Origin of the sequence: Epilithonimonas sp. (assembly GCF_036780765.1) — a bacterium.
Classification (GTDB): Bacteria; Bacteroidota; Bacteroidia; order Flavobacteriales; family Weeksellaceae; genus Epilithonimonas.
This window is the reverse complement of sequence record NZ_DAIQCG010000001.1, coordinates 689,658-735,455: the sequence shown is the minus strand read 5'-3', so window position 1 is coordinate 735,455 and position 45,798 is coordinate 689,658. Positions and strand designations below refer to the sequence as shown.

The window sequence follows — 45,798 nt, the reverse complement described above, 5'->3', positions numbered from 1 at the left end:
TAAACTTATTTATCCAATTTTATCTTATAACTCTGGTTTGTAAAGAGTTTAATTTCAATCGAAGATCTTATCCTTTATAGAAGTATGTTTTTTCTGATTTTGAATAAATCAATAATTTTCAATATTTGACAGAACTGATCTTGAAAAAGTGACTTTCTTAGCTTGATTATATTCATTAGCTCCTTAAATATTTATATACAAAAAATGCAACCCCTAAATGAGATTGCGTTCTTATATTATATTAAATTAATTCTAAAACCTACAGCCAAATGAAATGCCTGATCTTATGTCAAACCATTTTGAATCCAAATCAATCAAGGCTCCAGTAGCAGTAGTCGTTACTTTATAATCTAACAAACTAATGTCTAAGTCCTCAATGTCACGTTTCAACTGCGTCTACGCTGACGTAGTGACTACTCTTCCGGATTTTCCCGTAATCGTTCCAGTTGCACCACCATAATGCCATCCGATAAACCAAACATCCAAAATCCAATTGTCCTTTCTACCCAACAACCATTGTGCTCCAATCATCAAACCAACATTATTGGAAGTTGCTTTCCCATTGAAAGCAATCGGAATTTTTTCTCCCGAAACTGCTGGATCTTCTGATTTATAATTATAAGTAAGATTATCTACGTTGAAATGAAAATATCTGTAATATGGAGCAATGTAAAAACCGTGACCATAACCACGACCTAAATATATTCTTGGCTCTAAAGTAAAATTACTCCCGCCCATCTTATATTATTAACGTTCTCGTCTTTGATATATTCATCAACCAATGAAACTTGCCCAGTTGGAATGAATCCATAAGAAACCTGAACTCCAAGGCGTTTTGTAATCGTTCTTTCGAAAGCGAATTGATAATTTCTAAATGCAATAGAAGTCAAGTTGACTTTTATTAGATTTCTCTTTTTGTCTTGATTATCAGTATTTATTTCTTGAGATTTTACAACAAACAAACATCAACATAACCAATATCTTATTCATAACTTTTAGTTTTTGCCATATTTATAAGATAATTGAATTATGAATAATAATTACATTTAAACTATTTTAACTCTAATTTTGAAAAATAATTTTCGAGTTCACGTCTCTGTTTTGTTGTCAAATTAGCTTTGGGATGATAACTAATATAAGAAGGCAATGGCATTTGAAGTTCGTGAACTGAACTTATCGTTTTCTCAATAGCATTCTTCTTAAGATCTTTATTGTAAGTTCCCCACTCAGAAAGGTTGAGATGCTCACGACCTTCATTAATATGATCTTTTATTGTCCAGGAAATTGGAGCAACATAAGCATAATTCGGATATTCTACTTCATTGGAATGACAATCGTAGCAGGCATTCTTCAAAATCGATTTGATATTCTCCGGCGTTTTATAAATATCAACAAAATTATTGCGTTTATCAACAGCTTTGTTTTCTCTATCAACAGGAACCAATTGTATTGCCACAAAAACAACAGCTATCCAAAAAATTATCTTTTTCAATTCGTTGGTTGTTCATCTAAAGTTACATCCCAATTTTCATTAATCTCCCACATCGGGCGGACATTAATCTTGGTCATGGCATCTTTGCTTCCAGTTTTTTTGAACAGATAAGCATCTTCTGCCAAAGTCTCATCGGCAAAATTGGAATTATCCCAAGTTCCGTTTCCATTATTATCAACTAAAATCCGCAGTTTATAAGAAGCTGGTTTTAGATTAACAAATTTGACCTCCGACTGATCCGTATATCTTTGGTAAACCACATCGTTTTTATCATCAAGAAGTTGAATCCAAAATTTCTGATTCGGCAAATTGATGATACGAGCTGTAAAACTTCCGAAATCTTCTGGTTTTGCCACCTCAAAATCAAAACGAACACTTTCACTAGAACGATTGAAGTATGAAACCACTGTATTTTTCGGAACTGTTAATTGGTATTTTTTTCCTGTGATGAAATTAGATTTCACAATCACTTGCGTAGAATCTAATTCCGAGATTCTTGCTGTGAAATCCTGAGCAATACTATCGGATTCCAATTTCCAGTTTTCCGGTTGGATTCTATTGATAATATAATTGGATGAAAATCTAAAGTCCGTTTCTGGCGCCAACTTATTGGAGAATGGATTAGCGATTGTCATTTCATCTTTCGCTGGTTTTTTATAAAATAGAGAAACCGTGTCTTGCTTAGAATCTGTATCGTAAGAAAATTTAAGATTTTCACTGACTGTAGCTCCAATGTTTTCTTTCGCAGCATCAAACCAAATCCTTACAGAATCTGATCTTAGTTTATGTGTGACTTTATAATCAGCAGGTTTTTCGCCAACTCTTTTTACAATTACTTTTTCAGGATTACCTTCGAAACTCATTACAACACCACCAACAGAAGCCACCATTTCTTTATACTTGATAGCTTTTTTAGAAGGGAAAATTTTAAGTTTCATTCCAGAAATACTTGACTCAAGATTAATTTCTTGCTTTTGAAAAGCTACACTTTCTTTTCCTAAATCGTAAATGGAGTTATTATTCTCATCATCAAAACCAACAATTCTATATTTTCCTGGCGTAAGATAATTCAGTTCAAAATAACCATCTGGATCCGCTTTCGTTATATAGTAAGGTTTTTGGCGGTAATTCATCGTATCTTTAACCTGATAAAGTCCGATTACCAGATTTCTATCTTTCCCTTCCGAGTTTTTTTCATTACCCAACGCATCAGAAATAGTTCCGCTGATATATGTATCATCCAATTTTTCTCCTGTAGAAAAAGCAAAATTGAAATAAGGCAAAGGATTACTCTCATTAAGATCCACCACCGAATTTCCAAAATTGAAATTATAAGTTGTATTGGCTTGCAAAGTATCTTTCCACTCTATTTCCAGATATTTGTTTCCCATAGAAGAAGGAATAATCTTGGTATATTGAATTGGAGGTGAAATAATAAGATTTTTACTTACGTCTTTCAACATAATATACTCATTAAAATCAATTCTAAGTTTTTTGAGATTTCTTGAAACATTGATTCTTGTTGTATCGATATTTGATCCTATCATTTTTGGAGGAATAGAATCTTTGTTGCCACCAACCGGCGAACCAACTCTGGCACAACTTACCAAAACCAACGATGCAAAAAGCCAAAGAAGAAACTGCTTCATTATTAAATTATGATGTTAGATTTTAGAAATTAGCCTAAAATCAATTTTACTTAAACGCAAAAATAAGCAAACTTTGAGACAAAATGCTTTCGTGAATTGTAAAGTAAGTTAAATTGAAAATAAAAAATGAGTTTTAAAATTAAAACTCATTATAGATGTACTTCAAAATATCTTTATCCGTTTCGGTTATTGCAATTTTTCTGCGTTCCATTGCTTTTTCTGCAACTTCGTAAGATTTTTCGAGTTTGAATTTCTCATCACCTTTCATTCCGCCCCAAGAAAAACTATCTACTAAGTTTGGTGGAAAACCAGATTTGAAAATATTAGCTGCGACGCCGACAACAGTTCCTGTATTTAATTGTGTATTGATTGCAGTTTTGGAATGATCACCCATTATCAGCCCACAAAATTGCAAACCTGTATCAAGAAACCTTTTCTTTCTATAATTCCAAAGTTTTACCGAAGCGTAATTATTTTTAAGATTTGATGAATTGGTATCTGCGCCCAGATTACACCATTCTCCAATCACAGAATTACCTACAAAACCATCGTGACCTTTGTTTGTATAACCGAAAATCACAATATTATTAACTTCACCACCTACTTTTGAATATGGACCAATCGTAGTTCCGCCATATAATTTGGTTCCAAGGTTAATTTTTGATTCTTCGCAAAGTGCTAATGAACCTCGGATATTAGAACCTTCCATAATCTCGGCATTTTTTCCAATGTAGATTTTTCCGGTTTTGCAATTGAGGGTTGAAAATTCTATCGTTGCGCCTTCTTCTATAAAGAGATTTTCTTTTTCTCCGACAAATCCATTACTTGAAGACAATTCTTGAGAAGTTCTGCCCTCTGTCAACAATTTGAAATCAAAATCGATGGCTTTATCATTATAAGAAAAAATGTCTGTGGCTTTCTCGATGAAAAATAATTTCTCGTGAATATCCGTCATTTTATTGATTTGATTCAATGAAAAATTCTCCATATTAATGTTTGCTACCAAAACTTCATTCTCATAAACCAAAGCTTCACCGGGCTGAAGTTCTTTAATTTGCTTCAAAACCTCGTCTGAAGGGAAGAAATTCGGAACAATGAAAAGACTTTGCTTTGGTTCCGGCTTTTTGAATTTGTCCTGAAGATAGTTTTCTGTAATGTAAAAAACCTCATTAATATCCAGCAATTTTTTCCATCTTTCTGAGAAAGTCAGGATTCCCATTCGCATTTCTGCAACTGGTCTTGTAAAAGTTAGTGGAAGAAAATCTTCCCAATATTGTGCGTCTGAGAATACTAATTGCATTATTAAGATTTTAGATTTTAGATTTTAGATTTTAGATTATTTTGAGGTTTGGAGAATTCTAACACCTCATATCTAACTTCTAATCTCTAGTTCAGCAAAAATAATAAAAAAAAGCCTCTCGGAAATCCGAAAGGCTTTGATATTTGCAAAAATTGACTAAGATTACTTAGCGAATTTTTTGTATTTGTTCATAAACTTATCAACTCTACCAGCAGTATCAACTAATTTAGTTTTACCTGTGTAGAAAGGGTGAGAAGTTGAAGAGATTTCCATTTTGATTAATGGATATTCAGTTCCTTCGTACTCGATAGTATCTTTAGTTTCAGCTGTAGATTTGCAAAGGAACATTTCTTCGTTGCTCATATCTTTGAAAACTACTAATCTATAATTTTCCGGGTGTATGCCTTGTTTCATTTGGATATACTTTTTTTTAATTATCAAATGTCACCTTTCGGTTTCATTTTCAGAAGTTTAAAATTTGTTATAATATGAGCATCGGATGTAATGGATCCTAACTCTGGTTTTGAGGATGCAAAAATATGAAAACTTTTTTATTTTGCAAACATTTATAAATAAATTTAATCATTTAAAAATAATACAAAGCTAGCAAACAGAAGTTTTGTAGAAAATATAGTTAACAGAAAGGATGCTACGCTTGTGGCAGAGATAGAAATTTCAAACTTAATTAAAAGAAGTGTGTCATATCCGTTGATCTTTACACAGGCAGCTAATTAAAGATAATTAATTTAATCTCCGAATGAAAAACAAAACCGCCTTCCAAATTGTGAAGGCGGTTTTGTTTTTCATTTTTATTTATTTTTAAATTGATTGATGGCATTCACAGTAAAATCCGATAGAACAAGATTCCCACTGATTCCGGCTCGCTCGGATAATAAATCATCCCAATTCTCTGTTCCTTTCCAGAAAATTTCTTTAAGTTGAGACATCGCTTCTGGATTTGAAGATGCTAATTTTTCCGCCAGAATTTGAATTTCCGCATCCATTTCTTCGGGTGTCTCATAAACATCCTGATACATACTCTTTTCTTGCGCCCATTCTGCGGAGTAAAACTCAGTCGCATTAATCGCTAATTGTGCAAAAGACGACGCTCCGATTTTCTTTTCTACAACAGGTCCTATCACGAAAGGTCCGATCCCAACAGCCAATTCGCTAAGTTTTACAGAAGCATTTTCTGTAGCAAAAGTATAATCCGCAGCGCAAGCAATTCCAACGCCTCCACCAACAGCTTTTCCGTGGATTCTGGCAATAATTAATTTTGAAGATTTTCTCATTGCATTGATGACATTAGCGAAACCAGAAAAGAATGTTTTCCCAGTTTCGAAATCTTTGATTGAGATCAATTCGTCAAAAGATGCGCCTGCACAAAAGGTTTTTTCGCCTCCACTTTTTAGAATAATGACTTTGACCTCATCATTTTTACTGAGGTTATTAATTTCTTCTACTAGATTTCTAAGTTGTGAACTCGGCATCGAATTACTCTGAGGATGAAAAAACTCGATAGTTCCTATTCCGTTTTCTATGTTTGATTTTACGTAAGCTTCCATTTTATTAAATTAAATGATTTAGAAATTCAGAGATTAAGCAATTTTTGAATCTCTAATTTAAGTTCTATTTAAACTGAAGTCGTCTGCAAAAAAGATTGACTTCGTCGAATCACTCCGTTAGGTTTGGGAGCAGAAGGCAGATTAAGCTGCCCAAATAATTATTCTTGATTAATTTTCTTCACCATCGTCAAAATTGTTGCAATTGCGACAGTTTCTCCAGTTTCGTCGTAAACATCAACTAACCAGCGAACAATTCCTTTGGCAATATCTTCTTCGTCTCGTTTTTCCTGATTGATTTTTTCTTTGCAAGTAAATTTCACACCAATCGTCATTCCAGGATAAACAGGTTTCACAAAACGACATTCGTCCAAACCATAATTCAGTAAAACAGGACCTTTTCTCGCATCAACAAACAAACCTGCAGCTTTACTTAGAATGAAATATCCGTGAGCCACTCTACCTTCGAAGATTGTTCCTTCCAACGATGTCGCATCCATATGTGCATAGAAATTATCACCGGAAACATTAGCAAAATTGGTAATATCAGATTCTGTAACCGTATGTTTTGCCGTGATATAAGTTTCGCCGATTTTCAGTTCTTCAAAATGTTTTCTGAATGGATGAATGTTATCTTCCCATTGTTTTCCGCCATATTGATATTGCTGTGTAATATGTGTCAAAGTCGTTGGCGAACCTTGGATGGCTGTGCGTTGCATATAATGAAGAACACCACGTTTTCCTCCCATTTCTTCTCCACCGCCGGCTCTTCCTGGGCCTCCGTGAATCAGCATTGGCAAAGGCGAACCGTGACCAGTACTTTCTTTTGCACAATCAGAATTGAGAACCAAAATTCGTCCGTGCATAGACGCGGCTCCAATAACAAAATCTCTTGCAAAATCGTCATCAGCCGTCACAACCGAACAACAAAGCGAACCTTTTCCCATTCTCGCCAATTCAATCGCTTCATCCAAATTATTGTAAGGGATAATTGTACTCACAGGTCCGAAAGCTTCGATATTATGACAATCTGTATATTTAAACGGGTCTGAATTAAGGAATAAAATCGGAGAAATAAATGCACCTTTATTTTTGTCCGCACCTTTCACTTCGAAATTATCCAGATTTCCAAAAACTATTTCTTGAGTTTTGGATAATTCCTGAACTTTCTCGGAAACTTCTTTCACTTGGTCTTTGTTTGCTAATGCACCCATTCTCACGCCTTCAACATTCGGATCGCCGATGATAACACGTGAAAGTCTTTGTCCAAGAGCAATCTGAACATCTTCAACCAAATCTGCAGGAACTAATAATCTTCTGACTGCCGTACATTTTTGTCCAGCTTTAGTTGTCATTTCTCGGGTTGCTTCTTTGATGAATAAATCAAATTCTGCAGTTCCAGGTTTTGAATCTTCGCCTAAAACCATTGCGTTCAAAGAATCTGCTTCAAGATTGAACGGAACAGATTCTTCAACAATTTTCGGATGTGCTTTCAGCATTTTTCCTGTTGAAGCCGAACCCGTAAACGTCACAACATCTTCCATTGTCACATTTTCCAGAATTCCGTTGGCTGAACCGCAAATTAATTGCAGACTTCCTTCAGGTAAAATTTGGGAAGCGATGATTTCTTTAACGACAACTTCTGTCAAAAAGCTTGTTGCTGTTGCTGGTTTCACAATTGCTGGAACTCCGGCCAAAAGATTGACCGCAATTTTCTCCAACATCCCCCAAACCGGAAAATTAAAAGCATTAATATGAATAGCAACACCTCGCTTTGGTGTGCAAATATGATGTCCGATGAAAGTTCCTTCCTTCGAAAGTTTAACTGAATCGCCATCTATATAATAAGGTAAGTCCGGAAATTGTCTTCTCAACGAAGCATTCGAAAATAAATTTCCAATCCCACCTTCTATGTCCACCCAAGAGTCCGCTTTGGTTGCGCCCGTTGCCCAGCTTACTTTATAGAAAATATCTTTCTTTTCCATCAGATGAAAAGCCAGTTTCTTCAACATTAATCCTCTTTCCTGGAATGTCAATTTTCTCAAAGCCGGACCTCCAGTTTTTCTGGCATAATCCATCATTTCGCCAAAATCTAAACCTTTGGAAGTTGCCGTTGCTACCAATTCTCCATTGATAGAATTATATAAAGCCTGCCCTTCTCCTTCTCCTTTTATCCATCTGCCGAGCGCGTAATTTTCTAGTTGCATATTTTTTAGAATTTAGAGGTTAGAATTTAGAATTTAGAGGTTAGATGAGACATGTCTAACATCAAATTTCTAGCTTCTAATATCTTTGTTTTTAAACTTTCTCAATAATCACCGCAAAACCTTGCCCCAAACCTACACACATTGTTGCGAGCGCATATCTTTTATCTTGGTTATGAAGTTCATACATCGCAGAATTCAGGATTCTTGCGCCACTCATTCCAAGCGGATGACCAAGTGCAATGGCGCCACCGTTCGGATTGATTCTGGAATCGTTGTCATCTAATCCCCACGCTCTGATGCAGGCTAAACTTTGTGCAGCGAAAGCTTCATTTAATTCAATAATATCGATATCATTAAATGTCAATCCAGCTTTTTGTAATGCTAATTCAGCTGCTTTTACCGGACCAATTCCCATAAACTTTGGTTCAACACCAACCACAGCACTCGAAACAATTCTAGCTTTCGGCATTAATCCAAATTCTTTTATCGCATTTTCCGAAGCTAATAAATTAACCGCTGCACCGTCATTCAATCCTGAAGCATTTCCTGCAGTAACGGTTCCATCTTTTTTGAAAGCAGTTCTCAATTTTGATAAACCTTCTAAAGTTGTATCGTTTTTTGGAAACTCGTCTTTATCAAAAATCAAATCTTCGCCTTTTCTTTGTGGAATATTAAAAGCGACAATTTCTTGAGACAATCTTCCGTTTTCCTGTGCAACTTTAGCTTTCTGTTGAGAATTAAAGGCAAATAAATCTTGGTCTTCTCTGGAAATATTATCTCGTTCAGCCAAGTTTTCTGCCGTTTCGCCCATTGCGTCAACGCCGTACATTTCTTTCATTTTAGGATTAATGAATCTCCAGCCGAATGTCGTATCATAGATTTTAGCATCGCCACCAAAAGGACTTTCGGATTTTGAAATGACTAATGGCCCGCGCGTCATATTCTCCACACCACCGGAAATCATCAAATCAGCATCGCCAACTTTAATTGCTCTCGAAGCATTAATAGCCGCTGACAAACCAGAAGCGCAAAGTCTATTAACTGTTTCGCCAGGAACGTGATAATCCAAACCTGACAACAAAGCCGACATTCTTGCAATGTTTCGGTTGTCTTCGCCTGCTTGATTAGCACAACCTAAAACAACATCGTAGATTCTGCTTTGGTCGATGGTCGGGTTTCTTTCCAATAGTTTTTTGATGACAAAAGCCGCCATATCATCGGGACGAACAGAAGATAAACTTCCTTTCAGTTTTCCGATTGGCGTTCGGACGCCGTCTATTATATATACTTGGTTCATTTTTATAATTGATTAATGATAATCGATAAATGATTTAGTTACTGTAATTTTAATTAACCACATAGGCACATAGAGGTAAAAATAAAATTATTTAAAATTGAGAAGAAATAGTTTGCTTGGACTATTTAAACTCAATCAAGAAAAACTATGTGTCTTTGTGGTTTAAATATTATTTATAAAAATTTTTATTTTGTTTTACTAAATTTCTAATGATTGGACTGCATCTATAGCGGTCTTCGTGATAGTAGTTATAAAGTTGGTCTAATTCTTTTTCGAGATTTTCCAAACCAAATTCATCAGCCCATAGTAATAATCCTTTTGGATAATTCACGCCTTTTGTCATTGCCAAATCGATGTCTTCTGCTGATGCGATGTTCAAGAAATAAGCGTCTGCAGCTTCGTTCATCAACATTACCAGAATTCTTTTGAATATTAATTCTAACAATTCCGGATTTTCATTGGGTTTTGGTTGTTCAGCATTTGGGGAATAATCATAAAATCCTCTTCCCGATTTCCTTCCGAAAAATCCAGCTTCGAATAATCTTTTTTGTGTGAATGATGGTTTGAATTTCGGATCGTAGAAGAACTCTTTAAAAACACTTTCTGTCACTCTATAATTGACATCGTGACCAATGAAATCCATCAATTGAAATGGTCCCATTCTGAATCCACCTAAACTTGTCATTGCAAAATCAATCGTCGCACAGTCAGCAATTCCTTCTTCCAAAATTCGGATAGCTTCTCCGTAAAAAGGTCTCGCCACACGATTGACGATAAATCCAGGTGTATCTTTTGCAATTACAGGAAGTTTCTTCCAGCTTTCCACTAAAGTTTTCGTTTTCGAAATTAAATCTTTATCTGTTTGGACAGCAGGAATAATTTCAACTAAAGCCATCAAAGGCGCAGGATTGAAAAAATGAATTCCAATCACACGATTTGGTTTTTGACAAGCCGATGCAATCGATGCAATCGATAAAGATGAAGTATTGGTCGCCAAAATGCAATCTTCCGAAACTAAGCTTTCTAATTTTTGAAACAATTCTTTTTTGATTTCCAAATCTTCAACAATCGCTTCGATGATTAATTCGGAAGCTTTTAATTCCGATAATTTATCGCTCAATCGAATATTATCGAAATAAGTTTCCGCTTCTTCATAAGTCAGCTTTCCTTTTTCTGCTAATTTCTGAAACTGAGCTTCCAGATTTTGTCCGGCTTTTTCTACGACAATCGGATTGCTGTCATACAACAAAACTTGATTTCCAGCTGTTGCCAAAACCTGTGCAATTCCGCTTCCCATCGCACCGCTACCGACTATTCCTATTTTCATTCTTCTTTGTAAAAGGTATTTATGTAAAAAGTACAATGACTTTTTTATTTTAAACGCACAAGACACAAAGTCTTATTGTCAATTATTTGTTTATAAGATGTATCCTCAATATTATTAACGAACCCTGAACTTGGTTTCCAATATCTTTCAAATTTTACTAATTCCGCATCAGATATAATTCTACTTATCTCCTTAATTAAATAAAGTATCCTATTTTCATTATCTAAAAATAAATTTTTGTTTAATACAATCGTTATCCCATTATTTATATCTTCAGAATAAATACTCGCGAAAAATTTTGGAAGCTCATCTTTTTTGTAAAATAAATTCCAATCTGGACTCCATATTTCCGTATTTTGAAATTGTAATTTTTTATCAGAATAATCGCTGGCTTTATATTTTTTTGTCCACTTCCTATTGTTTTCAAGATTCCATTTCACCCTCCCAAAACCTAACCATTTATTTTCAAATTCAAAGGATTGAAAAGTTCTAATACAAGCTTGATTATTTAAATTTAATTCATTTAACAACTTATCAAAAACAGTAAATAAGTTTTGCCAATTCTCCCAATCATCTATTTTATAATTAGAAATTGTATTTATATTAAAAACAATATGTTTTGGTACTATAACTTTCTCTAATTCCTTTTTAATTTGATTTTTAATGTTTACCAAAATCCCTTTTGTTTTCTTCATTTTCAAATTAAGTTAATGACATTTAAAATAATCAAAAGGTTCTCTGCAATCATCACATTGATATAATGCTTTACACGATGTGGAACCAAACTGACTTACCAAATGTGTATATTTTGAGCCACAAAGCGGACACTCGACCTCATCTGTTTTTGAGAATAATTCGTCATTATTTTTTGAGTAGACAGGTGGTGCGATGCCGTAAGCTTTTAGTTTTTGTTTTCCTTCTTCCGTCATCCAATCGGTGGTCCAAGCTGGACTCAATTGATTAGTTAATCTAATATTATTGAAACCTTTTTCAATCAGTTTCATTCTGATAGCCATATTAATCATCGATGTTGCGGGACAGCCGGAATAAGTTGGCGTTACCACAATTTCGATTTCGTCTTCATTGAGATTCACATCGCGGATAATTCCCAAATCCAAAAGATTGAGAACGGGAACTTCCGGGTCTGGAACTTCTTCTAATATTTGCCAGATATGTTCTTCTGTGACTGTCATTTTTGTTTTTATCGCAAAGGCACAAATAATTTTTATTAATTCAATGTTTTAAGTCGCAAAGTTGTAAGCGACGTTTTGCGACTTATAACAGTGCTGTGTTCACAACACTTGCGCATTTGCGTTATAATCTACCATTCCATATTAGGATAAGTGCGTTGCATCATTTGCATTTCTGCTAAGATGTAACCCATTTTTTCGGTGTGTTTTCCGTCTTTTCCACCGGTTAATTGTCTAGATTTTGAGAAATCAACAGACAACGTTGCTTCATTTAAGATTTCCAGAACTTTGGTTTCCCATTTAGTTCGGAAAGTTCTGATATCAGGAATCATATTTTGTTCAATTAATTCTAATTCCCAGTTGGTTGGAATGAACATCTCGTCTGTGAAATCAATAATACTTTCAACTGATTTTTGAATTTTGTTATGACTTTCTTCTGTTCCATCGCCTAAACGAATCATCCATTCACTACTCCATTTTAAATGATAGGTCGCTTCTTTCAAAGATTTTTCAGCAATGGAAGCGAGTTTCAAATCAGAATGATTTTTCAGCTCGGTCAATAATATATGATGATAAGCATCGAAGAAAAACTGTCTCGCAATCGTATCTCCGAAATGTCCGTTCTCCCTTTCAACTAAAAGTAAATTTCTGAATTCGCGTTCGTTTCTAAGAAAAGCTAAATCATCTTCTGATTTTCCTTCATTCTGAATTTCGGCGGCATACTGATAATAGTTGGAAGATTCTCCCAACAAATCCAAAGCGATGTTGGACATTGCAATATCCTGCTCCAAGACTGGTCCTTTGCCGCACCATTCGCAAAGACGTTGTCCGAGAATCAGGCTTGTGTCTGCGAGATGCAGAATATAATTGAGCCAATTGTTTTGATTATTTTCCATTTTAATGTACCAATATATCAGTGCTTCGCACCTTTTTTAATATATCCATTTTTTTTCTACCAATATTTCGCAACTTCGTCGCTTCCTATTACATATTCTTTACTTCTTCCGGAACGTGGTAAAATGTTGGATGGCGGTAAACTTTATCTTCCGAAGGTTCATAAAATGCCTCAGAATCATCGGGGTTGGTGGCGTGAATATGCTTGGATTCCACAACCCAAATGCTAACACCTTCCATCCTTCTTGTATAAACATCGCGTGCATTTTGTATTGCCATTTCTGCATCAGCAGCGTGAAGACTGCCCACGTGTTTGTGGTCCAAACCTTGTCTGCTCCTTATAAAAACCTCCCAAAGTGGCCATTCTGTATTTTGCATAGTATTAATTATTGAACTTTAATTTTATCGCAAAGGCGCAATATTTTTCTTTTTTATTCTGTTATAAGTCGCAAAGAATGATTTTTCGAATTAAGTTTTGCGGCTTAAAGCATCGATTTGTCAAATTAATTGCGCCTTTGCGTTACAAAAGATTAGACTGTTTTTCTATTTTGTTCTTCTCTTAATTTTCTTTTCTCGTGATAAGCGGTTGCGGCTTCTCTTACCCAAGCGCCGTCATCGAAGGCTTTTTTGCGGGTTTCGATTCTTTCTTTGTTACAAAGTCCGTTGCCTTTGACCACTTTCCAAAATTCATCCCAATCGATTTCTCCGAATTCGTAATGTCCGGTTTCTTCATTGAATTTCAAATCTGGGTCTGGAATTGTCAAGCCCAGATATTCAGCCTGTGGCACGGAAACATCTACGAAACGCTGTCTCAGCTCGTCATTAGTGAAACGTTTGATTCGCCATTTCATTGACAATTCTGTATTTCCGGAGTCTGCGTCTTTTGGTCCGAACATCATTAGAGTCGGCCACCACCAGCGGTTGAATGCATCCTGAGCCATCGCTTTTTGTTCCGGCGAACCTTGGCAAAGCTTCATCATCAGCTCGTAACCTTGTCTCTGGTGGAAACTTTCTTCTTTACAAATCCTAACCATTGCTCTGGCATAAGGTCCGTAAGATGCTCTGCAAAGTGGCACTTGATTCAGAATTGCAGCACCATCAACCAGCCAGCCGATTGCACCCATATCTGCCCAAGTCAAAGTTGGATAGTTGAAAATGCTGGAATATTTGGCTTTTCCAGAATGTAAATCGTTGATGGTTTCATCTCTCGTAACGCCCAAAGTTTCAGCAGCACAATAGAGATAAAGCCCGTGTCCGGCTTCGTCCTGAACTTTTGCCAGCAGGATTTTCTTACGATTCAAAGTTGGTGCACGCGTAATCCAGTTGGCTTCCGGCAACATCCCGACAATCTCGGAATGGGCGTGCTGGGAAATCTGACGAATCAAGGTTTTTCTGTACGCATCCGGCATCCAGTCTTTGGGTTCGATGCGGATTTCGCTGTCTATTTTATTCTGAAAATGTTCTTCTAAATTGATTTCTGTTGTTTCCATAATGTTTTTGTTTAATGGAATTTATTTAAACGCAAAGAGCGCAAAGTTTTATATTTATTCTAATGTTTTTAAGTTCGCAAAGGCGTAAACTCAGCAAAGAATTTTTAAATATTATTTTTCATTTTGCCATTTGAAATCTTCTTCATTACTTGAAATTTTCCTTCTAAAAGACTTTCCATCTTTAATTTTCCAACTTGTCGTATAAGTTCCTGCACCGTCAGAAAAGTATCCATATAAAATATAAAAGTCTTTTTCTTTTTTAATTTTAAAATGATTTTTGTCTAATTCTTCACCATTACTGGGATTGAACATTTGCGATACATCAAGTTTAATATATTTTTCATCAATATAAATTGTTAGACTTTTTAATTCATTTTTTGGTAAATCCATTTTGAAATCAGAGCCATACCAATCATTATCATCAATTTTACAGATATACTTTGCATCTTGATTTTCACAATATTCTATCTTATGGTTTTCAGAACTAAAATCTTTTATTCTCCAAATCAAGTAAATGTTATTTGTCAAATCAATCTTTCCTGATTTAGAATTTTTAAACTCATTTACTCTTTCATTCCAAGTTTCAACTTGCCTTTCTCTAATTTTCTCTTCATTAAAATAATATCTTTGAAAAGCAAATAAACCAAGTAGAATCAATAACAAAGTTCCTATAGAAATTATGACAATTTTCTTCATTGATTAATTCTTCAAACTACTTAATATCAAAATTCACAACCACTTCCTCCGACCTCGGATGCGCTTGGCAAGACAAGATAAATCCTGCCGCAATCTCATCCGGTTCGAGAGAATAATTGATATCCATTTCTACTTCGCCTTTTTCTAATTTACATTTGCAAGTCGCACAAACACCGCCTTTGCAAGCGTAAGGTAAATCGGCTCCGTTTTGTAAAGCCGCATCCAAAATCGTTGGTCCGTGATAAGCTAAATCCAATTTCAAAGCAGTTGCATCCAATTTCACAGTGACTTTACTGAAATCATCATTGGATTTATTGACTGCTTGCTCGTGTTCTTTTTTCTTTTCTGCAGACGCTGCACTGAAAAATAATTCAAAATGAATTTTCTTAGCTTCGACACCGGATTGGATTAAAGTATCTCTCACACTCAGAATCATTTCTTCTGGTCCGCAAAGGAAAACCTCATCGATTTTTTCTGCTGGAATAATATTCTTGATAAAAGATTCTGCTTTTTCAGAATTGATTCTTCCGCTCAACAAATCGGCATCTGCAACCTCTCGGCTGAGAATGTGATAAATGCTCAATCGTTCCATAAAACGGTTTTTCAAAGCTTCAATTTCTTCTTTGAAAATAATCGTTCCCTTATTTTTGTTCCCGTAAATCAGAATAAACTGACTTTGCGGTTCATTTTTTAAAACAGATTTTATAATAGAAATAATTGGAGTAATTCCGCTTCCTGCAGCAAAAGCCACATACATTTTTTTGTTTTCGGGATTGAGTTCTGTGTAGAATTTTCCCATTGGAGGCATTACTTCCAGAACGTCGCCTTCCTTCAGGTTTTCGTTCATAAAAGAAGAGAACAAACCTTCGGGAACTTTTTTAACAGCGACTCTCAATTCGCCTTCGCACGGACTTGCACAAATCGAATAAGAACGACGGAGTTCCTGCTCGCCATTCATTTGTCGGAATGTCAAATATTGTCCTTGCGTGAATTTGAATTGTTCCATTAATTCTGCTGGAACATCAAAACTCACAGAAACACAATCTGATGTTTCTTTCTTGACTTTTTTTACTTTTAAAGGGTGAAAAATTACTGACATTTTATTTTAAACGCAAAGTGCGCTAATTTTTTTTGATTTACTTTATGTTTAAGTTCGCAAAGCCGCTTACGCTTAGCTAAGATTTGAATTTAATTATTCAAACCATTCATTAATAATGTTTTCAAATCTTCTTCCAATTCCTGTGGGGTGATTTCTCGACTTGGTTTGTACCAGAGTTCTATCCACCTTAAGGAAGATAACATTGTGAAAAGCGCGACGGAAACATTCATTTTTTTGAATTCTCCGTTTTCCATTCCTTGTTCTATAATATTCGCAAAGCTTTTTTCGTAGGACTTTCTGATTTGCTTGTATTGATTTTTCTTCTCTTCAGAAAGATATTTCCAATCGTTATTCGCTACAGAAACCGATGCTGAATCCTCAATAATCAGCTGAACGTGAAGCCCGATAATGGCTCTCAGTTTATTCTGAAAACTTTGATTCGTATTTTCGATTTCCTGTAATTGAGAAATATATTGATTGGCAATTTTGAAACAAATCAATTCCAGAATTTCGTCTTTGGATTTGATGTGATTGTACATACTTGCCGCTTCCATTCCCACTTTTTCAGCCAAGTCACGCATACTGGTTCCACCGAATCCTTTCTCTTTGAAAAGTTTTGCAGCTTCTGCTAAAATCAATTCTTTTTTATTGATTTTGATTTTGTTTGGAATTATTTCTGTTTCCATATTTTTAATGCCAAGTGCGCAAAGTTTTTTTTACTTTATTGAAAATATTTTTTAAGGTTCGCAAAGTCGCTAACGCTCAGCTAAGTTTTGAATTCAAATTTTACAAAATCTATCAACTGACAACCAAAAACCATCAACTAATATCTCAACAATTGTTCTATTTCTTTAATTAATTTTTCGGTGTTCGGCAGCATTTCTTTCTCCAATTCGGAATTGATAGGAATTGCAGGAAGATTTTTTGCTCCAATCACTTTTACCGGTGCGTCCAAGTGTCTGAAACAATTTTCATTGATTCTCGCCGCCAAACTTTGAGCAAAACTATTATTTACAGGTTCTTCTGTCAAGACGATGCATCGGTTATGTTTTTTCACACTTTCGAAAACTCGGTTTTCATCCAAAGGTGCAAGTGTTCTTAAATCTATAATCTCGATTTGATTATCAAATTGCTTAGCTGCATTCGAAGCCCAATAAACGCCCATTCCGTAAGTAATAATTGTTAAAGTTGGTCTGTTTTGCTGATTATCGCAAAGCAAAACTTCTCTCGCTTTCCCGAATGGAATAACGTAATCTTCGTCTGGTTCTATCGTTTTTGCAGCTTCTGTTCCTTCGATTTTTGACCAATACAATCCTTTATGTTCCAGCATTACAACCGGATTCGGGTCGTAGAAAGCCGCTTTCATCAAGCCTTTCAAATCCGCGCCGGTTGAAGGATAAGCGATTTTTATTCCTTTGATATTGCACAAAACACTTTCCACCGAACTCGAATGATATGGTCCACCACTTCCGTAAGCACCAATCGGAACTCGGAGAATCATCGAAACCGGCCATTTTCCATTAGACAAATAATAACTTCTGGAAACTTCGGTAAATAACTGATTCAAACCTGGCCAAATGTAATCTGCGAATTGAACTTCGACAATCGGCTTCAAACCAACGGCGCTCATTCCAACAGTTGAGCCTACAATAAAGGCTTCCTGAATTGGTGTATTAAAAACTCGATTTTCTCCAAACTGAGCTGCTAAAGTAATCGCTTCACGGAAAACGCCACCTAATCTCAACCCAACATCTTGTCCATATAATAAAGCTTCCGGATGTTTCTGCATCAATTCTCTAATGGCAAATAATGCACAATCTACCATAACAGTTGGTATTTTCCCACTAGGAGAACGTTCTCCTTTTTCTATTGTAATTGGCGTTGGTGCAAAATCGTTCGTCAAAGCATCTTCCGGTTTCGGATCTTCAGCTAAAATTGCATTTTCAAAATCTGTTCTTACCAGATTCTGAACTTCATTTTCTATGTTTTCAACTTCTGAATCTTCTATACTGAATTCTGAAAGTTTATTTCTAAGTTTTATTAAAGGATCATTCTTCGCACATTCTTCCAAATCATCGCGATACCATTCTTTTCTGACGCCTGAAGTATGATGATTCAGCAACGGAACTTTCGCGTGAATCAACATTGGTCGTCTTTCTTCACGGATGATTCTGATGCATTCTTTTACGGTTTCGTATGATTTTATAAAATCAGTTCCGTCAATTGTTCTGGTTTCTATTCCGTTGAAACCTTGCATATATTTTGTGATGTCTTGCGCTCGGATTTCTTTTGCGCTGGCAGAGATATCCCATTCATTATCCTGAACCAAATAGAGAATCGGCAATTGTTTCAGAGCTGCCATTTGGAAAGCTTCAGAAACTTCACCTTCTGTACAACTTGCGTCGCCAAGGGAACAAACGGCGATTGGTTTTTCAGAAAAATTTTCAGCAATTCCTGTTTCTTCTTTGTACTTCATTCCCATTGCAATTCCGGTGGTTGGAATGGCCTGCATTCCTGTTCCGGAACTTTGATGAATCATCTTCGGAAAATCATCTCTTCGCAAACTTGGATGTGCATAATAAGTTCTACCGCCAGAGAATGGATCATCTTTTTTTGCTAAAAGCTGAAGCATCAACTCGTAAGGCGTGATTCCGATTCCGAGTAAAATTGAATCATCTCTATAATAAGGACTCACAAAATCTTGTGGCAACAATTGCATTCCCAAAGCCAACTGAATAGCCTCGTGTCCGCGGGAAGTGGCGTGAACGTATTTTGAAGTGATTTTTTTTTCTTGTTCAAACAAATCGCTCATCGTTTTTGCCGTAAACATCAAACGATAAGCAGATTTCAGTAAATCAGTCAGGCTAATTTCTTTGTTTAAAAAATGTCTTTTGGTCATTTCCATATTTAAACATTTGACATTCAATTTATTATTCTCAGTTTTAATCATTGAATGTGATTTATCCAAAAATACACTTTTTTATTAAACTAACAAATGTTAGTTAGTTAAAATTGATAATTGAATCTCATTGAAAATCATTACTTTTATAAAAAACTTTAACCTATGAAAAAATCTTTCCTTTTTATTTTTACAGTAATTACTATTAATTTAGGGTTTGGACAAACGAATCCTGTTCAAAATGTAGAATGGAATTATAACTATGATTTTATGAATTATACTCTTACATATTCCCTTTATTGGAATGAGCCTGCATTACCCCGTAATGAACTGATTGGCTACAATATATATCGAGGAAATGAGTTGTATAGATTCCAAACAAGTAACTCTTTAGCCTGCAATCCTTATTGGGGAGGGACAGATTGTGATTTTCTCGAATATAATAATGGTGCTCCTTTTACTATCTATGTTGCAGCTGTTTACAATGGCAATGTAGAATCAGAGTATATTTCAGCTGAGTTTAAAGGTCATACATTAGATATTACTGATTCTCCATTTAAACTATTAAGTATATTCCCAAATCCCACGAAAGAAACTCTTAATTTCTCAGAAGAACTTTCAAGTATCAAAATAACAGACCTTTCCGGAAAAATCATTAAACAGATTTCTAATTCTGAAAAATCCGTCAATGTTTTAAAACTTGCAAAAGGAACTTATATAATCAATGCAACAACAAAAACTGGCGAAACAATAACTAAGAAATTTATAAAAGAGTAAATATTCGTTTTTTAAATATTTAATCCTTTCAGCGATTGAAAGGATTTTTTGTTTAATCTTATTAAAATATCTTGGTCTTCATAAAATAAAAATTTAAATTTTGTAGTTTTGAACATTAAACAAGATAAATGAAACGCCAACCTTCAAAACTTCTTTAATATTATTAATAAAAACAATTATTAGCGTTCCATCTTACCATTAAAAAATATAAAAAAGAATAGATGAAAATTAAAATACTTTTTGGAATTGCATTTTGGTCACTTTTGCTTTTGGCAGGTTGTAATCGCGATGATATTTCTTTTGATTCTCCTACCCAACTTTTGAGATTCTCTACCGATACAGTCTTCTGCGATACAGTTTATAACCAGATGCGTTCGGAAACTTATGCTGTGAAAGTTTATAATAAAGAAGATAAGGATGTTCTAATTCCAAAAATTGCTTTGGAAGGTGGAAGTTCTTCTCTTTACAGAATCAATGTAGATGGGAAAGTTGGAACAAGTTTCGAAAATGTAGCTTTGAGAAGAAAAGACAGTCTTTATGTTTTTGTAGAAATTGCCCCTGTTGCTAATGCTCCGGAAGCTATTGCTGAAGACAAAGTGGTTTTCAACACACCAACTGGAGAGCAGAAAGTAACGCTTTTCTCTGTAGTTCAAGATGCTGAATATTTCATCAAAACAGATACAAATCCTAATATTATATCTGAAAACACCACTTGGACAAAAGATAAAGTGAAAGTGATTTTTGGAGATTTGACTATTGCTGAAGGTAAATCTCTGACAATGGAAAAAGGTACGAAAGTCTATTTCCGAAAAAACAGTGGGATGAATTTCGCGAAAAATTCTGGATTAACCGTGAATGGCGTTTTAGGAGATGAAGTAACCTTCCGAGGCGATAGAAGTGATACGAAATATGACACTCTTCCGGCCAACTGGAACGGCATCAAAATGGAAGAAGGTTCTCTTCTCAAAATGAATTATGCTAGAGTTTTTGGTGGAAACGTAGGGCTTCAATTGAAAGAAAGTAATGCAGAAATTAAAAATTCTATTTTCCATACTTTTCAAAATGCAGGAATCTACGGAATCCATTCCAATGTTACAGCTAATAATTTGGTAATGAACAATTGCGGAGAAGCAGACCTTGCTATTGCAGGAAGTGGAACTTATAATATCAATTATTCTACATTAGCCAATTATTGGAACCTTAACTCTTCTATGTCTGCTGTAGGAATTTTTGCGAGCAACACCTGGGAAAATGAAGAAGGTATTTTAGAATCTGGACTTGTAAGTTTAAATGTAAAGAATTCCATTATTTATGGAGACACTTTAGATTTGGTTTCTTTGAGTAATAATTCTGCTGGAACGCCAATTAATGCGCACTTTGATAATACATTATTGAAACTAAGTTCTAATTCGGCATTCAATCCAATTGGCTCTGATATTATCAAAAACGAAGACCCAAAATTCCAAAATTATTTCACTCAGAAAATGAACTTAAGAGTGAAAGAAGGTTCTCCAGCAATTGGAAAAGGAAAAGCTAGTGATATCGTAATCACAACAGATATTGTGGGTAAATCCAGAGGCAATTCTCCAACCATTGGCGCTTATCAATTTTAATAATGGAAATCACAAATCTCCAAAACCAAGTTGATGAATGGATAAAAACCATTGGTGTCCGCTATTTCAATGAGTTGACGAATATGGCAATGCTTACGGAAGAAGTTGGCGAAGTTGCCAGAATCATTGCCAGAAGATATGGCGAACAATCTGAAAAAGAGTCTGATAAATCCAAAGATTTGGGAGAAGAATTAGCTGACGTTCTTTTTGTAACGCTTTGTTTAGCTAATCAAACCGGAACAGATTTGCAATCCGCATTCGATAAAAAAATGAAAATCAAAACTGATAGAGACAAAGACCGACATCAGAATAATGAAAAATTAAAATAGTTGGAAGCTAGAGGTCCGAAGTCGGAAGTTTTTTCCATCAACTGGCAACTAGCAACCATCAACTGACAAAATATGATTATAAAAAAATCTGAACTTATAGACGGGAAAAACATTCAAATTACCGGTTCGAAAAGTATTTCGAACCGTCTTTTGATTTTAGGGAAATTATTTGGAAACATTGATATGCTCAATCTTTCCAATTCTCAGGACACAACTTTGTTGAAAAAAGCTTTGGAATCTGATTCAGAAACCATTGATATCCACCACGCTGGAACTGCGATGCGATTTTTGACTTCTTATTATTCCATTTTTGAAGGCAGAAAAACCATTTTGACAGGTTCTGACCGAATGAAAAATCGACCTATTAAACCTTTGGTAGATGCGCTTCAGTCGCTTGGTGCTGATATCACTTATCTTGAAAAAGAAGGATATCCACCATTACAAATCATTGGTAAAAAAATTGAAAAAGATTCGGTTAAAATTTCGGCCAATGTTTCCAGTCAGTTTTTGACTTCTTTGATTTTAATTGGAGGAAAATTAGAAAATGGATTGACACTAGAGTTAGACGGAGAAATCACATCTCGTCCTTACCTCGAAATGACTTTGAAAATCCTAAATGAAATCGGAATCAAATCTCATTTTGCAGAAAACACAATTGAAATTCTACCTCATCCAGAAAATGCTAGAATCGAACATTACGAAGTAGAAAGCGATTGGTCTTCAGCTTCTTATTTTTATTCTCTGGCAGTGATTGGAAGAAAATCAATCACATTAAAAAGCTATCACACATTGTCTCTGCAAGGAGATAGCGTGATTAAGGAAATCTACTGGAAATATTTTGGAATAAATACCGTTTCAGATTATGCAGAAAACTCGATTTCACTTTTACCAGAACCAGCTTTCGAATATCCTGAATTGATTTCTTTGGATATGAATGATTGTCCAGACATTGCCCAAACATTATGTGTTACGGCAACTGCATTGAAAATTCCGTTTGTCATTACAGGACTTCATACATTGAAAGTAAAAGAAACCGACAGATTGGTGGCACTTCAAAATGAATTATTGAAAATCGGTGGAAAAACTCATATTACAGTTGAAAAAATCGAATCTTGCGAATTTATTGAACCGGAAGAAAACATTTCTATTGCGACTTACAACGACCACAGAATGGCGATGGCTTTTGCGCCGTTTGCTCTAATTAAAGAACTGAATATCGAGAATGAAGATGTTGTGGAGAAGTCGTATCCTGAATTTTGGGAGGATTTTGCTGAAGTTTCAAAACCAATCTAAATGAAACACCTTTTTTCTTTCTTGACCTTAATATGTTTCTCAGTTCTCCAATCTCAGGAATTGAAAGATTTTGTCATTCCAAAAGGTTATGAAAAAATCATTGAAGTAAAAGGTGATTTGGACAAAGATGGAAAAGATGAAACCGTAATTGTCTTTAATACCAATAAAAAAATTACATCTGATTTTCAAAATGGTTTTAAACGAGAATTTTTTATTCTAAAAAGCATAAATGGAAAATTAAAAATCTGGCATAAAAACACGTCAGTCTTACTGGCAAGTGAAACTGGATTTTACCCAGAATATAATTCAAATCCAGAATTTATTATCAAAAATGGAACTTTAAAAATAATTCAAAGCTTCAACACCAATTCTAGACACACTCAAATTTATGAGAATATTTTTAGGTTTCAGAATAATGACTTTTATTTGATTGGCTCTAAAAATGAATTTAATGACACTTGTGAATTTAACACATCAGACGATATCAATTTTTCAACTAAAAAAGTCATTGTTACAAGAGAGTATTTGTATGATTGCTTTGAAGAAAATCCTAAAAAACAAAATGAATACTTCGACAAGGAATTTATTTTCCCTTTCAAATCAATTCCCAAAATGAATACCTTTACTCCAGGAGAAAAATCATATAAAATTACCGACTTTAAAGATGAAAATTTTGGATATTTCGGTTATTAACAAAAAAATAAAATTTTGAGTAAAACCATCATCATCACAGGCGCTTCATCCGGAATTGGATTTGCCTTGGCAGAATATTTCGGAAAGAAAGGAAACAAAGTTTATGGGCTTAGTAGAAAAGTTGTAAACTCTGATTATTTCGTTTCTATTCCAACAGATATTACTGAAAAAGAACAAATCGATAATGCGATTTCTGAAATCCTGAAAACGGAAACCAGAATCGATATCTTGATTAATAATGCAGGAATGGGAATGGTTGGCGCGGTTGAAGATTCTACGAAGGAAGATATTTCAAAATTATTCAATCTTAATTTGATTGGCTCAGTTCAGATGATGACAGCAGTTCTTCCAAAAATGCGTGAACAAAAAGCAGGAAAAATCATCAATGTTTCCAGCATTGGTTCCGAAATGGGATTGCCATTCAGAGGATTTTATTCCGCTTCCAAATCTGCTTTGGACAAAGTAACAGAAGCAATGCGCTACGAGGTTTACCCTTGGAACATCCACGTTTGCTCGCTTCATTTGGGCGATATCAAAACGAATATTGCAGAAAACCGTGTCAAAACAAAAGTTTCGGACGCTTATAAAAATGTGTTTGATAGAGTTTATGCTTTGATGAATTCTCACGTTGGAGACGGAACAGAACCTTTGGATGTTGCTGTTTATGTTGACCATCTTTTGGGGAAATCAAAATGGAAAGCGCATTATTATTTCGGAAAATTCGGGCAGAAAATTGGTGTTCCTTTGAAATGGATTCTTCCTCAGAATACTTATGAAAATCTGATGAAGAAGTATAATAAAATGGATTGATTTTCTGTTTTAAATGCAAATAAAGTATAAAGTCTTCGACTCCGCTCAGACTGACATCTCTTAAAATGAACATTTAGTATTAGATTTGTCACGCTGAGCGGAGTCGAAGCGCTTTCGCAATGAATCGATATTATATTTACATATTAAAATGTTCGGATAGCTCTTATTACACAGGAGTTACAAGCGATTTGGAATCTCGTTTTATTAAACATCAATCAGGACATTATCCCGAAAGTTATACTCATAATAGAAGACCAGTTCAATTGGTTTTTTATTATGAATTTAATGAAATTGAACAAGCAATTTCTTTTGAGAAACAAGTAAAAGGTTGGAGTAGAAAGAAAAAAGAAGCCATCATTAATGATAATTGGGAGAAATTGAAAGAACTTTCTATTTGTAAGAACGAAACCAATTCCGAAAACATTAGTAAAGGCTCCGACTCCGCTCAGCCTGACATCGCTAAAACATAAACTTTTTATTTTGTCAGACTGAGCGGAGTCGAAGCCTTTCAAACATTATAAACATATTACTTGACTCGTTTTTTTTACATAATCACTATTTTTATTTCTGCTTTTTCAATGGCGCAGAAAAAAGAATATTGGCTTATCGACAAAGAAACCAACGTCAAAAAAATCGTTTCTGACTCCGCAAAAGCAGTTAAATTTCTGGATTCTTTGGCAGAAAGCTCTTACTTCTTTACAGAACTGAAAGACGTGAAGCAAATCGAAAACCGGACAGAAATCTATTATGATAAAGGTCCAAATTTCAACAAAGCTAATGTCAAGTTTTCAGATTCTTTGGTTAATGATTTGAAGTTTCAAAAGAATGAAATTTACACCAAAAATTTAGACTCACTCAAGAAAAATATTAATCAAAAATATCGTGACAAAGGTTTCGCTTTTAACCGTGTGAAAACCAAATTTCAGAAAATGGAAAACGGAATTCCATCGGTTAAAATCTCAGTCGTTTCAGCTTCTCAAAGAAAAATCGACGGCATTGTTTTCAAAGGTTACACGCGCTTACCGAAACAATTCGTTAAAAACCTCAACAAGCAATATCTAGGCAAAAACTATGATGATAAGAATCTGGTTTCTATGAATCAGTCTTTGCAAAATCATCAGTTTGTATCGTTGGAAAAACCACCTCAGACATTATTTACAAAAGATTCTACACAGGTTTTTCTCTTCACTCAGAAACGAAAAACTAATACTTTTGACGGAATGATTGGATTCGGAAATGATAAAACCGAAAAATTCACAGTCAACGGAACGCTGAATGTCCAAATGAAAAATATGTTCAACAGCTTCGAAAGCATCGGTGTTTATTGGCAGAGAAATCCCGATAAAGGGCAGACTTTTGATATGCAAACCGACATTCCATACACGTTTGGGAGCAATGTTGGTTTGAATGTCAATGTTAATATTTTCCGCCAGGATTCCACGTTTGCGAATGTCAAATTTTTGCCTGCCGTTTATTATCATCTTTCGCCGAAACAGAAACTCGGTCTAAAAGGAACTTTCGAATCTTCTGCAATTCTGGATTCGCTTTACACGAGCGGTCGAGATTACAGCAAAAAGGGAATTGGTGTTTACTATCAATACCAGGAAGGGAGTGACATTCCGTTGTTTATTAACAAAAGTAATATTCGTCTGGAAGCCGATTTCCTTAAAACAACCTATGACGATACGCAGGAGAAATTTGACCAAATTCGGTATTTTCTTTTTGCGGAACACAACTTCAACTTGTCCGGAAATCACTTTCTTAATATAAAAGGAGAATCGGCTTTGCTCAGTTCCAAAAACGAATTATCGACAAACGAACTCTTTAGGTTTGGAGGCTGGAACTCGCTTCGAGGTTTCAATGAACAAAGTCTCGTCAGCGATTTTTATGCTTTTGCCGGCGCCGAATATCGTTATCTCGTCAATGACCAAGCCTTTTTTGACCTCTTTGCTCAATACGGACAAATGTCCAACAAAGCGCTCGGAATTACGCCAAAACTCTACAGTTTAGGTTTGGGTTTCAACTTTTTTCTTCCCGTCGGTTTGATGAGTTTTCAAATCTCCAACGGAAACGAATTTGGGAATCCTTTCAAATTCAACGAAATAAAAATCCATTGGGGAATCCTCAGTAGGTTTTGATAATTGATAAGCTATAAAATGATAGTTGATACTAAGAAGAATTTAAAATCATTTATCAACCATCAATTATTTAATTCGTCATCATTTCTCTGAATATTAATTATTTATCAAATAAATTACGATATTTTCAAATTCCATAAAAATAGCTTAATTTTGCAAAGAAAGTAAAGATGTCTATTCATAACAAAATTGTAGAGACAGCCATCACTTTCGATGACGTGCTTCTAGTCCCTTCTTATTCAGAAGTTTTACCTAATCAGGTTTCCCTAAAGTCAAGACTTACAGACAAAATTTCGCTCAATGTTCCTATAGTTTCCGCTGCGATGGATACAGTTACGGAAGCAGATTTAGCAATTGCATTGGCGAGAGTCGGCGGTCTTGGATTCATTCATAAAAATATGACCATCGAGGAGCAGGCTTCGCAGGTCAACAGCGTAAAACGTTCCGAAAACGGAATGATTGCAGACCCAGTTACTTTGTCCAAAGACCATACATTGGCGGAAGCTAAAGAACTAATGGCGAATTACAAAATTTCAGGATTGCCTGTAGTTGACGAAAACAATTATCTCATCGGAATCATTACCAATCGTGATGTGAAATATCAGGAAAATCTTGATATCAAAGTTGAGGAAATAATGACCAAAGAAAACCTCATCACTTCTGATAAAAACACGAATCTTGAAAAGGCAAAAGAAATTTTGCTGAAAAACAGAATCGAAAAACTCCCAATCGTTGATAAGAAAAACAAATTGGTTGGATTAATCACAATCAAAGACATTGATAATCAATTAGAATACCCGAATGCAAACAAAGACCAAAACGGAAGATTGATTGTTGGCGCTGGCGTTGGTGTTGGCGAAGATACAATCGAAAGAATTACAGCATTGGTAAAAGCTGGTGTTGATATTGTTGCTATCGATTCAGCGCACGGCCATTCGAAAGGTGTTTTGGATAAAATTTCTGAAATCAGAAAAACGTTCCCAGATTTGGATATCGTTGGTGGAAATATTGTCACAGCTGACGCAGCAAAAGATTTAATTAAAGCTGGTGCTAATGTTTTGAAAGTTGGTGTTGGACCAGGTTCTATCTGTACAACAAGAGTTGTTGCCGGTGTTGGCGTTCCTCAATTGTCAGCCATCTACAACGTTTACGAATTTGCTAAAAAGAAAAATGTTGCAGTTATTGCCGATGGCGGAATTAAATTGTCTGGTGATATTGTAAAAGCAATTGCGAGTGGTGCTGGAGCCGTAATGCTTGGTTCACTTTTAGCTGGAACTGATGAAGCGCCGGGAGAAGAAATTATTTTCCAAGGAAGAAAATTCAAATCTTACCAAGGAATGGGTTCTCTTTCTGCAATGAAACGTGGCGGAAAAGAGCGTTATTTCCAAAGTGAAGCTAAGAAATTTGTTCCAGAAGGAATCGAAGGAAGAGTTCCTCACAAAGGAAAACTGGAAGATGTTATTTTCCAACTGACTGGAGGTTTAAGAGCTGGAATGGGCTATTGTGGCGCAAAAGATATAGAAGCTTTACAAAAAGATTCAAAATTAGTAATGATTACAGGAAGCGGGTTGAAAGAATCGCATCCACACGATGTGATTATTACACAAGAAGCTCCGAATTATTCTTTGTAAAAATCAGAAATTGAAATAAAAAAAACTCCAAGTCGAAATAGTCAATTTGGAGTTTTTTATTTGTAGTATGATTTTTAATAAGGGTACCTCTCGGAAAAAGAAAAAAATTATTAGAAATATATTAAAAATCAAAACTTTGGTTTCACATTTGATGATAATTTTATAATTTTGCAGTGTTATTAAACCAATGAAGAAGACCACACTTTTCCCACTATTATTCTTAACCGTTTTTGTTTTCGGAATGCTTTCTTTCACATCGAATAAGAAAGTAATTGCCGTTGTTTTCAACAAAGAAATGACGCGACAAGACTTAATGAGTCTGCAGAAAAACCTTAGAGACAAAAACATCATTTTAGTATTTAACAAAATGAAATTCACTAAGAATAGATTGAGCTATATCGATTTTAGTATCGATTTTGGGGATGGTTTTTCAGGAACTTCAAAATCTGCAATTACAAAAAATACAGAAATAGGTTTTATGCGAGACTATAACGACAATGCCGAACAGCCATTTGTTGTAGGTAATTTAAAATAAAAAAAAGCTTCCAAATTTGGAAGCTTTTCTTTTATGTGTTATTTTGATTCTGTTTTCTTTCTTTTTTGATTTTAAGGTCATCTTCAAAATCATCAATTCTATAATCTGTTAACGAATTTCCTTTTCTGATTTTTTCTTTGGAATAAAGCCTATACTCGTTCTCTGTTTTTTCCAAAAGATAATCGTAAGGTCCAACCGAAGAAATTAGTTTAATTAAGACTGGAGAAATTTCCAAACAAATAAATAATCCCATAATGAAACTTGCTGCCAAGGCAATGATTGCAGAATTTTTCCCCAATTCATCCAAAGCTTGTAATCTCGCAGCAAAGCCATTGAATTTATCTTCAGTTACTTCAGTCGATTTTCTTTCGGTTTCCAGATTAGTATAAACTTTTGAAATTTCGTTGTCCAAATATTGCAATCTCGGTTGCATTTGTTTTTGGTAATTTTCCAAGTCTGCTCGTTTCTGTTCTTTCAGTTCGGCTTTTCTCTTAGCATTGGTTCCGTAACCGACTTTTCCGCTGGTTAAACCAGATTGTTTACCCAGAATTTCTTTCTCCAATTCAACTGAAGCAGAATCATAAGCCAACTGATAAGTTTTAATTTGATTCTGGATTTGCTTTTTCTCTAAATCAAAAGGACCGGATTGTTGCAGAATTCTACCGCTCATTTCTGCCTGTAGCTGTTTTTTATTCCTTTGAATAATGGTATTCAGTTGCTTGTTGACCTCTTTCTCAAAAATTTTCAATTCCAAAGGTTTGGAGATAATGATTCCGAGAAAAGTTGCTAAAATCAAACGCGGAATTGTCATCAAAACTTGATTCCACCAAGTTCCAGTTTTTTTGATTGAAGAAACAATATATCTGTCGAGATTGAAAATCATCAATCCCCAAAGAATTCCGAATCCTACAGAAGCCCAAATATCATCAAAGACTGTGAACATTGCATATCCTGCAGACAAAGTCGCAAAAATTGCAGTGAACAAAACAATCCCACCAATTCCGGCAAACTTGTTCCATTCAGATGGCGATTTTTTCAGCAGATGAATATTTGCGCCGGAACAAATCATTAGAAAATGCTGAAACCAATTCATTTTATGTGTGTTAGTATTTTTCATTTAATTATAAATCATCATAATTTGTCATTTAAAAAGTTAATTTGTTACAAATAGTATTAGGCTTTACCTAATAACTAAATCTGTACCAATTTATTTTTAATCAAATTAAATTCTAGGTATTATATTTGATGACAGATTTAAAAATATTTTATGAAAAATCTATTGTTCTTAGCAGCTATTGCAACAATATCATTCGCTTGCAAATCCACAATTAATCCAGATAATCTTCCAAAACCTCTTCCAGAAAGACCAAAAGAAAATCCGGATAAAGGAAATCTAACAGAACAAGAAGCGCAGGAAATGGAGAATTTGAAATCCGAAATTCTGACAATGGCAAAAAGTGAAAAATGCACCAACTCTTCTGATTGGAAATCTGTCGGATTAGGTGTGAAAGCTTGCGGTGGGCCAGCTTCTTATATTGCTTATTCAGTTAAAATAGATGAAACCCAATTTTTAGAAAAAGTTGATTTGTATAATCAGAAATCTACAGAGTATAATAAAAAATACAATCTGACGTCAGATTGTTTGCTGCTAATGCCACCCGAAAAAATCGAATGTGTAAACGGAAGTCCTGTTTTCAAATATTCTAAGTCGGATTCTGTGGAGTAATCTTTTGCGCTTCAGAATCTCTGTATAATTTTTCTTTGCTCCATTTGGCGTGTTTGGAAGGAATGATTGTGTGTCCTCTTCTATAAGCATAAATTTTAGTAAACTCCGCGCCAAAAAATATGAGTTGACAAGAATAATTAATCCACATCATCAATAGAATCACAGTTCCTGCCGCACCAAAAATGGATGTTGGTTTAAAAAAATCGAAGTAGAAACTCATTAGCATTTTTCCAAGATTGAAAAGTAAAGCCGTAACAATTGCACCAATCCAAACGGATTTCCATTTGATTTCCACATCGGGTAAAACCTTGAACATAAAAGCAAAGAGAATGGTAACGATGGCTAATCCTAAAATAAAATTACTCGCCTGGATAATCACATAAGTTTCCAAACCAAAATATTTTGTAATCAAAGCATTAGCAAGTCCGATAGCAGAAGACAGAAGCATACTTACGAGAAGAAGAAATGCAATAATGAGAATCATCCCCAGAGAATTTGCTCTGTCAAGAATGAACTTTTGCCAAGCTTTTTTTGGAGCTGCTTCTACATCCCAAAGATTGTTTAGCGAGTTCTGCATCTGGAAAAATAAACTGGTTGCACCAAAGACCAAAGTTCCGACGCCGAGTGCTTTCATCCAGAAGTTCTGTTTATCAACCATTGCGCTTTTGATAATATCCTGAATGCTTTTCGCACCGTCATAACCCATTATTCCTTGCAGTTGTCTGCGGATTTCGCCATTAACAGCTTCTTCGCCAAAGAAATGTCCTGCAATCCAAATCACGATAATCATCAAACCAGGCAAAGAAAATATGGCATTATAAGCCATACTTGCACTGTCTTTGGCAGCGGAGGAAGACATCCATTCACTGAATATTTGTTTTAGAACTTCCCAAAAAGAATTAAGTTTTTTCATTACTTATTTTTCTTGGGAAATTCAATCTTTATACCAACTTAATCTTCTTTGTACCAGCTGGAGTATTTAACATAATTATTTGCGATTCTATCAATCTCGCCTGTGATTAAATTTTGAGAAACATCTTTCACTTTTTTTGCCGGAACGCCAGCCCAGATTTCGCCTTCTTTGATATGTGTATTGGCAGTCACGACAGCGCCCGCTGCAACAATCGAGTTACTTTCTACGATGCAGTCATCCATCACAATCGCGCCCATCCCAATCAGAACATTATCTTTTATCGTACAACCGTGCACAATCGCATTATGTCCAATCGATACACTATTTCCAATCGTAGTCGGGCTTTTTTGATAAGTGCAATGTATCATCGCATTGTCCTGAACATTCACTTTATCTCCCATTTTGATGAAATGAACATCGCCTCTCAAAACCGCATTGTACCAAATACTGCAGTCCTTCCCCATCGTCACATCGCCTATGATGACAGCTGTTTCTGCCACAAAAGTATTTTCTCCAAGTTGAGGCGTCTTGCCTAAAAGTTCTCTAATAATTGCCATTTTTTTTAAATGATTTATTGTTAATTATTAAGTGTAAATATTTGGGCGCCTTTATCCGTCCTCCACTCCCGCTTTTTTATTTTTCCAAAGAAAAAATAAAAAGAGCTCCGTTCAGGCCGGGGCGCAGATTGGTCTTTCAATCAAATTTTGACATTCATTGAGCCAAAATCAAACCAATAGAAAAAATCGAAAATCCGCAAAGCTTCTCATAATCAAAACTTAACACAACATTGGGATTTATCAGCTTTTTTCTTCCACCAAATTACGATAATTTTGTAGTTCAATTTACTTAAAATGAGAGAAATCATTATAGAACCTACGGAAAATAAAAAAGTAATGAAGTTCGTTACGGACTACACTTTGATTCCCGGTTCATTGGAATTAGATAGAGATTCTGACGTTTCTGAAATTCCCTTAGCTCAAGAGTTGTTCAACTACCCTTTTGTGAACAGAATTTTCATCACTGCCAATTTTATTGCCGTGGCAAAAGAAGATACTGTAGAATGGGAACACGTTGCTGAAAGTCTAAAGAACATCATCGAAGACGAATTGCTGGCAAATCCAAGAATCTATCTTCAGAAAAGAAAAGAGATGTACCAAATCTATTCTGAGATGACGCCGAATCCTGCGGTTATGAAATTCATATCCAGCAAGATGCTGATGGATGGTTTTATCGAAGTGAAGTCTAGGGAAGAATCTGGAGAAGTCCCTTTAGCAGAAGAGTTATACAATGCTTTCGATTTTGTGAAGGAAGTTTACGTGAGCGATAATTTCGTTGCCGTAACCAAGGATGACCAGTTTCAATGGCACGAAATTATGAATCAGGTTCGTTCTTTCATTGCAGAATTTTTGCAGGCAGGAAAAACGATTTCCAATCTGGAACCTCACGCTCACGAAAATCCTGTTTTGAAAATCATCAACAGAGAATATACTAATGACGAGCAGAAAATCAGTGATATCCTGAATGAATATGTTGCTCCTGCAGTAGAAAACGACGGTGGAAAAATCTCTTTGATTGAGTACGACGGAGAAAATAAAACAGCAAGAATGCTTCTACAAGGTGCTTGCAGTGGTTGCCCTTCTTCCACAGCAACTTTGAAAAATGGAATCCAGAATATTCTAAAACAATTCGTACCGGAATTGGTGGAGAATGTGGAAGCTGTGAATGGATAATATTTAGTTGATAGTTTTTGATTGATAGATTTTTCCTTCGATTAAAAATTATTAAATTTACGCTTCGACTCCGCTCTGCGTGACAATTTTTAAAATAAATGTTTTTGAAGAATGTCAGTCTGAGCGGAGTCGAAGACTTTTTAAATCATAATTATTTTCAATATTGGAAACCAACCAACAAAAACCAACAAAAACCAATAACCGCAAGGGAATTCTACTTGTAAACCTCGGTTCTCCAAATTCGACAAGCGTTGAAGATGTGAAAAACTATCTTGACGAATTCTTGATGGATGAAAAAGTCATCGATTATCGCTGGATTTTCCGAGCATTATTGGTTCAAGGAATTATCCTGAAAACCAGACCAAAAAAATCTGCGGAAGCTTATAAAACCGTTTGGACAGACCAAGGCTCTCCTTTGATTGTAATTTCCAAGAATCTCCAGAAAGAACTTCAAAAGTTAGTAGATGTTCCGGTGGGTTTGGGAATGCGTTATGCAGAACCGTCGATCAAAACAGGGATCCAGGAATTGGTAGATCAAGGCATTACCAATATCACCTTGTTTCCACTTTATCCTCAATATGCAATGAGCACCACGGAAACAGTGATTGACAAAGCCGAGGAAGTCAGAAAAAAATTCTTTCCCGATGTCAAAATCAATTATGTAGAACCTTTTTACGATCGGGAGATTTACATCAATTCTCTGGCAGAAAGTATCCAAGAAAAACTGCCTGCAGATTTTGATTTGTTGCAGTTTTCTTATCACGGTGTTCCGGAGCGACATATTTACAAAACCGACCCTACAAAGACTTGTAACATGAATAATTGTTGTCAAAAAGAGGATAATCCTTCGCACAAATTCTGTTACAGGCACCAATGTTATAAAGTGACTGAATTGGTTTGTGAGAAATTGGGAATTCCGAAAGAGAAAGCTCTCGTTACGTTTCAATCCAGATTAGGGAAAGACAAATGGATGGAACCTTACACGGATGCTACGTTGGAGGGTCTTGGCAAAAAAGGAATCAAGAAACTGGCAATTGTTTGTCCGGCTTTTGTGTCAGACTGTCTTGAAACGTTGGAAGAGATTTCGGAGGAAGGGAAAGAAATTTTCCTTCACGGTGGCGGCGAGAGATTCGATTATATCCCTTGTCTGAACGAAAAAGAAAGCTGGGTACAAGTCGTAAAAACGCTTTGTGAAGAAAAACTGAATGATTTTTATTTTCATTAATATCAGATAAGTGACAAATAGATTATGTTAAGCGAAACCTTGATCTCTCTTTTTGAAAGAGACCTCTGCAGAGTGATTGAAGAACTTAATTTATATCAAAACCTAAAATTATCTTATGACAAACCACTTCGGGTAGCTGAGGTGGTTTTTTGTTTGGGTTTTGAGATTTTGACAAATTGGATTTAAAAAAGATATATTAAATCTGAGATAGCTTAGTTAAATATTCCTCGATTTACTATGTTAAGATTCCTTCGGAATGACAAAAGTATAATAGGATATTTCTATTGAAAGTGATACCTTCTTTTGTAGTGAAAACTCCTAGCCCTGATTGCAGTGGAAATCCTTTTTTGCATTTAGTTTCGGATGTTTTTGATTGGCTAAATGTAATGCAAAAAAGATTGCAACGGAAAGCAGGTTCCCGGCTCCTAAAATTTGAAAATAAAAAACCGCCTCATATTATTGAGACGGTTTGATTTTTATAGAAATAGCAATTATTTCTTGTTAAAATCTCCTGCAAACACAGAAGTCATCTTGTCTTCGCTGATGTATTTTCTAAGAACATCATTCACTTGGCTTACTTTAAGCGCAGAAACTTTTGCTTCCAAAGCATCGTACTCATCCAAAGATTGACCATACTGAAGCTGAGAATTGACCAAGCCCATCAAAGTATTGTCGTTTCCTAAACCTGTTTTTCTGGAGTTGAGCCAAGAAGTTAAATTGGATTTGAATTCCTCTTCTGTGAAACCGTCTTTTACTGCTTTGTTCACTTCTTCTTTCAGCGCTTTATTCACTGCATCTTTTTTGGTCGGGTTGAAGAATGCGTACCAAGACCAAGACGCCACATTGTTATCAATTGGGATGTTGACAAAAGAACCTGCACCATAGCTGATTCCTTCTTTCTCACGAAGTCTGGTCGGGATTCTCGCCGTCAAGAAACCACCGCTTCCTAACATTTCGTTTGCGATAACAAAAGCTGGATAATCCGGAGATTTTCTGTCCATAGAGAAACTGATTTTTCCTACAGCTGCGCCGTTTTCTTTATCCGGAGTCAGATATTCTTTGTCTTGTTTTTTGGTTGCGAATAGTTCTGGTTTGATGTATTCGTATTTAGATTTAGAATCCCATTTTCCGAAAGTTGACTCTAATAATGCAGCAACAGCTTTGGTATCTACATCTCCAATCACAGAACCTACACCGTTGTTTCCACCTAAAATTTTGTTGTAGAAATCTACCAACTGCTCTCTCTTAACTTTTTTATTGTTTTCGATTTGCTCTTTGGTAGAAGCTGTGTAATAGATACTTTCTTTAGGATAATTCTCAGTAATTTTCTCGATTTCTGTAAAAGCAACGGACTGAGGATCATTCAAAGAACTTTCCAGATAGGTGTTGTACTCGTTTACTGTTTTTGCTAATTCTGCTTCTGGGAAAGTAGATTCGGTCAGGATTTCTTTGATTAATGACGTTACTTTTGGCAAGCTGTCTTTGTAAGTACTGAAATTCACGAACAATGTCTGACCACTGAATCCGAAATTGATGTTAGATTTCCACTCATCCAGCATATCTTGGATTTGTTCTTTGGTGTGGTTTTTAGTTCCTGTTTTAAGGACTTGAGCCATTAGAGAACCAACATCAGATTTTCCGTTCAAATCTTTAGCATTACTTACAGGAAATTTGAAACTTCCAAGAACCTTACCGCCTTTGATATCTTTCTTGATCAAGCCGTATTTCATTCCATTGCTTAGTTTGCCTTCTGTCAAACTAGCTTTCAGATTTTTGATACTCGCTTCGAAAGGTGCAGCATCTTTTTCCAATGCTTTTCCTTTGTAATCCTTGGTCAAAGTCGCAATTTGATCATCTGTATATTCTACATTTTTAACCCTTACCTCATCTTTTGAAGGGATGAAAACACCAACTGTTCTGTTATTAGTCTTGAAATATTTAGCAGCTACTCTTTGGATATCTGCAGCCGTTAATTTCTCTACGGTGTCACGATAAATCATTCCCAATTTATAGTTTCCAGCACCAACAATTTCTGTCAAATTAATAGCATAACCAATTGTGTTATTTTTGACATTTTCTACTTGTTTAAGGATTTTTGCTTTCGCTCTCGTAACGTCTTGGTCTGTATATTTGATGGTGGCAATCTTGTCCAATTCGGCACGGAAATCATTCTCCGTAGTTTTCAAATCTTTGTCAGCCGGAATATCCAAACCGAAATACATAAAACTCGCATCTCTCACCAAAGGTTGATAAGCATAAACAGAAGCTGCTTTGTGAGAATCAATCATCGCTTTGTAAAGGTAACCGGAAGGGTCAGCCGTTAAAATCTCCTGCAAAGCATCCAACGCCGCATAATCCTTATCCGCATAAGGAGCCGTGTGGTAAAGCGCTCCAATCACTTTGCTGTCTCCAGCGCGCTTCAGTTCTACAAAACGTTCGCCATCCTGAGCAGGCTCTACGGTATAAGGCGTTTCTAGAACTCTTGCAGGTTTTGCAATCGTTGAGAAATATTGCGCAATATAGTCCAATGCTTTTTTCTCATCAAATTTTCCTGCGACAATCAAAGTTGCATTGTCTGGCTGATAGTATTTTTCATAGAATTTTCTAAGCGTTACCGCTTTTACTCTTTCCACATCTTCTTTACTTCCAATAGTACTATTTCCGTAGTTGTGCCACAGATAAGCTGCAGAAACGATACGTTCCATCAATACTCCACTTGGGCTATTCTCTCCGATCTCGAACTCATTTCTTACAACAGAAAATTCTTTATCCAAATCAGATTGAAGAATCGTTGCATTAATCATTCTGTCGGCTTCCATTTCCAAAAACCATTTTAAGTTCTCATCATTGGATGGGAAAACTTCATAATAATTGGTTCTGTCATACCAAGTTGTTCCATTGGCATTTCCACCTTTGTCAGACAACATTTTTTTGATATCACCTAATTTTTTCGTGCTTTTGAACAACATATGCTCCAGCAAGTGAGCCATACCTTTCTCGCCATAACCTTCGTGCTTGGAGCCAACATTATAAACGATATTCACAACAGCATTACTTTGAGATGGATCCGATAGCAAAAGAACTTTCATCCCGTTGCTCAGGGAATATTCTTTGATTCCTTCTGTATTGCTGATAAATTTTGGAGTTTCGGCTTTTTGTGCAAATGCAGGCGTGTTAAGCCCAGCATAGAAAACGACAGCCACAGTCAGTAGAAGATTCTTCATATTTTGATTGTTAATTTTTAAGTATCTAAAATTAAATACTTTTCGTCTAAAATACATTTTGTATTCGATATTTATGAAAATCTTAACGTAATTTTGCCGATATGTTAGTTGAAAAAGTCATTTTAGGGATTGATCCTGGAACAAGCATTATGGGTTTTGGAATTATTTCTGTCAAAGGAAATAAAATGGAGTTGGTAGCTATCCACGAATTGATCCTGAAAAAATATGAAAATCACGAGACCAAACTAAAAGTCATTTTCGATAAAACTTTAGCTTTGATTGACGAATATCACCCAGATGAAACCGCTTTGGAAGCACCATTTTTTGGAAAGAACGTTCAAAGTATGTTGAAGCTAGGACGAGCTCAAGGTGTTGCAATGGCAGCTAGTCTCCACAGAAATATTCCCATCATAGAATATTCTCCAAAGAAAATTAAAATGGCCATCACCGGAAACGGAAACGCAAGCAAAGAGCAAGTTGCAGGAATGCTCCAGAATCTTCTTAAATTAAAAGAATTTCCTACAAAATACCTTGATGCTTCCGATGGTTTGGCGGTTGCTGTTTGTCATCATTTCAACTCAGGAAACATCTCTACAGATAAATCTTATTCTGGCTGGGACAGTTTTCTAAAGCAGAATCCAGATAGGATAAAATAGTGATTAGTTGTTGATGAATATTTGTCAGGCAGGGGCTCTCGAAGCTATTTCATTAAATCTTTTTCCTTTTTTCTTGTTTGTTTCCACTTGATTCTTGTTTCTTGATTCTCTATCTTTGAATCGATGAATAACTCTCTTTTTGAAATCGTAGAACACACCAACCGGAACATTTTTCTGACGGGAAAAGCAGGCACGGGGAAAACTACATTTCTCAACGATTTTGTAAAAAAAACCAAGAAAAAACACATTGTAGTTGCACCCACAGGAATTGCAGCAATCAATGCAGGTGGCGTTACGATCCACTCTATGTTTGGTTTACCTCTCAGAACTTTTCTTCCAACTACAGAAAGAATTGACCAGAATTTAGGAAACAATATTCCCGATTTGATGGTTCATTTCAAATATAGAAAAGACAAACTCAAACTTCTCCGCGAAATCGAAATTATCATTATTGATGAAGCATCAATGTTGCGGGCGGATGTTTTGGATATGATGGATTTTGCATTGAGACACGTTCGTAGAAATCAGCAGAAATTCGGTGGTGTTCAGATGTTGTTTATTGGCGATCTTTATCAGTTGCCTCCGGTTGTGAGAGACGAATATATCTTGGCGATGTACTATTCTTCGCCCTTCTTCTTTGACGCCAAAGCTTTAGAAGGAAGTAATTTCATCACGCTTGAATTGACTAAAGTTTACCGCCAAACTGATGAACATTTTCTAGAAATCCTAAATGCGATTAGAGACGGAATTACAGAAGATATCGACTTTGAAGCTTTGAACGAACGATATCAACCCGACTTTGACCCAAAAGATGAAGCCTATGTTTATCTATGTTCGCACAACAAAATGGCGGATGATATCAATCAAAAAAAAATTAAAGAGCTCGGTGGAAAATCTCACACTTACACGGCAGATGTTGTTGGAGATTTCAAGGAAACGCAATATCCGAATGATGAAGTTCTGGAACTGAAAGTTGGTGCGCAGATTATGTTCATCCGAAATGACACGTCGCCCGATAAAAAATATTACAACGGAAAACTCGCTCAAATCTCTTATCTCGATGAAGATGAAATCTCTGTAATTCTAGATGGAAGTGAAGAAGAAATCACTCTAAAAGCAGAAACTTGGGAGCAGAAAAAATACTCTTTGGATGATGAAAAGAACATCAAGGAAGAAGTTTTGGGAAGTTTCAAACAGTTTCCGATTCGTCTGGCTTGGGCGGTTACGATTCATAAAAGTCAAGGTTTGACATTCGACAGATTGATTATTGACGCGGGAAAAAGTTTCGCTTCCGGACAGGTTTATGTAGCACTTTCACGTTGCCGAACATTGGAAGGAATTGTCCTTAAATCTAAAATTACGCCTGAAGTTATTTTTTCTGATAAAAGAGTCTCAAAGTTTCAGGATGAGACGCACGCCAATGCAAAAATCGAGGAAATCCTGAATGCTGAAAAATATGATTATAGCATCCAGAAAGTCATTAGAAGGATTGATTGTGTCTGGTTTCAGTCTGCGTTGGAAAACTGGATGGTTATCAGCCGAAGCAGTAAATTCATCGACAAAGAAAAAGCCGATTATCTCTATCATTGCTTGAAAGCAGACATTGAAAATTACATTACGATTTTTCAAAAATTCGAAAGAATCTTACTCCAGAAAACTCAGAAATTCCTGCAAGGTGAGGAAGAATGGACTGAGATTGAAATTAAAGCCAAAGGTGCTGTCAACTTCTTTTTCTCGAATGTGAATGAGAAAATATTTTCTCCGCTTAAAGATTTCTATTCTGAAACGAAAGGCGTGAAAGGATTGAAAGCCTTCAACGAAGATTTCCGTGTTTGGCTGGATGATATTGAAGATTATCTTAAGGATTTGAAAGAGGTTTATCTGTTGGAAACGCCGTTATTCGATAAAGAAAAAGATGTGGAAGTTTCATTAGCCATCAAGAAAGTTCCGACCCACGTTTTGACTTATCAACTCTTCCAAAATGGAAAAACAGTTTCTGAAATTGCGAAAGAACGAGGCTTGGTCAATTCTACGATTTTCGGGCATCTGTCAAAATATGCTGAGCAAAATTTATTGGATAAAAATGATTTGCTGAGAATCTACCCAAAAAGTAAAGTTGAAGCGTTCGAAAAACAATTCAAGGCAGAACCAAAAGAGAATATCAACGATTGGAAATCTGTTTTGCCTTCGGATTTTGATTATGGCGAGATTCGATTGATTTGGAATTACTTTTTGAATTTGAAGAAATAATTTTATTTTAAACGCAGCGTTCACAAGGTTTTTTTCTGGCATTATTGAAAATGTTTTTTTTAAAGTTTGCAAAGGCGCTTTCTCTCAGCTACATTTTATTCAGTCGGTTTCTCTCAGTAGTTTAGATTGACTTTATCTAACCTCTTCGTTACATTAATCGGGATGATAAAGATTGTAGTTCGTAATTAATTGTACATAAAGAATTGTTCATAAATTTGACAATTGAAAATTTTATTAATGTTAAATTTCATCAAGAAAAATATCGCTCTTATTTGGGCAAAAAAACATACCGAAAAATCCAAGAGGTTTAAAAGCAATGCGATTCAGAATCAGCAAGAATTGCTTTTAGATTTAGTCAAAACAGCGGAGAAAACATTATTTGGAAGAGAACATCAATTTGAATCTATAAAATCAATTGAGGATTTCCAAAAGAATGTTCCTGTTGCAGATTATGAAGATTTAAAACCTTATATCGAGAAAGTCAAAAAAGGACAATCCAAAATCCTTTGGCCGGATCTGCCAGAATATTTCGCAAAAACTTCCGGAACAACTTCTGGCTCCAAATATATTCCGATTTCCAAAGAAGCAATGCCTTTTCAGGTCGCAGCAGCACAAAGTGCGATTTTTCATTACATCGAGAAAAAAAATAATGCAGATTTTGTTGGTGGAAAAATGATTTTCCTGCAAGGTTCTCCGGAATTGGAAGAAGTCAATGGTGTAAAGACGGGAAGACTTTCAGGAATTGTTGCACATCATATTCCAAATTATCTTCAGAAAAACAGACTGCCAAGCTGGGAAACCAATTGTATCGAAGATTGGGAAACCAAAGTTGATAAAATCGTAGAAGAAACAGAGAATGAAAATATGACTTTGATTTCCGGAATCCCACCTTGGTTGATAATGTACTTTGAAAAACTGATTGACAGACATCACAAAAAAATCACACAGATTTTTCCCAATCTTCAATTGATCATTACGGGCGGAGTTAACTACGAACCTTATCGTGACAAAATGAATGAATTGCTGGGGAAACCTGTCGATATTGTTCAGACTTTTCCAGCTTCGGAAGGTTTCTTTGCATTTCAGGATGATTATACAAAAGATGGATTATTACTATTAACCAATCATGGGATTTTCTACGAATTTATTCCACTCGAACAATACGGAAAACCAAATGCAGAAAGATTGACATTAAAAGAGGTTGAACTTAATAAAGATTACGCATTGATTCTAACCACCAATTCTGGCCTTTGGGCCTATTCCATTGGAGATGTTGTAAGATTTATTGATAAAAATCCTTACCGTATTTTAGTTTCCGGAAGAACAAAACATTTCACTTCGGCTTTTGGCGAACACGTGATTGCTTTTGAGGTTGAAGAAGCTTTGAAAGCTACGGTTGAAAAATTTCCTGCTCAGATTACAGAATTCCATCTCGCACCAGAAGTTAATCCAACGGAAGGATTGCCTTACCACGAATGGTTCATCGAGTTTGAAAAAGAACCTGAAAATTTTGAAGGCTTCAAAACTGAACTTGATTTACAACTCAGAAAAAGGAATACATATTATGATGATTTGATATCCGGAAATATTCTGCAACCGCTGGTTATTACAAAATTGAAGAAAAATGCTTTTCAGGATTATGCTAAATCTGAAGGGAAATTAGGTGGTCAAAATAAAATTCCGCGCTTGGCAAATGATAGAAAAATTGCAGTATATTTGGCGAAACTAAATTTACAATGAAAACTTTTTCTTTTCTTATTTCTTTGCTTCTATTATTACAATCTTGTACTACAGCTATCTACAGAAACAATATCAATAAGAATGATTTTTCCGCAGTCGAAACAGGAAAAAAATATACATTCTATGAGAACAATAAACCAAAATACAAGGTTCGGTTTTCTGCTGTAGAAGATGACAAAATTATTGGAGTTTCCAATAGTCAAGAAGTAATTATTGCAAAAGATAATATAAGAGTGATTAAAAAGAATAATCCAGGTGGAACTACTGCGATTGTTGTAGGTTCTGTTGCTGGTATGACCGCTTTTGTCGCATTGATTGTATCATTGGTGAATAATTCAAACGACAATTATTACTATTACTAGAATTCTAAAAATTTTATAATACGAAATAGAGAACGTTTCAATCTGATTTGGTTGAAATGTTCTGATTTTTGACAAACGGTTCTGACTAGCCCCGATTGCAGTGGAAATCCTTTTGCTTTTTTGAAAAGGAAAAGATTGCAACGGAAAGCGGGAAATAGCTCCTGAAAATTTTTGGCTTTATGTGGAAGTATTTGGTGTACAACGCCTACTTTTGCATAATGATTTCTTTTACACCAATTCGAGTTTTAAAAAATATAGAATTTCTTCATCTTCTTACAGGAAGATTTTTTCTTATCATCGCTTTCAGGATGCTCGCAACCTTGCTTGGTTGGTGGGTTTATCAGTTGACAAAAGATCCTTTTTCTATTGGATTAATTGGTCTTTCTGAAGTGATTCCTGCGGTTTCCTGTGCGCTTTATGCGGGTCATATTATCGATATGAATGAGAAGAAAAAACTGCTTTTGATTTGTAATTATGCTTATGTGATTCTGATAAGTTTGCTTCTAATTCCGGCTTTTTTTGGTCATAGGATGCATTTTACGGGACACGAGATTACTTATTTTATTTATGCTGTGATTTTCTTTACAGGAATCTGCCGTTCTTTTCTCGGGCCGCTTGTTCCTGCGATGATTCCTAGAATTGTAAAACAGGAAAATCTGCCTTATGCTGTGACGCTGAATCAAGCTACATATCTAATCGCATCAGTATCTGGTCACGCTTTAGGTGGATTTTTGATTGCTTTGATTAGTATCAAATGGACTTTGGTTGTGATTATATCAAGTATGGCCTTTGCTTCTTTGTTTTTCTGGACCGTCAATAAACAACAGTCTGAGAAAAAGAAAAAAGACGTGAAAGTTTTCGAAAGTATGAAGGAAGGTTTGGCTTATATCTATAGAACTAAAGAAATTCTTGGTGCTCAAATGTTGGATATGTTTGCCGTTCTTTTTGGTGGAGCGGTGGCGATGATTCCGGTTTTTGCAAGCGATATTCTGAAAGTTGGTTCAGAAGGTTTTGGTCTTCTGAATGCGGCATCTGATATTGGCTCGATGTTGATTATCATTACATTGTCATTAGTTCCATTAAGAAAAAATCAAGGTAAAATTCTTCTTTTTGTGGCGGCTGGTTTCGGATTGTGTATTATCGGATTTGGATTGTCCAAATTATATTGGTTGTCCTTTGGATTCTTGGTATTAAGCGGAATGTTGGACGGAATAAGTGTTGTGATTAGAGGAACAATTGTCCAGTTGAAAACACCTGAAGAAATCCGAGGAAGAGTTCTGAGCGTGAATTCGATTTTTATTATGTCAAGCAATGAATTGGGACAGTTTGAAAGTGGATTGACAGCAAAACTGATGGGTGTTGTTCGCTCGGTAGTTTTTGGTGGAACAATGACGGTTTTGACGGCGTTGTTTATCGGAGCGACTTCTAAGAAGTTGAGGAAGATGGAGTATTAATATTCTTAGAAAGATTACAAAACAAAAAAGGAAGCAAAATTTGCTTCCTTTAATTTTATATCAAACTTCTGATTTTCGCAATCATATCATCGCCCAATTCATCGGCTTCTTCCTGAGAAAAAGCTTCTGTATAAATCCTGATAATCGGTTCTGTATTAGATTTTCTCAAGTGAACCCAGTTTTCAGCGAAATCGATTTTCACACCATCAACAGTTGAGATTTCTTCATTTTTAAATTCATCCTGAACTTTCACAAGCAAAGCATCCACATCAATTCCCGGAGTCAATTCGATTTTCTTTTTGCCCATAAAATAAGCCGGATAACCTGCTCTCAGTTCAGAAACTGTTTTATTTTCTTTGGCTAAGTGTGTTAAAAATAATGCAACACCAACCAAAGAATCTCTTCCGTAATGCAATTCTGGATAGATGATTCCACCGTTTCCTTCACCACCAATTACGGCATTTTTTTCTTTCATTAGATTAACGACATTCACTTCTCCAACAGCACTTGCAAAATATTCTGAATCTAAGTTTTTCGCAACATCTCTCAAAGCTCGACTAGAAGAAAGATTGGAAATAGCAGCTCCTTTTTTATTTTTCAAAAGGTAATCTGCAACAGCAACCAAAGTATATTCTTCGCCAAACATTTCGCCTTTTTCATCAATCAAAGCCAATCTGTCAACATCTGGATCCACTACGATTCCCATATCTGCGCCTTCTTTTTTAACCAATTCGCAGATGTCGCCAAGGTGTTCTTTCAAAGGTTCAGGATTGTGTGGGAAATGTCCGGTTGGTTCGCAGTATAACTTCACAACTTCCACGCCCAATTTCTCCAAAAGCGGTGGAATAGAAATCCCTCCAGTAGAGTTAACCGCATCCAAGACTACTTTGAATTTCTTAGCTTTTATCGCTTCAACATCAACCGTTGGTAATTCCAAAATCTTCTGAATATGAATATCAAAACCATCTTCTCTGGTTTCATATTTTCCTAAATCATCAACCTCCGCATAATTGAAATCTTCATTTTCCGCCAAGGTCAGAACTTCTGCACCATTTTCTCCGCTGATGAATTCGCCTTTGTCATTCAATAATTTTAGGGCATTCCATTGTTTTGGATTGTGAGAAGCGGTCAGGATAATTCCGCCATCCGCATTTAGTTCAGGAACCATCACTTCAACAGTTGGCGTAGTAGAAAGTCCTAAGTCAATAACATTAATCCCAAGACCTTGCAAAGTTGCAGTGACTAGAGAAGAAACCATCTGACCAGAGATTCTTGCATCTCTTCCGACAACTAAGTTTAAGTCTTTTTTATTTTTATTATTCTGAAGCCAAGTTCCGAATGCCGAAGCAAATTTTACAACATCAAGCGGCGTCAAGTTATCATTTACTTTTCCGCCAACGGTTCCTCGTATTCCTGAGATTGATTTTATTAAAGACATGTTCTTATTTTTAAGGTTTGACAAAAATACGATAATATCATTTCCGTTAGAAAATAAAACTATTCTATATTAACAATATTAATTTAAGAACACCCACAATCAGGCCCGCAGTTCTTCCCTTTGGCTTTTTTAGAAAATGTTTTTGAGAATTTTCGAACG

43 protein-coding genes (1 of these 43 cut by a window edge) are annotated in these 45,798 nt (G+C 35.5%); 18 read left to right on the top strand and 25 right to left on the bottom strand.

The genetic code is table 11. From position 1 onward, the window contains the following. Nucleotides 1-396: 396 nt before the first annotated feature. The 19 genes from V7P73_RS03500 to V7P73_RS03410 all read right to left on the bottom strand — a co-directional run bounded on the left by V7P73_RS03500 (nucleotide 397) and on the right by V7P73_RS03410 (nucleotide 19,108). Nucleotides 397-738 carry a hypothetical protein gene (locus V7P73_RS03500; RefSeq protein ID WP_333851525.1) on the bottom strand — a complete coding sequence of 114 codons (342 nt, stop codon included), beginning with the start codon at nucleotides 736-738 and terminating at the stop codon, nucleotides 397-399. Continuing rightward, on the bottom strand, nucleotides 714-890 hold the full coding sequence (locus V7P73_RS03495) for a hypothetical protein (protein WP_333851524.1): 177 nt from the start codon (nucleotides 888-890) through the stop codon (nucleotides 714-716). Before V7P73_RS03495 ends, V7P73_RS03500 begins: the two co-directional genes overlap by 25 nt. Nucleotides 891-1,051: 161 nt before the next feature. Next, the gene (locus V7P73_RS03490) at nucleotides 1,052-1,492 is read right to left on the bottom strand and encodes a heme-binding domain-containing protein (protein WP_333851522.1); all 441 of its coding nucleotides are present in this window, start codon (nucleotides 1,490-1,492) and stop codon (nucleotides 1,052-1,054) included. Beyond that, complete coding sequence (locus V7P73_RS03485; RefSeq protein WP_333851520.1) at nucleotides 1,489-3,141, bottom strand: Ig-like domain-containing domain; 1,653 nt, start codon at nucleotides 3,139-3,141, stop codon at nucleotides 1,489-1,491. The genes V7P73_RS03490 and V7P73_RS03485 overlap by 4 nt, the downstream gene beginning before the upstream one ends. A gap of 139 nt (nucleotides 3,142-3,280) precedes the next feature. Continuing rightward, a complete protein-coding gene (locus tag V7P73_RS03480; protein WP_333851518.1) occupies nucleotides 3,281-4,441 on the bottom strand; it encodes a GlmU family protein in 1,161 nt (386 codons plus the stop codon). A gap of 162 nt (nucleotides 4,442-4,603) precedes the next feature. Further along, entirely contained in the window at nucleotides 4,604-4,855 is a 252-nt protein-coding gene (locus tag V7P73_RS03475) for a type B 50S ribosomal protein L31 (RefSeq protein ID WP_089769305.1), read from the bottom strand. Nucleotides 4,856-5,250: 395 nt separating this feature from the next. Further along, entirely contained in the window at nucleotides 5,251-6,006 is a 756-nt protein-coding gene (locus V7P73_RS03470; RefSeq protein ID WP_333851515.1) for an enoyl-CoA hydratase/isomerase family protein, read from the bottom strand. 158 nt (nucleotides 6,007-6,164) lie between these two features. Further along, a complete protein-coding gene (gene paaZ, locus V7P73_RS03465) occupies nucleotides 6,165-8,210 on the bottom strand; it encodes a phenylacetic acid degradation bifunctional protein PaaZ (protein WP_333851513.1) in 2,046 nt (681 codons plus the stop codon). A 91-nt stretch (nucleotides 8,211-8,301) separates the two neighbouring features. Beyond that, entirely contained in the window at nucleotides 8,302-9,507 is a 1,206-nt protein-coding gene (gene pcaF / locus V7P73_RS03460; protein ID WP_333851511.1) for a 3-oxoadipyl-CoA thiolase, read from the bottom strand. Nucleotides 9,508-9,676: 169 nt separating this feature from the next. Continuing rightward, nucleotides 9,677-10,834, bottom strand: a complete 1,158-nt coding sequence (locus V7P73_RS03455) for a 3-hydroxyacyl-CoA dehydrogenase NAD-binding domain-containing protein (RefSeq protein WP_333851509.1) — start codon at nucleotides 10,832-10,834, stop codon at nucleotides 9,677-9,679. A gap of 44 nt (nucleotides 10,835-10,878) precedes the next feature. Beyond that, nucleotides 10,879-11,529, bottom strand: a complete 651-nt coding sequence (locus V7P73_RS03450; protein WP_333851507.1) for a hypothetical protein — start codon at nucleotides 11,527-11,529, stop codon at nucleotides 10,879-10,881. Nucleotides 11,530-11,541: 12 nt separating this feature from the next. Beyond that, nucleotides 11,542-12,027: a 1,2-phenylacetyl-CoA epoxidase subunit PaaD gene (paaD, locus tag V7P73_RS03445; protein WP_333851505.1), complete on the bottom strand. Its 486-nt coding sequence runs from the start codon at nucleotides 12,025-12,027 to the stop codon at nucleotides 11,542-11,544. Nucleotides 12,028-12,155: 128 nt separating this feature from the next. Further along, entirely contained in the window at nucleotides 12,156-12,920 is a 765-nt protein-coding gene (gene paaC, locus V7P73_RS03440; RefSeq protein WP_333851504.1) for a 1,2-phenylacetyl-CoA epoxidase subunit PaaC, read from the bottom strand. Between the two features lie 88 nt (nucleotides 12,921-13,008). Continuing rightward, complete coding sequence (gene paaB / locus V7P73_RS03435) at nucleotides 13,009-13,296, bottom strand: 1,2-phenylacetyl-CoA epoxidase subunit PaaB (protein ID WP_063970555.1); 288 nt, start codon at nucleotides 13,294-13,296, stop codon at nucleotides 13,009-13,011. A gap of 152 nt (nucleotides 13,297-13,448) precedes the next feature. After that, nucleotides 13,449-14,408, bottom strand: a complete 960-nt coding sequence (gene paaA / locus V7P73_RS03430) for a 1,2-phenylacetyl-CoA epoxidase subunit PaaA (protein ID WP_333851496.1) — start codon at nucleotides 14,406-14,408, stop codon at nucleotides 13,449-13,451. 111 nt (nucleotides 14,409-14,519) lie between these two features. After that, nucleotides 14,520-15,104 carry a hypothetical protein gene (locus V7P73_RS03425; protein WP_333851494.1) on the bottom strand — a complete coding sequence of 195 codons (585 nt, stop codon included), beginning with the start codon at nucleotides 15,102-15,104 and terminating at the stop codon, nucleotides 14,520-14,522. Nucleotides 15,105-15,120: 16 nt separating this feature from the next. Further along, nucleotides 15,121-16,203, bottom strand: coding sequence for a 1,2-phenylacetyl-CoA epoxidase subunit PaaE (paaE, locus tag V7P73_RS03420; protein ID WP_333851492.1), 1,083 nt, complete (start codon nucleotides 16,201-16,203; stop codon nucleotides 15,121-15,123). An 89-nt stretch (nucleotides 16,204-16,292) separates the two neighbouring features. Further along, a complete protein-coding gene (locus tag V7P73_RS03415; protein ID WP_333851491.1) occupies nucleotides 16,293-16,889 on the bottom strand; it encodes a TetR/AcrR family transcriptional regulator in 597 nt (198 codons plus the stop codon). 137 nt (nucleotides 16,890-17,026) lie between these two features. After that, nucleotides 17,027-19,108, bottom strand: a complete 2,082-nt coding sequence (locus V7P73_RS03410) for an alpha-ketoacid dehydrogenase subunit alpha/beta (protein WP_333851489.1) — start codon at nucleotides 19,106-19,108, stop codon at nucleotides 17,027-17,029. 159 nt (nucleotides 19,109-19,267) lie between these two features. On the opposite strand from V7P73_RS03410, the gene V7P73_RS03405 reads away from it, so the two are divergent. From V7P73_RS03405 to V7P73_RS03360, 10 genes are all read left to right on the top strand, one after another. Continuing rightward, on the top strand, nucleotides 19,268-19,879 hold the full coding sequence (locus V7P73_RS03405; RefSeq protein WP_333851487.1) for a T9SS type A sorting domain-containing protein: 612 nt from the start codon (nucleotides 19,268-19,270) through the stop codon (nucleotides 19,877-19,879). 221 nt (nucleotides 19,880-20,100) lie between these two features. Beyond that, on the top strand, nucleotides 20,101-21,492 hold the full coding sequence (locus tag V7P73_RS03400; RefSeq protein ID WP_333851485.1) for a hypothetical protein: 1,392 nt from the start codon (nucleotides 20,101-20,103) through the stop codon (nucleotides 21,490-21,492). Nucleotides 21,493-21,494: 2 nt separating this feature from the next. After that, complete coding sequence (locus V7P73_RS03395) at nucleotides 21,495-21,821, top strand: nucleotide pyrophosphohydrolase (protein ID WP_333851483.1); 327 nt, start codon at nucleotides 21,495-21,497, stop codon at nucleotides 21,819-21,821. A gap of 72 nt (nucleotides 21,822-21,893) precedes the next feature. Continuing rightward, a complete protein-coding gene (locus V7P73_RS03390) occupies nucleotides 21,894-23,114 on the top strand; it encodes a 3-phosphoshikimate 1-carboxyvinyltransferase (RefSeq protein ID WP_333851481.1) in 1,221 nt (406 codons plus the stop codon). Between the two features lie 60 nt (nucleotides 23,115-23,174). Next, complete coding sequence (locus tag V7P73_RS03385) at nucleotides 23,175-23,807, top strand: hypothetical protein (protein WP_333851479.1); 633 nt, start codon at nucleotides 23,175-23,177, stop codon at nucleotides 23,805-23,807. Between the two features lie 15 nt (nucleotides 23,808-23,822). After that, nucleotides 23,823-24,617, top strand: coding sequence for an SDR family oxidoreductase (locus V7P73_RS03380; RefSeq protein WP_333851477.1), 795 nt, complete (start codon nucleotides 23,823-23,825; stop codon nucleotides 24,615-24,617). A gap of 119 nt (nucleotides 24,618-24,736) precedes the next feature. Beyond that, nucleotides 24,737-25,087: a GIY-YIG nuclease family protein gene (locus V7P73_RS03375; RefSeq protein ID WP_333851475.1), complete on the top strand. Its 351-nt coding sequence runs from the start codon at nucleotides 24,737-24,739 to the stop codon at nucleotides 25,085-25,087. Between the two features lie 108 nt (nucleotides 25,088-25,195). Then, nucleotides 25,196-26,755: a hypothetical protein gene (locus tag V7P73_RS03370; RefSeq protein WP_333851474.1), complete on the top strand. Its 1,560-nt coding sequence runs from the start codon at nucleotides 25,196-25,198 to the stop codon at nucleotides 26,753-26,755. 170 nt (nucleotides 26,756-26,925) lie between these two features. Then, the gene (gene guaB, locus V7P73_RS03365) at nucleotides 26,926-28,386 is read left to right on the top strand and encodes an IMP dehydrogenase (protein ID WP_333851472.1); all 1,461 of its coding nucleotides are present in this window, start codon (nucleotides 26,926-26,928) and stop codon (nucleotides 28,384-28,386) included. 187 nt (nucleotides 28,387-28,573) lie between these two features. After that, on the top strand, nucleotides 28,574-28,921 hold the full coding sequence (locus V7P73_RS03360; RefSeq protein ID WP_333851471.1) for a hypothetical protein: 348 nt from the start codon (nucleotides 28,574-28,576) through the stop codon (nucleotides 28,919-28,921). Between the two features lie 31 nt (nucleotides 28,922-28,952). On the opposite strand, the gene V7P73_RS03355 is transcribed toward V7P73_RS03360, so the two are convergent. Further along, complete coding sequence (locus tag V7P73_RS03355; protein ID WP_333851470.1) at nucleotides 28,953-30,014, bottom strand: DUF4407 domain-containing protein; 1,062 nt, start codon at nucleotides 30,012-30,014, stop codon at nucleotides 28,953-28,955. A gap of 174 nt (nucleotides 30,015-30,188) precedes the next feature. Between V7P73_RS03355 and V7P73_RS03350 the strand changes: the two genes are divergently transcribed. Continuing rightward, entirely contained in the window at nucleotides 30,189-30,647 is a 459-nt protein-coding gene (locus V7P73_RS03350) for a hypothetical protein (RefSeq protein ID WP_333851468.1), read from the top strand. Here V7P73_RS03350 and V7P73_RS03345 read toward each other — a convergent pair. After that, entirely contained in the window at nucleotides 30,625-31,560 is a 936-nt protein-coding gene (locus tag V7P73_RS03345) for a YihY/virulence factor BrkB family protein (RefSeq protein ID WP_333851466.1), read from the bottom strand. The genes V7P73_RS03350 and V7P73_RS03345 overlap by 23 nt on opposite strands. Nucleotides 31,561-31,598: 38 nt before the next feature. Beyond that, nucleotides 31,599-32,117 carry a gamma carbonic anhydrase family protein gene (locus V7P73_RS03340; protein ID WP_074235694.1) on the bottom strand — a complete coding sequence of 173 codons (519 nt, stop codon included), beginning with the start codon at nucleotides 32,115-32,117 and terminating at the stop codon, nucleotides 31,599-31,601. A gap of 294 nt (nucleotides 32,118-32,411) precedes the next feature. On the opposite strand from V7P73_RS03340, the gene V7P73_RS03335 reads away from it, so the two are divergent. Both V7P73_RS03335 and hemH read left to right on the top strand, forming a co-directional pair. Then, nucleotides 32,412-33,290 carry a NifU family protein gene (locus V7P73_RS03335; protein WP_333851464.1) on the top strand — a complete coding sequence of 293 codons (879 nt, stop codon included), beginning with the start codon at nucleotides 32,412-32,414 and terminating at the stop codon, nucleotides 33,288-33,290. 163 nt (nucleotides 33,291-33,453) lie between these two features. Continuing rightward, a complete protein-coding gene (gene hemH / locus V7P73_RS03330; protein ID WP_333851463.1) occupies nucleotides 33,454-34,515 on the top strand; it encodes a ferrochelatase in 1,062 nt (353 codons plus the stop codon). 491 nt (nucleotides 34,516-35,006) lie between these two features. Here hemH and V7P73_RS03325 read toward each other — a convergent pair whose 3' ends face one another. Further along, nucleotides 35,007-37,739, bottom strand: coding sequence for a M16 family metallopeptidase (locus V7P73_RS03325; RefSeq protein ID WP_333851462.1), 2,733 nt, complete (start codon nucleotides 37,737-37,739; stop codon nucleotides 35,007-35,009). Nucleotides 37,740-37,840: 101 nt separating this feature from the next. Between V7P73_RS03325 and ruvC the strand changes: the two genes are divergently transcribed. The 5 genes from ruvC (at nucleotide 37,841) to V7P73_RS03300 (ending at nucleotide 44,201) form a co-directional block, all read left to right on the top strand. Continuing rightward, nucleotides 37,841-38,395: a crossover junction endodeoxyribonuclease RuvC gene (ruvC, locus tag V7P73_RS03320; protein WP_333851461.1), complete on the top strand. Its 555-nt coding sequence runs from the start codon at nucleotides 37,841-37,843 to the stop codon at nucleotides 38,393-38,395. Nucleotides 38,396-38,518: 123 nt separating this feature from the next. After that, a complete protein-coding gene (locus V7P73_RS03315; RefSeq protein ID WP_333851459.1) occupies nucleotides 38,519-40,645 on the top strand; it encodes a helix-turn-helix domain-containing protein in 2,127 nt (708 codons plus the stop codon). A gap of 237 nt (nucleotides 40,646-40,882) precedes the next feature. Then, a complete protein-coding gene (locus V7P73_RS03310) occupies nucleotides 40,883-42,385 on the top strand; it encodes a GH3 auxin-responsive promoter family protein (protein WP_333851458.1) in 1,503 nt (500 codons plus the stop codon). Next, nucleotides 42,382-42,747 carry a hypothetical protein gene (locus V7P73_RS03305; RefSeq protein WP_333851456.1) on the top strand — a complete coding sequence of 122 codons (366 nt, stop codon included), beginning with the start codon at nucleotides 42,382-42,384 and terminating at the stop codon, nucleotides 42,745-42,747. The genes V7P73_RS03310 and V7P73_RS03305 overlap by 4 nt, the downstream gene beginning before the upstream one ends. 218 nt (nucleotides 42,748-42,965) lie before the next feature. Further along, complete coding sequence (locus V7P73_RS03300; protein ID WP_333851544.1) at nucleotides 42,966-44,201, top strand: MFS transporter; 1,236 nt, start codon at nucleotides 42,966-42,968, stop codon at nucleotides 44,199-44,201. Nucleotides 44,202-44,256: 55 nt separating this feature from the next. Here the strand turns inward: V7P73_RS03300 and glmM are convergent, their stop codons facing one another. Both glmM and V7P73_RS13960 read right to left on the bottom strand, forming a co-directional pair. Next, nucleotides 44,257-45,639 carry a phosphoglucosamine mutase gene (gene glmM / locus V7P73_RS03295; RefSeq protein WP_333851455.1) on the bottom strand — a complete coding sequence of 461 codons (1,383 nt, stop codon included), beginning with the start codon at nucleotides 45,637-45,639 and terminating at the stop codon, nucleotides 44,257-44,259. A gap of 83 nt (nucleotides 45,640-45,722) precedes the next feature. Further along, nucleotides 45,723-45,798, bottom strand: partial view of a FeoB-associated Cys-rich membrane protein gene (locus tag V7P73_RS13960; RefSeq protein WP_442896955.1) — the 3' portion only. It continues 68 nt past the right edge of the window; only the last 76 of its 144 coding nucleotides appear in the window; the start codon falls outside the window, past its right edge; its stop codon occupies nucleotides 45,723-45,725.

What these genes read in the sequence shown, in the direction of transcription:
- V7P73_RS03475 (WP_089769305.1), bottom strand. Translation starts at nt 4,855, where the DNA reads ATGAAACAAGGCATACACCCGGAAAATTATAGATTAGTAGTTTTCAAA.
- V7P73_RS03335 (WP_333851464.1), top strand. Translation starts at nt 32,412, where the DNA reads ATGAGAGAAATCATTATAGAACCTACGGAAAATAAAAAAGTAATGAAG.
- ruvC (WP_333851461.1), top strand. Translation starts at nt 37,841, where the DNA reads ATGTTAGTTGAAAAAGTCATTTTAGGGATTGATCCTGGAACAAGCATT.
- V7P73_RS03305 (WP_333851456.1), top strand. Translation starts at nt 42,382, where the DNA reads ATGAAAACTTTTTCTTTTCTTATTTCTTTGCTTCTATTATTACAATCT.
- V7P73_RS03410 (WP_333851489.1), bottom strand. Translation starts at nt 19,108, where the DNA reads ATGGAAATGACCAAAAGACATTTTTTAAACAAAGAAATTAGCCTGACT.
- paaB (WP_063970555.1), bottom strand. Translation starts at nt 13,296, where the DNA reads ATGCAAAATACAGAATGGCCACTTTGGGAGGTTTTTATAAGGAGCAGA.
- V7P73_RS03345 (WP_333851466.1), bottom strand. Translation starts at nt 31,560, where the DNA reads ATGAAAAAACTTAATTCTTTTTGGGAAGTTCTAAAACAAATATTCAGT.
- guaB (WP_333851472.1), top strand. Translation starts at nt 26,926, where the DNA reads ATGTCTATTCATAACAAAATTGTAGAGACAGCCATCACTTTCGATGAC.
- V7P73_RS03325 (WP_333851462.1), bottom strand. Translation starts at nt 37,739, where the DNA reads ATGAAGAATCTTCTACTGACTGTGGCTGTCGTTTTCTATGCTGGGCTT.
- V7P73_RS03395 (WP_333851483.1), top strand. Translation starts at nt 21,495, where the DNA reads ATGGAAATCACAAATCTCCAAAACCAAGTTGATGAATGGATAAAAACC.
- paaZ (WP_333851513.1), bottom strand. Translation starts at nt 8,210, where the DNA reads ATGCAACTAGAAAATTACGCGCTCGGCAGATGGATAAAAGGAGAAGGA.
- paaA (WP_333851496.1), bottom strand. Translation starts at nt 14,408, where the DNA reads ATGGAAACAACAGAAATCAATTTAGAAGAACATTTTCAGAATAAAATA.
- V7P73_RS03310 (WP_333851458.1), top strand. Translation starts at nt 40,883, where the DNA reads ATGTTAAATTTCATCAAGAAAAATATCGCTCTTATTTGGGCAAAAAAA.
- V7P73_RS03350 (WP_333851468.1), top strand. Translation starts at nt 30,189, where the DNA reads ATGAAAAATCTATTGTTCTTAGCAGCTATTGCAACAATATCATTCGCT.
- V7P73_RS03470 (WP_333851515.1), bottom strand. Translation starts at nt 6,006, where the DNA reads ATGGAAGCTTACGTAAAATCAAACATAGAAAACGGAATAGGAACTATC.
- V7P73_RS03405 (WP_333851487.1), top strand. Translation starts at nt 19,268, where the DNA reads ATGAAAAAATCTTTCCTTTTTATTTTTACAGTAATTACTATTAATTTA.
- V7P73_RS03480 (WP_333851518.1), bottom strand. Translation starts at nt 4,441, where the DNA reads ATGCAATTAGTATTCTCAGACGCACAATATTGGGAAGATTTTCTTCCA.
- paaC (WP_333851504.1), bottom strand. Translation starts at nt 12,920, where the DNA reads ATGGAAAATAATCAAAACAATTGGCTCAATTATATTCTGCATCTCGCA.
- paaE (WP_333851492.1), bottom strand. Translation starts at nt 16,203, where the DNA reads ATGTCAGTAATTTTTCACCCTTTAAAAGTAAAAAAAGTCAAGAAAGAA.
- V7P73_RS03390 (WP_333851481.1), top strand. Translation starts at nt 21,894, where the DNA reads ATGATTATAAAAAAATCTGAACTTATAGACGGGAAAAACATTCAAATT.
- V7P73_RS03450 (WP_333851507.1), bottom strand. Translation starts at nt 11,529, where the DNA reads ATGAAGAAAACAAAAGGGATTTTGGTAAACATTAAAAATCAAATTAAA.
- V7P73_RS03300 (WP_333851544.1), top strand. Translation starts at nt 42,966, where the DNA reads ATGATTTCTTTTACACCAATTCGAGTTTTAAAAAATATAGAATTTCTT.
- V7P73_RS03415 (WP_333851491.1), bottom strand. Translation starts at nt 16,889, where the DNA reads ATGGAAACAGAAATAATTCCAAACAAAATCAAAATCAATAAAAAAGAA.
- V7P73_RS03370 (WP_333851474.1), top strand. Translation starts at nt 25,196, where the DNA reads ATGGCGCAGAAAAAAGAATATTGGCTTATCGACAAAGAAACCAACGTC.
- V7P73_RS03455 (WP_333851509.1), bottom strand. Translation starts at nt 10,834, where the DNA reads ATGAAAATAGGAATAGTCGGTAGCGGTGCGATGGGAAGCGGAATTGCA.
- V7P73_RS03355 (WP_333851470.1), bottom strand. Translation starts at nt 30,014, where the DNA reads ATGAATTGGTTTCAGCATTTTCTAATGATTTGTTCCGGCGCAAATATT.
- V7P73_RS03315 (WP_333851459.1), top strand. Translation starts at nt 38,519, where the DNA reads ATGAATAACTCTCTTTTTGAAATCGTAGAACACACCAACCGGAACATT.
- V7P73_RS03485 (WP_333851520.1), bottom strand. Translation starts at nt 3,141, where the DNA reads ATGAAGCAGTTTCTTCTTTGGCTTTTTGCATCGTTGGTTTTGGTAAGT.
- paaD (WP_333851505.1), bottom strand. Translation starts at nt 12,027, where the DNA reads ATGACAGTCACAGAAGAACATATCTGGCAAATATTAGAAGAAGTTCCA.
- pcaF (WP_333851511.1), bottom strand. Translation starts at nt 9,507, where the DNA reads ATGAACCAAGTATATATAATAGACGGCGTCCGAACGCCAATCGGAAAA.
- glmM (WP_333851455.1), bottom strand. Translation starts at nt 45,639, where the DNA reads ATGTCTTTAATAAAATCAATCTCAGGAATACGAGGAACCGTTGGCGGA.
- V7P73_RS03360 (WP_333851471.1), top strand. Translation starts at nt 28,574, where the DNA reads ATGAAGAAGACCACACTTTTCCCACTATTATTCTTAACCGTTTTTGTT.
- V7P73_RS03425 (WP_333851494.1), bottom strand. Translation starts at nt 15,104, where the DNA reads ATGAAGAAAATTGTCATAATTTCTATAGGAACTTTGTTATTGATTCTA.
- V7P73_RS03375 (WP_333851475.1), top strand. Translation starts at nt 24,737, where the DNA reads ATGAATCGATATTATATTTACATATTAAAATGTTCGGATAGCTCTTAT.
- V7P73_RS03500 (WP_333851525.1), bottom strand. Translation starts at nt 738, where the DNA reads ATGGGCGGGAGTAATTTTACTTTAGAGCCAAGAATATATTTAGGTCGT.
- V7P73_RS03400 (WP_333851485.1), top strand. Translation starts at nt 20,101, where the DNA reads ATGAAAATTAAAATACTTTTTGGAATTGCATTTTGGTCACTTTTGCTT.
- V7P73_RS03340 (WP_074235694.1), bottom strand. Translation starts at nt 32,117, where the DNA reads ATGGCAATTATTAGAGAACTTTTAGGCAAGACGCCTCAACTTGGAGAA.